The following is a 55,065-nucleotide window of genomic DNA, read 5'->3' on the forward strand; positions in this document are numbered from 1 at the left end:
GTGCGCTCGCCTGTTGAGGGGCTGTCAGGTGCGGCTAGTTGGGTCTCTAGTGCGGGAGTTGGGGAGTACTTCGCACTCCTGGGCGGGTCCGCTGCGCTCCCCCGCCTGACGGTCCTTCCGGCTGCGCCTCCAGAACCTTGGGGCCCGCTGGCGCGGGCCGGGCTGGCTACGAGGGTGGGGGTCGCTCGTTCGTGTGGGTTCTAGTGTATCGCGTGCATCAGGTTGATGCAGCATGTACCGTTGGCGGAAACACGGGACACCCCCCAACCACCCGGGCGTGGCGCACCATTTGATGAGTGGTCAGCGCCGGTGTTTCGTAACTCCCACTCAGGCGAGGAATTACCAAATTGGGACGTTGCGAACCTCAGCCACAGAACATCACCCCGGATATCGGGAACCCTGAATTCCGGCGTCCGGAGGTACCGGAGCCGAACGGCCCCCCGGGCCGGGCGGCGGAACCGCCCACCGGCACCGGCCACGCCTTCCCTGCTTTGAGCGTCACGGCCGGCACCACCCGAGACTCAGAGCCGTTGCTGCTGTCCCCGGCCCGCAGAGGGCCGACGGTCCGCACGCGAAGCCGCGCGTGCCACGGGGTCCGACCGGAGTGGGCTCTGACGCTGTTGCTGATGGACAGATCCCACGGCGTGGCGATGCTTGATCACAGCAGGCAGAACCGGTATCACGCGCGCGCACGCTCTAGAGGCAAGAGCCGTGAGTTTCCGCAGGTCAGGGAGCCGAGCTCAGAAAGATATGTCAGCCCTGGACTGACATATCTCGGTCACGACGTCAGCCGGTCCTGACCGATCAACATCGTTTCGTGGCAGTAGTGCCACGAAACGGCGCACGGTGCGTCAGCGAGAGGTTCGGACCCGATCCGGAAGCGGAGGTCAGTCCAGGGCTGACATACGAGTGACTTTCGTGTCTGCGCTGCCGCGTTTTGGTGGCACTACTGCCACGGTTCTCCGCTATGGTTCTGGCACCACGACGATCAAGGAGGCAGCGACCCCATGAGCTCAGGGCCCCTGGACGGCAGCGCAGCGCCGAAGCTGCCCGGCGCCCCGTCCCGTCGTCGGCGGCGCCCGAAGCCGCCGCCCACCGCCTACAACCGGCCCTCCGGCTCTACCATCGAGCTGCCCGCCGGCCATGCCGCCCAGGTCTTCCCGGTCGGCTCCAGCACGGGGTTCATCGGCGAAGCGTTCTCCATGGACAGCCTGGAGTTCATGCGCTGGGCGGCCGTCCGCTACGACAGCGACCGGTTCGTGCTCGTAGTGCTGTTCCACCTGATGGGCTCGCAGAAGCCCGGCGGGCTGATCGAGGCCAAGCACGACGACGTCGCCGATGACCTCGGGTACAGCAGGCCGCACATCAGCCGCGTCTTCAACGTCCTGGAGGCGGACGGCGCGCTGCGCAGGCTCCAGCGGGGCCTCTACCAGCTCAATCCGGCCGCGTCGCTCAGGGGCGGGCTCAGGGAGCCGCAGAAGGGCGAGAAGAAGCGCTCCAAGACGGGTATGAGCGACAGGGTGGAGCAGCTGGACCTGCTGCGCGAGATCATGGAGGACCCGGACGCGCCCGACGCGTTCCGGGCGATGGCCGCTCCCGGCGCGAAACTGGAAGTGCGCAAGGAGTCGGATGGGGAAGGGAAGGCCACGTCATGACGTCCGCTGCCGAGGAATGGGTTCCGCGCCGCAACGTGCTGTGGGGCAGCTTCAACGGTCTCGCGTACGTACCGCGGCTGCCGCCCACCGCCTACACCCTGCTGCTGCACATGATGACCGAGCAGGAGCCCGGCGGCCTGGTCGCCGCCACGCACGACGAACTCGCGGCCGGCCTCGCGATGGAGCGCGGCATGATCAGCCGCGCCATGCCGCACCTGGTTGCCGCCCGGCTCGTCACCGTGGTCCGCCGCGGGCGCTTCCAGCTCCACCCGATGATCGCCGCCTTCAACGACCCCCGCGAGCAGCAGCGCGCCATCAAGGCCCTGCCGAAGGACATGCGGCTGGACGTCGGCGACTTCGAAGACGAGTACGAGCGCCGCTTCCAGCTCCACCTGGACGAGAAGGCCCGTAAAGCCGAAGCCAAGGCCAAGGGCAACGTCACGCCCATCACCAAGACGACCCGCCTCAAGCGCGTCCACTAACCCGGCCACCCGTCCGGCCGGGCGACACGACATCAGCGGCGCCGCACCTCAGAGTGCGGCGCCGCTCTCCTGCCAGCGGGGCGTACATCGTTCCCCGGAGGGGAAAAGCGCAGGTCGGATTGGAGTGCAGCGCGGTCCGCCGACCTGAAGGGTTAGAAGTGCTGAGCGCAGGGGTCGGCGCTGCCCGGGTGGGCCGTCAGCGAAGAGTCACGTCGTGCTTGAGGAACCAGCTGATCTCGAACAGGGTCTGTTCGGCGAGGTCGAACAAGGGGCCCAGGACGCCGTCGTACATCGGATCCGTGCCCAGGGGACTGTTCTCGCTCAGGAGGCAGGCTGCGGCTTCCTGGTCGGACATCGGCTTGTTCTCCTTCAGCTGCCTGATCGAGCCACGGATGATGTCCAGCGTGCGGAGCAGCTGCTGCCGATCCTCGTCAGCCCGGTGCCGGGTCTCTTCCGGGCGGGTGACCAGGAGGTGCCCAGCCGGGATCAGCAGCGCTTTGCGCAGCTGGCCGAGGGTGGGCTCTTCACACAGTTCATCGACGGCAGCGGCGGTCAGTGCGGGGCGGCCGGCCACGAGGCGGTCCAAGAGCGTGATGCCGAGGACGGCGTGAGCGCTCGCGTACCGCCAGGCGCTCACGCCCAACTCGCGCTCGTACATGTAGGCGTTGTGGCGGGCAGCGTCGACAGCATCGTGGTGATGTTGGAAGGGCGGCGCTCCCTGGTCGAACTGCTCCACCGTGTCCTGCAGGGCAGTGAGCCGGTCCACAAGAGTGCTCGCCGTCTGCCATTCGGCCCTGAGGAGGTTGCAGGCGTGGTGCAGGGACCGGATCGCCCCCATCTCCACTGTGGTCAGTGGTGCCGACGCCGTGAACTCCGGTAACCGCATGGGCTCTCTCCCTGTCTCGCGCACCTGTCCGAGATCGGCACGCTACCCGCGGCTGCGGGTCCTGGCCGGCTCGTTACGCAACAACCAGTCAAACTCGGGCGGTTCTTTCGCCGGCGGCTGACCTGGAACAGTTGCCGACCGCGTCGCCATCGCAGGCAGGACGCCCGTACATGAGCATGTCCACCCGGGGAAACAGCGGATCGATGACACAGATCGGCGGACTGTTCAGGTGGGCGAGGGACCGTCTCCGGATGCGGACCGTAATCGCTCTGGGAAGGGGGTCACGCTGATCGGCGAGGTTGGCACAGATCCGGGGGTCGGGCCCGTGATTCCGGGCCGACCCACCAGCGTGACACTCCAACGTGACATCCGGATCGGGGCGCGTGACACCGGTGAGTGTGACAGCGTGACAGTCACCCATGGTGATCACGGGCGCGTCCGTTCCCCTGTCTCCCTCACAAGCTCTCAGGTCACCTCCCAGGAACGCTCCTGCCTGGATACTTCCAACCTCCCAGACATCACAGGTTTTCCGGGGTATTTCCGGCCCCGGCCTCCCAGGTTTGTTTCCCAGACGCTGGGGTCTGGGAAACAGCGGAGCGTGAGGCCGGAGCGGACCGTGCGAATACTGCGCTACGACCGGACGCGAGCGAGGAACACGGCGAGGGCACCAGCGGCTTCGGGTTCGGTGGTGGCGAGCTAGCCCGTGAACGCCAGCTGGTCGACGTCGGCGCCCGGGACCAGGCGGGCGAGTTCGGCGAGTGCGGACCAGGCCCGCGACTACCAGTTCGGCTTCGCGGACACACGGAGAGGCCAGCCGTACGCGGTCGGCCTGGTCCAAGACGTCGTGGGTCAGACCTCGAGGTAGGCGACGACGACCACGGTCTGAAGAGCCGTGACCCAGTACAGGAGGCGTACGCGCTCGACTTCGTCGGCGTACTCGCGTAGCTGGGGGCCGGCAGTGTCGCCGGGGATCGGCCCGCCGATATCGGGGCCGACGGAGACGACGACCAGGGCGCGGTCGAGGGCGTGGATCTCCGCCTCGCTGGTCAGGTTCTCCAGCTGCTTTGCGGCGGAGTCGGAGAACGCGATCCGGGCGCGGCGGGGGCCGTGCTGCGGGGCCATCAGGCGACGGCCGGGCGCTGCCGGGCGAGGCGGGCGAGGTGGGCCTCGCGCAGCTCCTCCTAGGGGGTGCACTGCTCGGGGTCGGGCAGGCCGTTGGTGGCGATGTCCTCCAGGACGGCGGCGAACCGGTCAGCGTCGGCGCGGGTCTTGGCCGCGTACGCGCGGACCGCTCGGCGGCCGCGGGCTCCAGCTGCCGGGCGGCGGTGTCGGCGGGGGCACGGCTGTTCGCTCATCGAGGGCCTCCAGGGCGCGAACGGGCGTGTGCCACCACGGGATCGGCCGTACGGCGGTCGTGGGGCCGCTCCGCTTCACTCAGGCACAGTGCTCGCGGCCGCTGCCCCTGTGACCTTGTGACACCAGGACTCGCCGGCCTCGTGGCCTGGTCGTGCTCGTCGTCCTGGGCCTGGGCATGAGGATGGCCCCGCGCCGTGGGTGCGGGGCCTTCGGGTCTCGGGTTGTGGACGGGCGGCCGGTCGCCTGGCAGTGAGTCGGCCGCTCGCGGTCCGTCAGCCCTTGTAGTCGAAATAGAGGTCCCCGTGGTGGGTGCCGCCGGTGATGCCGTGGCGGTCGCCCTGGACCGTGGTGGTGTCCGTGGTGGTGGAGGTCGAGGAGGCCTGCGCCGCCGCCTCCTTGGCGAGGAAAGCCTCGTACAGGGCGTCCGCCTGAGCCTCGACCCACGCCGCGCGGTCGTTCGTGTTCTTCGCCATGGTGATCTCCTTCTGTGGGTTGTGCGGGTTGGTGGGTGGGTCAGCGGCCGAGGTGCCGGCGCCCGGAGTCGTACATCCGCCGGACCGAGCTGTGCTTGTCCGCGTCGCCCAGGACGCGGTTGGCGATCTGCGGCCACGACATGCTGTGCTCGTCGCGCAGCTGGACGACCAGGGCGGCCGCCCGGCGTTCCAGGAGCCGGGCCAGCTCGGTGACCTGCCCGGTCAGCACCGCGAGCGACTCCCCGTCCGGGGCCAGGCCCTCGGTGGTGCCGAGCGCGGCGAGCGCGGACTCGATGTGGTCCCCGTCGACCATGGAGTTGAGGTAGCCGTGGGGGTCGTCCCCCGGCTCCCAGGTGATCTCGGCCTTGTGACCCGCGATCTTCGTGACGCGAACGGTCATGATCTGCCCCCTCGTTGGCGCCTTGCGCTTTGTGCAAGACGACTATGACACGACCCTTGCGCATTGCGCAAGGGTCGTGTTGAGAATGTCTAGTCGCGCGATATGGGGTGGTATGGGCAGCTGTTAGGTCGTGATGCAAAGGTGCCTGGCTCCGACCCCCCTGGCGGCCGTACAGCGCCTCGTGCCCCCCTCCCGCCCGGGACCGACCCCGATGGTTACGCTACGCATTCGAGTCTGGCGAGGGTGTCACGCTGTCGGGTGGAGTCGAAAGCTGGGGGCGGTCTCGTAATCGTCGCCCCGATCGGCAGCGTGGCAGCCGGATCGAGGGTGCGTGACGCGTGAGCGTGACAGTTCGATAGTCACTTTCGGTGATCAGTGGGCGGAGCGGGCGCGGATGAGGAACGCGGCCAGTGCACCGGTGGCTTCCGGCTCGGTGGGGGTGAGACGGGCCGCGAACGCCAGCTCGGCGACGTCAGCGCCGGGGACCAGGTAGGCGAGTTCGGCGAGCAGCGCGGCATGGGCGAGGACCGGCACGGGCAGCAGGCGGCTCGGGCTGCCAGGTCGGCGTAGTGGCCGGACTGGTCTGCCGGGGCGTGGGCGAGCCAGGCGTCGAGTTGGCCTGGACGTACCCGCCCGCCGGCGCGGCGGCGAGCAGCTGGTCGATGCGCTCCCACTCCGCGAACTCCGCCGGGCCCAGCCGGGCGTCGAATCGGGCGGCCGCGAGGCGCCGGCGTCCATGCCCGTCCCGTTCCTGAACAGTGCCGTGGTGATGTACGCCTGCGTGTTCGTGCCGTCCACTGCGGTGCGCGCGGGCGAGGTCGGAGATCTCCAACACGCCGGGAAAGAACCGCCGAGTAGCCCCGATGCCGCACCGTCGGGTAAAGCGATCACCTGGTCCGGGGCAAACTTCGTCGGGCTGCTGCGAAGTTGGGGGCAGCGCCCCGACTCCCCGCTCTTGGAGTCGGGGCGCTGCACTGCTGCGGCCTGGGCACCGGGGACGGGAGAGTGGTGTCCGGCGCTGAGGGTGGGCGGCCGTAGCAGCGTCAGCGGTCGTGGCGCTCGTGCTGGCGGAGCTTCGTGAGGCTCATCCCGTTTCCGGACGGTTCGACCGGTCGCGGACCCGTCTTCTTAGGGCGCCGGATCCGGACACAGTCGAGGACGACGACCATCGCGGTGACTGACAGAGCTCCAGCGGTGCCGTGCTTCTGGACCAGGCAGAACAGGACTGCCGCGATGAGGGTGGTGACGGGAGAGGGGGGCCGCCAGTCCACTGGGACGGGGCGCCAAGCGTGTGCTTCCATAGCTATGTCCTTCCGGATCACTTGCAGGTAGTTCGATGCAGGACACTCGCGGGGGCTGCCCCTGGCCGGGCAGTCCCCGCATCTGCAATGAGGATGTGGGCTGCAGCGGCGCCCCGTGCGGGTTACGCGCTGCTTGCCACGTCGAAGACGGTAGGCGATCAGATGTCGCCCCGAAGGGGTAATAGGGTCGCGATCGGCCAGAACAGCGAAAGTGCTTGCCTGGCAGGGGAGTTGCGCGATTCAAGATCATCCTATAGGGAAGCCTATAGACGGTGACCTGCGGTTTCTTCGCCCATCCGCGCGGATCGCGGCCCTGGAGATCATCTCGCTTTCCGAGGTTGGCTGATTCTGAACGCTCCCCCATATAATCGAACTGGTAAGCGATAGCCCGCCGTCTCGCCTCGACCTCCTGCGGTTCGCCCGCAGGGTCGTCATGCAGCAGGCGACGGCGTCCCTGCGACAGATCGACGGGTGGATCGCCGAGGAGGAGCGCCGCGAGGCGGCTCGGCGTCGAACCGCCGAGCGGGAGCAGCCCCCAGAGTGGCTCGTGCAGTTCCGGCACGACGGGGCGACCATCGACTCGGTGCACTCGGGCGGGTGCTGGGCGGTACCGAAGTGGGCCCGGTGCCGACCGGTGATCCGGGCCCAGGCGGTGGAGGCGCTGCAGAACCACGTGTCCGCGTGTCCGGCCTGTCGTCCGGACACTGTTCTCGGCTTCCCTGGCTAGCCGGAACAGGTCAGTACGCGGGCGGGTGACCCCGGCGCCGAAGGGCGCGACCTCCGCGGTGCTTATGTCCGTACGGACGCAAGAGAACCGCGCGGGGTGCCGCCACGCTCCTCTTTGAAAAGCAGACGCTCGGCTGGACGCGTCCCAAGCTCCGTACTCCCGAGGCGGCGGACCGATGGACATGGATCGTCATCGCCGCCCACACTCAGCTCCGCCTCACCCGAGAGGCCGCGGCCGACCTCCGTCGGCCCTGGGAGAAGCCAGTCGAGCCCACCCGGCTCACCCCAGCCCGCGTCCGCCGTGGGTTCAGGAACATCCGCCCCCACTTGCACTGTCCCGCCCGTGCGCCCAAACCCTCAACTCCAGGCCCAGGACGCCCACTTGGCTCGAAGAACCGGCACCTCGCGACCCGTTACGACGTGGGCAAGACCACCAGACGCCCCGAAAGCATTACCGAACGCGATCAACTCAGACGCTGAACACGGCTTCAGAAAGGGACGGCCAACCCCGCTTCCCGCAATCGAAGCAGTGCCCTGCCCATGCACTCGGCAACCGAGGCCCCGTCGGCCCTCATCCCACCGTCCAGCGGCCCACCAGAAGCGGCAAAAGCCCACGCCGGCTGACCGTCACGCATGCGCTCCGCGTCGACCCGGATCATGGCACCGACACCATGCTCACCGAGCCATTCCAAGATGAGCAGCGTCGCGTCCTCGACGCCGCTGTTCAGGTCCACCTTGGGCCGCCGCCCCATTCCCTTGGCCATGGCCACAACCCTACTCAGCGTCTGCTCGGGCCTCGTCACACGCTTTCAAGGCAGCTCAGACCATAAAGAACAAGCTCAGGACATGTTTCTATACAGGTCTTGAATTGAGCCGGGTCAGAACCGGAAGTCTATTTTCGAGACGTGCGTAAAATCGGCACGCAGGCCAACGGCGCGGGTGCCCCACTCCGTGAAATACGACTCCGTGATGGCCTCCGCGACGATCGGATGCAGGTCCTCCTCCGTCGCACCAGCCTCCTGGAGCTCCAGGATCTGCTTCGCGTAGCAGGGCGAGATCGCCGTGGTGATCTGGCGCTCGCGGCCGTCGTCCGAGCTGCCCGTGCAGGTGAATCCGAAGTACGCCGTCACTTCCACCATCATGCCGCTGGAGGTGGAAGCCTGTTGACGCGCCTGTGCCCTGACCTGCGGTTGCCACTCGGATTCCGTCTCCTCCACCAGGGCGGCCCGCAAGCGCTTCTGCGGGGTCGTCAGCTTCCCGGCGCGGTAGCGCTCCACCGTGCGGCGCGAGACACCCAGGCGCTCCGCCAGGGACTGCGTCGACCCCTTCGCTCGCGTGAGAAGGAATATCACCTGAGCCTTTGCGGATTTCGGCGCGGGCCGGGTGAACACCTTCCGGTCCGCCCGCGCGAGGGCCTCCAGGACCTTGCCGCGGCGCGGGGCCGGCTGCTGCTGATCGTGATCGCTCATACCTCCAGGGGCTCACGGATCGGCTGTGGACAGAGGCATGGATCCGCGCCCAAGTCTGCTGCTGCCGTGCGGAGTTCAGAAGGGCGCCCGCCGGTCGGGGAATCCAGCGCGCCGTGAGGCGGAGCGTCTGTTCTCAAGGAACGTGCTGGGTGAGCGCATGTACGCGGCCCCCAGCACGGCCGACCGGTCAGGGGTGCAGCCGGGGGAGGTCATTCCGGTGAGCGTTGCGGAGCTGCCGGACGGCCTCGTGCTGCGGGAGGCGACCCGCGCCGACACGGCCCCGCTGGAGCCGGTGATCCGGCTGGCCGACCCGGACAACCCCGATGGGTCATGGCGGGGCTGCGCAACGTGATCGACCAGAGCCTCGACCCGGAGAAGCCCACCTACGCACGGGTGGTGGAGGAGACGTCGTCCGGCGCGCTGGTCGGCGGCATCCTCACGTTGCCGGCGACGTGGGCCTTCACCCACCCCATGCTCATCGGATCGCCCAACGTGCACATCATCGCCGGTCTGGTTGCCCGCCTGGACTCCCTCGCCGTGGTCGAGCAGTGGCGCGGCCAGGGCGTCGCGCGCGCCCTGGTGGCCGAAGCGGAGAAGGCGGCCGGCTCGCATCAGGCCGGGAAGCTGGGCGCGGCCGTCCTGTACGCCACGCATGAGCCGGAGCTGACGGACTTCTACGCCGGCCTCGGTTTCACCCTCTCGCCCGACGGCATCGGCATCCCCACCCCGGCCGGGCTGATCGGCCAGAGCCCGCCCGAGGGCTTCCGTTTCTCGGTGAAGCCGCTGCGCACCGGCATTCGGATGGAGCCCATGGCCACCCCGTACGGACGACATCTGGTCGTCCGTGGCGTCCTGCCTGTCCCTGCGCGCTGACGTCAGCGGCGGGTGACGGCGTAGCCCGCGTCGTTGACGGCGCGGGTCCACACGTCGCGGTCGAACCACTTGGTGATGTTCGGCTGGAGCTCGGTGATGGTGCGCATCCGCGCTTCCCAGTCGTGTCCGGCCGGGCCGCGGCCGCCGTCGCAGCCGGGGCAGCCGTCCTCGCCGTGGATGTGGCCGGCCATCCAGGCGTTGACGGCGACGTTGATGATGACCGCGTACAGGTCGCCGCCGGTCTGGGCCAGGGAGTCGGGCACCCCGGCGAGGACCAGGGCGAGCTCGGGGTTGTCGATCGGCGGCATCGGGGCCTGCCCGACGTCCTTCTCACTGCTGCTCTCCTCGAAGGACGCCAGGCTCTGCGCGAGTCGGTCGGCCGTGACGGAGGCGTCGAAGTACCGCCACGCGGAGCGCACCTGGATCCCGAGCCGCTCCGCCACGGCGGTGATCTGCTTCTCGATCGTGTCCTCCACGGTTGCCGGCGCGAGGGTCACCCCGCGGCGGGCCAGCTCCGTGAGCGTCTGGGCAACGGCTTCCTTGAACGCCTTGGTGTTCCGCACAAGCGCATCGTAGGCGGGTGGGAGGGGCAGCCGGGCGGCTTCACCGGCATCGACCGGCAACGACGCGCAGTTCGGGCGGCGTTGTCAGTGGCGGCTGCCACTATCCGGCCATGCCCATCAGCCGGGAGTACGCACGCTCCCTCTTCGCGGACCTGACGCAGGACGCGGCGGTGCCGCTGGATCCTGACGAGCTCCTCCACATGCCTCGCCTGCGAGAGCACGGTCACGTCTTCTTCGGCGACGTAGCGTTGCGCTGCTACAAGCACAAGTCTCGCTGGATGTACGACGAACGCGATATTCGGGCAGCCGGCCGCGCGTTCGCGGACATGGAGGTGCGCCTGGAAGAGGTCGTCGACGTCCAGCTGCCCGTCCCCGTCTACCGCGACATCCCGGAGCGCGACCCGGAGGAATGGCACCGGCCCAACTGGCGCCGCCGTCTGGTGTCATGGATGTTCCAACAGGCTCGCAACCAGTTCGTCGAGCAGGGGCGGCAATACGACGAGTGGGGCTCCTGGCGGACCATCGGCGCTAACGGCCTGCCCGGCGAGCTGACGTGGGAAAAGTTCGTCGCGTCCAGCAGCAGCCACCGGCACACCCAGAACATCGCCGGCACCCGTCCCCTCGAGCTCCTGACGTGGTCCGGGGAGAACTGGTACCTACCCCGGGCCTACGCGGACCTCATGGACCGCTGGGAACGGCGCGAGGACGAACTGGTGACCCGGGCCCGGCTCTGCTCCTCCTGCGGTGACCAGGGCCCGTACTGGGGCGGCTGGCGTACCCCGACGGCGTCGGGGTACATCACCCGGTGCCCACCGTGCTCCGGGGCCGCCTTCCAGCCGTACACCGGTCGCCTGCGCGGTGTGCAGTACGAGAAACTCCGCCGACGCGGTACGCGGGCCGACGACTACCTGTGCCGGTTGTGCAAGGCGAGCCAGGCGTCGGCATGGGATCACTGCCACGACCACGGGTATGTCCGCGGCCCGCTGTGCGGCAGCTGCAACACCCGCGAGGGCAAGGCCACGCCGTACTACTTCCTCCAGCTCGAAGGTGGCACGCTGCACCTCCTGGAGTGCAGCGGCTGCCTCGAACAGCGCACTCTTCCGCGCCGCTTCCATATGGATGTGGTCTGCGCGCACCTGGAGCAGACCGAGCGACACGGCCGATGCCGCAAGCAGCCGTACGCCCGCGAAGCAGAACGCGTGCACGGCGCGCACCGCTTCCAGCTGGAGTGCAGCGGCTGGCACATGGCCAGCAGGTGGACGAAGGACCTCACAGCGTCCGAGGTGACCGTGCTCGTGCGAGCCTTCGTCGACACGGCGCTCGCCGACCAGGAGGCAAGAGGGCCTGACGCCGCTGCACGAGCGGAGTGACCGGCACGGGGCGGCCCTCAAGCAAGGACCGATGCCTTTCGGCGCGACCAGCGCGCCCAGACCTCTGTGGTCTGGGCGCGCTGACAGCGAGCACCGGACCAGTCGGTCCGGGCTCACGGGGCCTGTCCGAGGCGCGGCCCGTTACAGGTCGAACTCCAGGTGCTGGACGTCCGTGAACCGGACCTCTTCCAGGCTGCCGGCGCGGCGGCCGCCGTCCTGGAAGTACACCTCCTTGAGTCCTTCGGCCACGATCTCCTGGAGCTGCTGGTCGGCGGCGCCGGCCTCCTGGGCCTCGAAGAGACGAGCGGCGAAGTGGGGCGGCAGTGCGACGGTCAGCTGCCGGATGCGGTCCTCATCCGTCGACCCGATCGGCGCGGTGTAGCCCATGCGGGCCCGGGCGTCGATGACGATGCCGCCGGTCGTCGCCGCCTTCTGCCGGGCCTTGGCCCGGATCTGCGGCTGCCACCGCTTCTTCACCTCGCGCTCCAGGCGGGCGGCGAGGTCGGAGCGGGGCTTCTTGATCTGGTCCTTCACGTACCGCTCAACGGTGCGCTGGGAGACCCGCAGCAGTTGGGCGACCGCCTTGGTGCCCTTGAGCTGCTTGACCAGGTACCGCATCTGCGCGCCGGCCGACTTCGGCGCCGGGCGGGTGAACGCCTTCTGCACCGCGGCCTCCAGGCCGTCCCCGAACAGGCTCATCGTGGCCTACTCCTACTCTCCGTTGTCGATGTCGGCGACGGTGCCGTCCTTGATGTACCGGGCCAAGTTGAGCTCCGGCGCGTCGAACCGCTCGCGGACCTCCTCGCCCCACAGGACGGTCTGGGTGCCCTCCCACTTGACCAGGCCGGGGTTGATGCCGAGCTTGAACCCGCCGGGCAGCGGCTTGCCCTCCCGGTAGGGCAGGAAGTCCAGTGGCGACGTGCCGTCGGCGGCGTAGACGACGCAGTCGGACAGGATCGCGACGGGGTACTGCCCGGTGAACGCCGCGTGCTTGACGATCTTCCTGTGGAGATTGATCCGGGTGCGGGAGATGACGGCCGCGCGGATGTCCGGCCGCCACGTCGGGCGGGACAGGGCGCGCCACGGCTCGCCGGGCTTCCAGCCCTCGCCGCGGGGCCGTTCGCGTAGCTTGCCCAGGCCGCCCTTCACCGTGGCCTTGATCGCCGAGACGACGATGGCCAGCTCCGGGTCGCGGGCCTTGTAGCCTTCCATCGCCGTGAGGAAGTCGGCCGGGGCGAGGTCGGCGTCGACGCCGAGGTCGGCCATCGTGGCGAGGTAGGCGTCACGGAGCCGGCTGTACCAGCCGTCCAGGTAGCGGCCGTTGTCGTAGCGGACCCACGCCTCGACCGGCCGGACCTCGTAGCCGAGCTCCTGGGCGTACGCCACGGTGGGCGTCGCGTACCAGGCCGGGCCTTCCGGGCGCTCGCCCTTCGGCGTGAAGGGGGAGGGCAGCAGGCTGCCGTCCAGCTCCACCCACTCCTTGCCGACCTTCACGCGGGACAGGTCGACGTGGGAGAGGTCGACCAGCCACGAGCCGGGCAGCTTCGCGTCGAAGACCGGGTTCGTGACGTGCGTTGCCTCGCCCAGGCCGACGGTCAACCCGTTGGCGCCGGCGGCGAAGGCCATGTTGACGTCGATGCCGACCAGGTGGCGCAGGGTGCACTCCGCGTCGGTCATCGGCCGTGCCCAGTCGTACGCCTCCTCGAACAGCTTCTCCGCCGGGCCGCGCACGTGGAACCGCGGCAGATCCTTGAGGACGGGGTGGCCATCGGGGACCTCGCACGGCGGCCAGTTCATCGGGTCGATGGCGTCCTTGCCCAGCGAGCCGGGGGTCTTCTCATCGGCCTGGCGCAGGGCGCCGGTCTCCTCGTCGCGCACGGCGTAGGTCGGCGGGTGGAGCGCGGTCATCAGCTCCAGGCCCGTGACGGCGGTGGAGCCGCGCGGCGTCATCACCCGCGAGGCGTACACGCCCAGGACGCGGGCAAGCTCCGCCGGCGGGAGCTGCGCGGCGTCGCTCCAGTGCCGGGTGTCGAGCGCGTTCCACGACGGGATGCACAGCTGCACGCACTGGCGCTCCGAGCCCTTGGCCGGGCGGTAGATCCGCGCCCACGGCCCGAACCCACGCTTGGTCAGCTTCCACTCCGCGCGCACCAGCTGCTTGATGACCTTGTGACCCTCCGGGATCCGCCCCGCGTGCCGCTCCTCCTCCGTGAGCATGGTGGGCAGGCCGTAGCGCTCCAAGGCGGCCTCGGTGAGCACGAGCAGCGGGTCGGCCGGCCTTCCCGGCCCGGACAGCTTCGGCTGCCCGAGCTTCGCCTCCTTGAGGGTCCAGTCGACCAGGGAGGGCAGGGACTTGGCGGGCACGTCCAGGACCAGGCCGCCGATGCAGTACGCCAGCACCTGCCCGTCCTCGACGTCGACGACCGCCAACGGGCCGTTCTCGAACCGCGGGTCGGCGCCGCTCGCCGGGGTGTTCGCCGGGGCCGCCTTCCGCGTGGGACGGCGCGACGTCGACGTGGCCCTGATGATGGTGCTCGCCGGGCGGGATGTGGCGGCGGGAGCAGCGGCGACGGGGGCGGGGGTCTGGGTGTTCTCGGTTGCAGTCATGACCGCAGCCTCGGAGGCCGTGGACAGAGTCTCGGCCTCCGCCGGGGCGGGCGCGCCGGTGAATGTGGCGAGCACCGGAGCCGGGTAGAGCCCTGCGAGCTGCTTGAGCAGCCGGGCGTACGCCTCACGCTCCGGGCCGCGCGGCTCGGTCGGCTTCTTCGTCGACTCCCAGGCAGACACCGTGGCCCGCCGCACCTTCAGCGCACTGGCGACTTCGTCCAGCGTCAGGCCGTGCGCGACACGCAGCCGCTTGCGCTCCTCCGCCGACGGGAGCGGAGAGCGGGACGCGACCAGCGCGTCGACCGCGTCGAACAACTCGGACATGGAACACCTCCTGAGCCACACTCTACCCCAATAACCGCAAGAATCGCGTACATTTACCGTACAAATACCGTACGGCCCTTCTCGGGGGTGGGGTCGCGCTCGGCGGTCACATCGCGGGGAAGGCGGATGGAGCCGAGGGCGGTGATGGCGGCCGGCCCGGTCAGGGTCATGGCGCCGTCGGCCGTGACGGATAGGCGCAGGATTCCGCCGGGGAAGTCGACGCGGTAGTCGGCGGCTCCGCTCTGGCCGGTGTGGCGCCGGTGGGCGGCGACGGCGGCGCAGGCGCCGGTTCCGCAGGCGCGGGTCTCGCCCACGCCTCGCTCGTGGACGCGGACCGCGAGGTGGTGCGGGCTGAGGACGGTGGCGAACTCGGTGGTGACGCCGTCGGGGTAGGCGCTGGCCGGCTCCACGGCGGGCCCGGTGTGGAGGGTTCCGGCATCGGCGGGATCGTCGAGGAACACCACGGCGTGGGGGTTGCCCATGTCGACGTGGGTGGCGGGCCGGGTTTTGCCGTCGGCGGCGGTGACGGTGATGTGGTCGGGGCCGGGGAAGACGGGGGTGCCCATCGCCACGGCGACCGGCCCCTGGAGGCTGTCGCTGCGGTCGGGTACTCGGATCTGGCGGAGGCCTGCGCGGGTGGCGATGGCGAGGGCGCCCGGCGGGCACAGGCCGGTGTCGACGAGGTAGCGGGCCAGGACCCGGATGCCGTTGCCGCACATCGCTCCGCGGCTTCCGTCGGCGTTGCGGTAGTCCATGAACCAGTGGGCGCGGTGGGCCATGGCGGCGGCCTCCGGTGCCGCGGTGCAGCGGACAGCGCGCAGGATCCCGTCGGCTGCGGCTCCGGTGAGGGGGTCGGTCAGGTGGCTGACGGTCTCGGCGGTGAGGTGGATGCGGCCGTGGGGGTCCAGCAGGACGAGGAAGGTGTTCTCGCAGCCGTGCCCCTTGGCGAAGGGCACGGTGGCGGTTCGGGCAGTGGTGGTCATGGGCGGAGGCCTTGTCGTCGTAATTCGATGCGCAGCCAGGCGATTTGCCCGTCGGGCGTGTTGCTGACGCCGTATTCGCTGCCGAGTTCGAGTACGGCCAGGAGGTGGGTCCAGCGGCACAGGGCGGCGTCGGTGACGTCGGTTTCGATGCGGACCGACCCGAGGTCAGCGATGACGCGGGGCTCGGTTCCGGTCAGCTCGGCCAGTTGCTGGGCGACCGTCGCGGCCGCGGTGCGGATGGCGGCTCCCTGGTGGCGGTCGTAGCCCACTGCACCCACATTCGACGTAGTGATTACTGCGCGTTTTTATTGGTCCCCCATTTTTTTATTGGTGGACTAAATTGTCAATCCGTTTCAACCAACCCGCGCAAAGGGAGTTGCATGGCTGACCGTTAGGAGGCGGGATACGCGCGCGTCGCCCAGGCCATTCGCGACCGCATCGCCGACGGCACCTGGCCCCCCGGCCACAAGCTCCCCAACCGGCCCACACTGGCCGCCGAGTTCGGCGTCGGGGAGAACACCGTCCGCCAGGCCGTGGAGATCGTCCTCGCCGAGGGCCTGCTGGAAAGTTTCCGCGGCCGCGGCCGCGGCACGTACGTCCGCGCCCCGCGTCAGCGACGCACCCTGCCGCGCACCTGGACCCCCGGTGCCGCGCCCGGCCGGCTCGGTCTCGCCCCGACCGGCTCACCCACGAGCCTGGAAGCCGAGAGCACCGCCAAGGTCCCGGCCCCGGCGCGCATCGCCGCCCGCCTGGGCATCACGGCGGGCGAGCTGTGCGTGCGCACCGAGTACGAAGTGCTCGCCGACCTGCGGTGCGTGCTGACCGCCACCAGCTGGGAGCCCTACGCCCTGACCAAGGGCACACCGGTAGTCCTGCCCGAGGGCGGGCCGCTGGCCGGGCGCGGTGTGGTCGAGCGGATGGCCCAGATCGGTATCACCGTCGCCCGCATCGCCGAGGTGCCGCGTCCCGTGCAGCTCGACCGCGAGACGGCCCAGCTGCTCGGCACGACCCCGGGAGCGCAAGCGGTGCTGATCGAGCGCACGCACTACGACAGCGGCGGCCGGGCGGTCGAGACGGCGGACATCCTGGTGCCGGCCGAGCGGTGGGACATCACCTACGACATCCCCGTCGATGCGGCGCCACCTGCCTGACACGGGCTCCCGGGGACGCACACCCGCCAGGGGGGGGCGGGCTTCGGCCAGCACACACAGCACGGCCCGCACGGGCTGCAACGAGGGAGGGGAACGGAGTATGGCCGCACCGCGCAGCGACTCCGCAGGGCGGGCCGTCGATGCCTTAGCGTCACCCGCGATCACCAACCTGATCGGGATCATCGGGATCATCACCCCGGTCACCGCATGGCTCACCGCACGCGGAACGACGAAGAACGCCCTCCTGATCGCCGAGACGGTGATCGTGATGGCGCTGGTCGGCTCGCACATCTGGCTGCGCAAGCGCTACATCCAGCTCCGCCGTGCCAATAACCTGCGGAGCATGGATGACGCGCCCTACTACGAACTGGTCCGCGCGAAGCTGGAGCAGGAACTCGTCGCCGACTACAGCGCCGTCGCCGACGGCCACCTTCAGGTGTATGCCACCGAGGTGCCGCGCCTGTCGGTCATGCTGGTCCAGGCCCTCCTGGAGTCCCAGTCACAGCCGCAGCGGATCCTCGCGTCCGACCTGACCACCGACCCCGGCCTGCTGACCCGTCGGCGTGAGTACCTCGCCGCCAACCGGCAGCTGCTCCAGGCCGGCGGCACCATCAACCGGCTCTACATCGCCTACGAACGCGACCTGGTCCGCGAGGACTACGCCCGCAGCCTGCTGCAACTCGTCGAATCCCAACGAGAGATGGGAGTCACCTGCGGACTGGCCGTCCGGGACCGGCTGCGCGCCGACCAGGCCGTGGACGTCATCATCATCGCCGCGGCCGCCGCCCTCGTCGAAGACGAGCAGGGCGACGCCGACTACACCAAGGGCCGCAGCACCGTGCACTTCAAGGGAGTCGACCGCTGGATCAGCCGCTTCGAGTCGGCCTGGGGCAACGGCGCCGACTCCGCCACCGCCGCCCTGCGCAGCTACGAGAACGCCGCCCGGCCCCTGCTGGGTTCCACCTGGGACGAAGCCCGCGTACGGCAGACCGTCGACACCCTCTAGCAGCGCACCCTCACCCTGCGAAGGCCCGGCTTCAGGCCGGGCCTTCGTGCTGCCGCAGCCGGCGTCCGCACCCCCAAAATGGTTGACCAATAAGTACCCTGTGTGACTGACCGGCGGGAGCCGCCCGCCCTCCTCATCACCCAGGACCGCCATGCCCCTGTGCTTAGCCCTCCTGATCACCGGGACCGCACTGCGCCAGATCGACCGCGTCCACTTCGCCCGCCACCGGCCGCACACCGCCGACGCCGCCCGTCTCATAGCCCTGCAGCGCACACGGGCCAACGACCTCACCCCCCTCCTGCTGCTGGCAGGACAGTGGACGCAGATCACCGGCTGGTGGATGCTCGCCGCCCACGGCCCCCTCGCCGCCGTCCTCGCGGCGGCCGCGGTCGCCGTGCACTTCCGCCACCTGCAGGAGATCAGCCACGCAGCCGTCCACGGCGTCCTCGCCCGCACCCTGCGCGCCAACCAGCTGCTCGCCGAAGTCTTCGCCCACCACCCCCTCGGACTCGGGCCCCTCACCTCACGACGCCGGCGCCACGTCCACGACCACCACCCCAACGCAACCCTGACCGGCGACCCCAACCTCGCAGAACTCCGCCAGGCCGGCCTCCACCCCGGCACCACCCGCCCCGCCTACGCGCTGGCGCTCATCCACCCGCTCACCCCGCGCGGCATACGCGGCACCGCCGCCGGCCTCGCCACTCATCTGCGCGGCCCGGGAGCCTGGCACCGCGCCGCCGCCCTCGCCGCTCTCTGCGCCCTCGCGTACGCGAGCGGCGGATGGCCTGCCCTGCTGTGCGGGATGCTCATCCCCCGGCTGCTGCTCTACCCGCAGCTGGCCTGGATGTCCCTGCTGGTCGAGCACACCTGGTTCGACCCCGAACACCGCTCTGGCACACCCGCGCAGGTCGAAGCCGGACGCTGCCTGCGCCTGTACCCGCGCAACTGTGCGCTGGCCACCCTCGCCGCCTCGACCTGGCTCCCCTACGGCGACCTCCACCACTACGCACACTCCGCCCACCCGGGCCTGCGGTGGAACTACCTGCCCGCCGCAGAAGCCCACCTCGCACCGCCGCACTTCTCCCCCGACGGACTCCTCATCGGCACAGCCACCGTCGCCCGCCGCCACCACCAGGCGCTCAACGCTCCAGCAGCACGGGCAACCCACCCGGTGACCGCCTGACCAGCGCATACATGGGTGAGGCCCCGGACACCGCGTTGGTGTGTCCGGGGCCTCACCCATGTATGCGCTGGTCAGCCTGCGTCCGGGCTCCTGCCCACCAGCGCCGTCAGCAGCTCGACGATCTGCGCCTGGTTGTGGTCCATCTTCTCTTCAAGGGCATCAAAGCGAGCGTTGACCTTGGCGAACCCATCACGAACCTCCCGGCGCAGCGCCGCCTGGCCCTCGATGACCGCGGCGAAATTCCCGCCCGTCTGCACCTGCAGTGCCTCGACACGGTCCTCCACCGCTTCGACACGGCGGGTCAACGCATCGATCTCCTGGTGCGTGATGCGGTCCTCGGCCACGCAGGCTCCCCCTAGATCATGTGCGGTGCTCATCAGGCCCTCCACGATATCGCGACCGCCCCGCCCCTCAGCCCGCCCTGCCGCATCGACGACCACGAAGGGATCCGGCAACCTGCCCCTGACCACGCTCGGCTTCGTAGCACCGGCCACCGCAGTCTCGGTCGCCGGCGCCTGCTGGTCTGCGCCGCACCATCGCGCTGGCGTACGCGGGTGTCCCCTCGCGGGCGCACGTTGTGACCCGCATCACCCGCGCCACTTAAACCTGCTGGCAGAGCGACTAAATGTGATGATCCGATGACTGTCTGTGCGAAAAAAGTTGGGTCGCTTGTAACTCGGATGGGGGTCCGGAACGGCATCAAGGGCGGAACACGCCTTGTTCCGCTCGGCCGGCGCCGTTGCCCGCCGAGCTTCGCTCTGGATCAAAAGAGGAGGCTTCGTGGGGCCCACTAGTGTCCTGAGTCCTTGATCCATCGTTGGTCAGGACATGGGACGTCCTGGGCCGAGACTGGCCGAGTTGGTGTTGTCGGATCACGAGCGGCGGGTGCTCGGTGGGTTGGTGCGGGGGCAATCGACGCCGCAGGCTCTGGCGTTGAGGGCCCGAATCGTGCTGGCGTGCGCCGAAATGGAGCCTGATGGACTGCCCCGGTCGGCCAGTTCGGTGGCCGCTGCCGCCGGGGTGACCACGGAGACGGTATCCAAGTGGCGGGGCCGTTTCCTCAGAGACCGGCTGGACGGCCTGGGTGACGCGCCCCGCCCGGGCCGGGAGCGGACGGTCACCGATGAGCAAGTCGCCGAGCTGGTCCGGATGACGCTGGAGACGAAGCCGAAGAACGCCACGCACTGGTCGACACGCTCGATGGCCGAGCGGGTCGGCCTGTCCCAGTCCACCGTCTCCCGGGTCTGGCGGGCCTTCGGCCTTCAGCCCCACCGGGCCGAGTCATTCAAGCTGTCCACCGATCCATTCTTCGTCGACAAGGTCCACGACGTGGTCGGGCTCTACCTCGACCCGCCCGAAAGGGCACTGGTGCTCTGCGTCGACGAGAAGTCCCAGATCCAGGCACTGGACCGCTCTCAGCCTGTGCTGCCGATGATGCCCGGTGTCCCGCAACGGGCCAGCCACGATTACGTGCGCGCGGGCACCACGACGCTGTTCGCCGCTCTGAACACGGCCACCGGCAAAGTCATCGGCTCACTGCATCGCCGCCACCGCACTGCCGAGTTCAAGAAGTTCCTGGCCAAGCTGGAGCGCGAGATCCCGACCGGCCTGGAGGTGCACCTCGTCCTGGACAACTACGCCACTCACAAGACCGAGACGATCAAGAAATGGCTGCTGGCCCATCCCCGTTTCCAGCTGCATTTCACACCCACCGGCTCGTCCTGGCTGAACCTGGTCGAGCGGTGGTTCGCCGAGCTGACCAGCAAGAAGCTCCGCCGCGGCGTCCACCGCTCCGTCCAGGCCCTCGAACGAGACATCCGGGCCTGGGTCGCCGACTGGAACGACAACCCTCGCCCATACGTCTGGACCAAGACCGCCGATCAAATCCTCGAATCCCTCGCCAGCTACTGCCGACGGATCAAAGACTCAGGACACTAGGACCCGGTACACGTACGGCTCGGCCTGCGCCTACCGGATGACCACTGGTTGCTCCGGAGCCATCGAACGGTCTGCTGGCGGCACCCCCGCCCAGGCTTGCTCCAACCTCGGTCAGGATGTCTGCCGGCCTGACCGACGGTCCCCCCGGCGCCTTCAGGCCGGGGGGAAACGATGACCGATCCTTTCGGCAAAGAACACGACCTTGTCGGCCCCGATCCCGAGCCCATCGGGATCGATCCCCAAGGCGAGCTCTTCTTCCAGGACCACATGGACACCTTCATGCGCATCGCCCTCTATCGGCTGCGCAATCTCCATGACGCCGAGGACGCCGTCATGGACGCCGTACTGATCATGCATCGCAAGATCGAACGCATCCGCGCGGCCGACAACCCGACCAGTCTCGCGATCAAGATTCTCAAAAACTGCATCACCGACTACTCCCGCCGCAGCGTACGGATCGCCGACCACGAGCATCTGGTGCCTGAAATGCCCACGAGCTCAACCCTGATGGAGCTGGGCCGGTACGACCAGCTCGACAGGGCGATGGAGGCTCTGGAGGTTCTCTCCCCCCTCCAGGCCCAGTGCGTGCAGCTGCACGATCTGTGCGAGCTGCCCTACACAGAGGTCGCCGAAATCGTCGACATCACCGTGAACGCGGCGAAGACGAACGCGCACCGCGGCCGTAAACAGCTGATGGTGCTGCTCACGGAACTCGCTAAGGAGAAAGGGGCCTCCTGATGCCGGAATACCTCCTGAACCAACAGACCAGGGCTGTCCACGAGAAGGCCGACCCCCGCGCCGACGAGGCCGAGGACGGCCCGGAGGGGCCGGACCAGTCTCTGGGCGGGGCGGGAACGGAGGACGCAGTGGAATTGCTGGCCCGCCAGGCGGAGGCGATCCGCGCGCAGGTCACGCGTCACAGCACCGAGCACTTCATGCAGCGCCTCGCGGCGCGGCTCGCGTCCGACTCCAAGCGGCCCACCCGGGTGCAGTACGCATCCGCGGGGGCGGCCGCCGACGCGGACACCCTCTACCCGGAGGAGATGCCGGAGGTCACCCAGCTGGCACCGCCGACCTCCGGACCGTCCTCACGGACGGCCCGGCCGGACGGGCGGCCGCACCTGCGGCCGCGCTCACGCCGACGGCGCCCCACCCCCATCAACCCCTTCGACCCGAAGGCCAGTCAGTACCTTGCCTTCACCTACGTCACCGAGCTGTGCAGCAACATCCTGCGCTCCGCGGAGATCGACACCCTCGAAGCCTTCGCGGCCGACTACGACGAGGCCGGCGCCCGGACCTTCGGATGCCTGCTCTACAGCCTCGATAAACGGGAGTCGGCGACCTACTGGTGGCGTTTCGCCGCCGGGGCCGGCGACGCGCTCGCCGCGCATCTGCTCGCCGCCCACCACGCAGCGACCGGACCCAACGCCGACTCCCGCGCGTGGAACGCCTTCTCCAGGATGCTCGGCTTCAGGCCGGACCGACATGTACCCCAGCCGGTCCGGCACCGCACCGAACTCGCACCGAACTTCACCCGTGACATCCCCGTTCGGCAAGAAGCCCGCGTCTTCCTGCGTTACCCGCGACTGCCTCTCGGGCTCATGACCCGATAGGCCCACCCACCGCTCGTCAACCTGGCGTCGCCCAGCCCACAAGCAGTCCGACGCCTAGGAGGCATGCCCATGAACAACATCATCGAGAACGTCATCGCGGGCCTCATCGTCACCGCGGTCGCCTGGTGCGTCGCACGGACCTACGGCCGCTGGCGTCGCAAGGAGCACACGGATTAGCCACCGAGGCATCGGCCTTTGACGAACGCCTGATTTCAGCCTGGACAACCGCTGTCCTCAGGCCAGATGACCGGATCTCCCAGCGGTGGAAGCACCGCACAAGTAAGCATACTCAACGAACTCGTACGACTACTGAACGCAACGAAATGGGGGATGATGGCCCGCCAGCCGAACCCGGATCTCACCACCACCCTGACGATGCTCCACACCACCGTCATGCACACGGATCAGAGCATCCGGGACTCGCTCGACAAGAGTGTCGAGAAGCTGGAGTCGGCCGGCCGGTCCGCGCACGAGAAGACGACCAAAGAAGTCGTCGACGAGCTCGGCCGGATGCGCGCGAACTTCCGCGACGTCTACAACAAGCTGAACTCCAACGGGGAATCGCTCAACAGCGCCGTCCGCGATGTGGTGGCCCAACTGCGCACCGAACTGAGGGAAGTCCGCGTCGTACTCGCGGACCTCACCCCACCCGAACCGGCGCCGAACCACGCCACCCCGCCCGCTCCCGCTCCGGCCCTCCAGGAAACAGCCGGCACCGACGGCGAGCGCACCGACCCCGCGACGGCGCCGGTGGCCACCATCACCGAGCCCGACGAGCTACCGGCCGCTTCCCTCCCCACCTCGATCCCCGCGCAGCGCTCCGCCGAGCAGTACCCCTCACCCGACACGGCGCTCCAGGCCGACGCGGTCCGCCAGGCCGTCCGCGAAGTTCTCGCCGAAGACCTCGCCCCCGTGCGCGCCGCACTGGCCGCCGCAAACAGCAGCAGCGACAGCACGACGGGCGACCAGCGTGACGCCACGGACCGACTGCTCGAAGCAGCCGCGGAAGTCAGGCAGGAGGTCAGCTCCGCCGTGGAGAAGGTCCGGTCCGAACTCGCCGTGATGCAACAGGAGATCGCGGGCCTGCGTGCCGCCGTGGAGGAACTGCGCTCACCGCAGGGCACCGACACCGAGACCGCGGCCGCCGAAGTCAGCGCGGAACACAGCACCCTGCTCAAGACGGCGGCCCGCGTCTCCTCCGCCAGCCTGCTGTGCCACCGCGACATCTGGGAGTTCATCACCGCCCACACCGGACGGCACCCCCACTTCCGGGTGCCGCCACGTGTCGCCGACGAAGGAGACGAGCGGATCCGCGCCGCGCTCTCCGGCCGCTCCCTGATTGCCCTGCTGATCAGCCTGCACTCCATCAAGCAGACCGCGAGCGACGGCGACGGCGACCAGGAGCTCGCCGCCACTCTCTACGAGCGGATCGAGGAAAGCCTGTCCGACCTCACCCTCGGCGGCGAACCGGTCACCATCACCCTCGACGACCGCACACCCTCTACCCCGGATGCCGAAAGCCGCAGCGAGGACGATGGCGGGCCCGAAGGCACCCCACCGGCCTCCACGGAACACGCCTCGGAACCCGACGACGAGGCCGGCCCCACCGCCGCGTGAAGGGCATCGCCGCGGGCCTGCCCTTCGGCCATAGCCCCTGCCACGCCATGATTCGCAGCCCAGCGGACTGACGTACGACCGCCGCCGTACCAGAGCCGAGCGCGCCGCCCGGCTCTGGTACGGCGCGCTCGGCTCGGGCCCGCTCGATCACCAGGGCTGGCGGATCCGTCCCTCCTGCTCAGGAACCTAGTACCTGCGATCGACCGTGGTCGATACGCCCACCACCCTCCCGGCCGCCCCGACCGGCTGCGGCAGCAGAACCGTCAGCCCGTCAGCGCCCGGCGCAGCGGCCCGATACACCGTCCGGCCTTCTCCGTCCGCGCCCGGCGCAGCGCGGCGGCGTGGGAGGCGTCGGCCTTGCGGCGGCGCTCGGTGCGGGCCTGCTCGTGCCTCTATGCTGCGCCGGACGGCGACGCCGTCGAGGCGGTGATAGCGCGGCGCCGGGGCGGAGGCCGCTACGCCGACCCGGGCTTCGTCCGCTCCCTCTGGTTACCGTGGCTGTTCACCACCGGGCAGGGCATCGCCTACAGCTCCGCGCGCCGCGACGCGAACGTCTTCGTGCTGATCGTGGGCTGGGCGCCTTCATCTACGCCGGGATGATCGCCCTGTACTTCTTCGCCCGTGCACTCTGGGCCGTCGACGACGACCAGTCCGCTCCGTCCAGCACGGCAGCGCCCGGTCCCGGAGCGCCGGAGCTTCGCACGCCGGAGTCCGACGGCTGATCAGTCGACGACATCAAGGTGAGCCATGGCGTAGCCGCGTTCGTCAGGATGACGTGCCAGGCGTGCCATCACCCACGCGGTCCTGGCGTCCATCCCTTCACCAAAGTCGGCGGCCAGGCGCCGCGCCTGCCACGTAGTGCGCGGGGCGAGCAGCCACCGCACCAGCGGGAACCGGACCCGGCGGCTGGTGTCAGCAGTCGTCCGGGCCACCCCGTCAGGGAAGTCTTCGGAAGCGAGATCAGTGGAGTTCGGGTCGGCCACGACCGCGAGTCTGGCTACGGCCCATACCGCTGGGACGGTCATCAGGCCGGAGATCACCGAAACGGACGGTCCACGTCCTCGCTGTTGACGCGGGGGTGTCAGGCCGACCGCGCTTCGCCCTCGATCCGAACGACTACGAAGAGGTCACCCGCATCCCCGCCGTTTCTCCCGGGCCAGCCCAGTCCTTTGAGCCGCAGTCGCTGCCCGGTTCTTACTCCTGGAGGGATCCGGATCCGATGGGCCGTTTCTGCGGAAACCTCGCCGGTCCCCTGGCAGGACTCGCAACCCTCCGAGTTGTGCGCACCGGATGTAGGGGCGCAGGCCGGGCAGGGCTTCCGGTCGGTGAGGAGGAGCTGTGTGACGGCACCGAAGGTCGCGATCCGCGGGCTCACCGCGGATCGGACGTATCTGTCCGGCCCGCGAGTGGGCAAGTCTTCGTCGAAGTACCGCCGGTCGATCTCACGGAGAGCAAGCATGGCCTCGAAGGCGTCGGCCAGGCGGTCGGCCGGGTCCTTGGCCAGGAGCCGGGTGACGAGCGCCGCCAGCTCCGACGGGGTGTCGAGCCGAAGCTTGAGCAATGGAGCCGGCTGCTTGTTGAGGTGCTGATTGATCAGGTGCCAGGAAGTCCCCGTGAAAGGTGGATGCCCGGTGATCATCTCGTAGAGCATGCATCCGAGGGAGTACAGGTCGGAGCGGTGGTCGAAGCTGCCGTTGAAGCACTCGGGCGCCATGTAGGCCGGGGTGCCGATCAGAACACCGCTGGTGGTGATGTCATGTCGGGCATCGCTGCTCTTGGTGATGCCGAAGTCGACGACCGTCGCCGTGCCGTTGGGGCGGACGATGATGTTCGACGGCTTGATGTCACGGTGGGTCAGGCCAGCCTGATGCGCGGTCCCGAGAGCGTCGGCGACACAGGCCGCCGTGCGCAGGACCTCGGGCAGGGGCAGTCGCCCGCCTTCCAACACCACACTGAGCGGCTTTCCTCGAAGCAGCTCCATCACCAGGTAGGCGTACTGTCGGCCGTTCTGCAGCGCGGAGCCGAAGTCGTGCACGGTGACGATGTTCGGGTGAGACAGACCGCCGGCCACCGCAGCCTCGCGGGCGAACCGAGCCACCTGCCGGTCGTTGTCCGCGCTGCCGTCACCGGTAAGGACCTTGACCGCCACCAACCGGTCGACCTTGGGGTCGTGCGCCTTCCACACCTGGCCGAACCCGCCCGCACCGATGGGCTCGATCAGCCGGTAGCGCCCGTCCAGCACGGCCCCTGCTTGCACGACTCCCCCTCTTCCAGCAGCCACCGCGTCAGCAGCGCACGGTGTACCAGGCGTGTACCCGTCACGCTACGCCGTGACAACCACCAGTAACAGGGGGTGCTGGTCGGCTCAGGCCGTGTCGCGCAGTGCAGCCGACTGGGAGACGTCGGCCTGCGTCCCGGACTCCCGGGCCGCGCGCTCTTGCCGGGCCCGGCCCAGGGCGGCGGCCTCGGTGGCGGCGGCCTGGCGGCGGCGCTGTGCCCGGGTCGACTCGATCGAGGCCGGCGCGTCGTCCGGGACGACGTCCGGCTCGGGGAACGCGCGGCGGCTCAGCTCCCGCATCGCGGCGGTCTGCCGCTCCACCGCTTCGGCGATGGCCGGGTCAACCCGGGACGGCCGGACGGCCTGGCGGTGGGCCTCGATGGCGCGACGGTAGCCGTCCGGCGGGGTCCGTCGCTGCACCGGAGCGGCGAGCACGGTCTGCGGAGCCGGGTCGTCGGCCGCCGTGGCGGGGCCGGCCTTCACGGGTGCGGGCGCCAGGACGTTCAGCGTGCGGACGTTCGCGCCGCGCACCTTCTCGTTGGCGGCCGCGACCAGCTTCGGCGCGCTCCAGCGCAGCTTCGTGCCGTACGCGGGGGCGTCGGGGGCGACGTCCAGGCGGCCGGTGTCCGCGTCGAACTTCACGGCCTGGACGTGACCGGCGAGCTCCGGCGCGGCCGCGGCGAGGATGTCGTCGAACTGCGCCAGGACGCTGCCGCCGGCGGCCGGGGCGCCCATGCCGCGCTCGGTCATCATCATGCTGATCGCGCTGCCGAGCCCGAGCGGCTCGCGGCCGTCGCGGCGTACAACCGCGCCGGTGCGCCGCTTCGGCTTCTCCTTCCGGGCGGCCCCGTTCTTCCGTGCCGCTTCCCGGGCCGCGACCAGGGCCTGGCGCGCGAGGTCGACCCCGCTCAGCTCGGTGCTCACGCGATCACCGCCCCGGCCGCCTCGCAGGCCAGCGGGCGCTCGGCGAGCTCCGGCAGCCGGTCCGTCCACGGCGCGGCCGCGGCCGTCTCGGTGGGGGCGGCGGTCTGCTCGCGCAGCTGTTTCAGCCGCATCGCCAGCAAGTACCCGGCCACCCGTCCCCGGGCCGCGTCGGCGGCCTTCGTCGCGGCGGCGACGGCGTCCGCACCGTGCGGGTGGCGCCGGTACCAGCGGCGGCCCTGCTCGGTCTGGTACGCCCGCTGTGCCTCCGCTTCAGCGTCCTCGGACCGGGCCAGCCGGCGCAGCGCCGCCTCGCGACGCTCGTCCCGGATCCGCCGTGCCACCTGCGATGCGGTGTGGGCCAGCACGTCCGGGTTGGCATCCTGGCCGCAGGCACGCTCGCATGCCGCCGCCAGCAGAGTCCGGGTGTCCGGCTCGCACTGCTCGATCATCGCCCTGACCGCGTCGGGGTCCGTGAGGTCGGCCCGTGCGGCGACGGCCAGCTCGACCGCCTCCCGGATGAGAGCCTCCGTGTTGCGCGCCAGCTCCTCGGTGCGCCGGCGGGAGGTGCACTGCGGGCACAGACTCGCCGATTCCGGCAGGCCGCAGTCCTCGCACGGCAGCATCCCTCGTGTCAGCCAGGCCGCCTCCGCCGCCTGCCGCTCGCGCTCCGCCCTCTCCCTGGCAGCCGCACGGGCGGCATCCCGGCGCGCCCGCTCGACGGCGGCCTGCTCGCGCCGCCGCACCAGGTCCGCCGCCTCGGCTGTTGCGTGCTCGCGCAGCCGCTCCTCGAGGACGCGCCGCCGCTCTCCGTCGGACAGGCCGGGCAGCTCCTTGTCGATCTCAGCAGCGGTCTTCGCGCGACGGGCACGGCGGATGTGGACCACGTTGCCGCACATCTCGCAGTCAGCGCCGGTGTCCAGCCGGATTCCGTCGTCGCAGCGCCGGTCTGTGCACGCCTGGCGCTGCACCAGGCCACGCCGCGTCAGCCACGGGAACGGGCGGTCGACCAAGGCCTCGCCGCCGGTCTCCTTCAGCCGGTCGGTGAGCCGGTCGGCCAGCAGCCGCGGCCCGCCGCCCTGGTGCTCCAGCAGGCCCTCCAGCCGCTTGATCTCCGCCTCCGCGGCCGCCTGCACCTGGTCCTGCTGCCAGCCGGAAAGCTGCACCCACAGCCCCGCGACAGGCCCCAGTGCCACCTGCAGAGCAGGACGAGCCGGAAGGCCCACCCTCCGCTGCTGCTGCGCCTTGTCCCAGCCCACGGCCTTCGCCTGGCCACTGGCAACAGCTCCGGCAGCACGCTGCCCACCCTGCTCATCGACCGGGGACTCCTTCGGCTTTTCCCCGCGAAGCGGGCCGCCCTCGGCCACCGGCGACCCGCTCCCGGCAATGGCGCTCTCGCCGTCGGCGGCCTGTTCCTCACCCGCGCACGCGCGCTCCGGCCGACGGCCTTCAGCCCCACGGCCTTCGCCGGAAAAGCCATAAGAGAGCTGCGGGGGAACGACGGGAGTAACCAGGTGAGGGTGGTCAGTGTGAAGGGCTGCCGCAACGTCGGGCTCTGCAACATCCGCCTCATCCGTCACCGGCACGCCGCTGACCTGGGGTTCCGTCGCCAGGCTGGGCGCCTCACTAGGCCCTGCCGCAACATCGGGGTCTGAAAACTCGGGCTCGAGGGCCTCCGCGCGGTCCTCCTGGACATCGTCGGCGACCGTGCGGCCGTGCGCGGCAGCGACCGCCGGCACCATCAGCCGCGACCGGTTCGCCAGCCCGGAGCCCGTCTTGAGCCGCACCCGCAGCACCAGCTCCCGGTCCTCCAGGCGCTCCAGCACCCGCTCCCCCGCCGACGCCGAGCAGCCCAGCAGCCGGGCCACCGTCGCCGCCGCCCGGCCGCGCTTGGTGTCCACCGTCCCGCCGCACTGCCGTACCCGCCCGGTCTCCCGCGCCTCCAGCACCAGCATCAGCAGCGCCAGACGGTCCGTCGCCGCTCCTCGACCGGTACGTGTACCGATCAGCCCGGCCGGAGTGACCCGGCCGTCCTTGTGCTTCCAGCCCGGCGCCATCACGGCCTCCATCAGCCGCTGCAGCGTCGCGTACTCCTTCTTCGCCAGATTCAGCGGGTGCCCGACGACGTCCTGCGCCGCCCACAGAGGCAGCACCTTGCACTTCAGGCCGATGTCCTCGCGGTACTCGCCCTTCTCGGTGTCCACCGACACCACGCCCGAGCCGCGCAGCCCCGACACCACCTCAGACGCCGTGTACGACGCCGACAGCCCGAGCCACCGGCCCAACTCCGAGGTATGGATCTTCACGACACCGGTCTCCGAGGGCGTCCGCGACGCCAGCACCAGCACCGCCAGACGCACCGCGTCCGGTGCACCGTCCAGGCCGGCCAGGTCCAGCAGCGTGCGCACCGCGCCACCCAGACGGGCGCGGGCATCCCGCCCGAGCGACAGCGGATGACCCGCGGCCCGCTCCGGGACCGGCCCGGCAGGGATGGGCAACTCCGTACGGGGGCGCACGAACGCGGCGGCCCGTGCCGCCACGGCGCTCATCGGCCCACCGCCGTGACCACAGCGGCGGCCACCGCCAGGACCGAGGTCATCTTCGTCATCGGGCAGGTGTACACGCCAAAGCGGACACCCCCCGCAACAGGCAAAACGCGTGCTTCGTGATCCATCCGCCGAGCCTGCGATACGCGGCCTGTGGACAGAGCCCGCTCAGCCCGAATCACCCCCCGCGCTCCCGCACGGCGGGCACCAACTTCAGATCGCGTCCCGCCACACGGGACGGCACCCTCGCGGACACCGCCGTCGACGGACTTGTCGATGAACTCCGAGAGCGGGTGCATGGGCCGGGCGGCCGACGCCGCGACCGTGCCCGGCGAGCCCGCCCCGAAAGCACTGCTCTTGTAGCTTCCTACCGGAAATCCAACTTCCGGTACGGAACGGAAAAAGAGGGACGAAAGGTACGCCGATCCCGTCACACGAGACGATCGCCACGCCTGAACCGGGGTGAAACGGGCAAGGCCAAGCTGACAAGGGGACACCACTTCGGGCACTATGAGAACGACCGCCTTGATGTATCACTCGGCGTATCACCGAGTGAGTTTCAGCAGATGGGTGGACGCGCCCCCTCCGTGAGGAGCGGGCGGACATCGAACAGGTGAGTGGGGACCTCCCTTCCTCGCGGTTCGGTGGGCGATACGTCGGCCGTTGTCAGCGACCGGTGTGTTGCTTTGTGATGCGCCGGCCCTGTCAGGCCGGGGTGTTGCGTGGCCCTTGTCAAAGGGGCCGACCCGCTTGTCGAAGGCGGGGTTTTGCTGGGATGTGGCTCGATGAGCCGAAGCTCGCAACCGGGTGTCAAGCCGGGACCGAGCAGCCGATCCGGGGTGTCAAGCCCGGTCGGAGCGAAGGGCCGCGCGAGGCAGTGGATTGTCAGTCCGCTTTCTGGCGCGCGGCCGGTGGCGGTTACGTCACCCCGACCCCCTCGAATCCGAAGGTGGAGTCGGCGTGCCGGAAAACAGGTACGAAGTCAGTCCTCACCGGGCACCTCCTTGGCGGCGGCCGGGTACTTCCCGGCCAGCCGACGGAGGAAGTGTGCGTACTTCAGGCGATTGCTTCGGTGGGGCTTTGTGAGTCCCGCCTCCCACCGCGCGACGGCGACGCGCTTGACGCCGATGGCGCGGGCGACTTCCTCCTGGGTGAGCCCGGCGGCGACTCGCAGCTGCTGCCGAACGCGAGGCGAAGGGAGGGTACCGGCATCCACCAGAGCATCGATGCGACGCAGCGGATCCGACATCGCGCCCTCCAACCTAGAAAACAGTTCCTGAAAAGATACATGAAGTGATCTCCGGAACTGCACTCCGTTCGACGCCCGGTAGTGTCCGTAGCCGTGCCCCGCGTGGTGTTCTTCGATCTGGACGGCACGCTGGCCGACCGACAGTCGGCGCTCAGCGACGCCGTGACCAGCCTGTGTCGTTCCCGCGCGCTCTCCGCAGATGCCGAACAGTGGCTGCGCACCGCGCTGGCAGAGCGCGCAACCGCCGACGACTTCGCCCGGCTGCAGAAAGCCTTCGGCCTCAAGGCGTCGGCCGCGGACCTGTGGCAGGAATACGTCGACCTCATGGCCGCCGCAGTCACCTGCCGCCCCGAGGTACTCGAGGGCCTGGCCCGTCTGCGCGCGGCTGCATGGACGATCGGCGTTATCACCAACGGGGCCAGCGACATCCAACGCGCCAAACTCGCCGGGACTGGTCTCGCCCCCCTGGTCGACGGCGTCGCCGCCTCGGGCGACCTGGAGATCCGCAAGCCGGACCGGCGCCTCTTCGAACTCGGGGCTACCCGGTGCGGCGTCAGCCTCGCGGACGACGGCTGGATGGTCGGCGACAACCCTGCCGGAGACATCGGCGGCGGCCACCAGGCCGGCCTGCGCACCATCTGGCTGCGCGGACGCCCCTGGCCCCACGGACTTGCTTACGCGCACCACGTCGTCGACGACGTCACCGACGCCATCGCCATCCTGCTCAACGAGACGGAGTAGCACCGTGGACCAGCCGACTGTCGGCATCCTCCACCCCGGCAGCATGGGCGCCGCTGTCGCCGCCTGTGCCGTGACGAACGCGGCCGCGGTCCTGTGGTGCGAGACCGGGCGCAGCACCGCATCCGTGGAGCGCGCTGCCGGGTTCGGGTTGACGCCCGTGGTCACGGTGGCCGAGCTGCTGGACCGCAGCGACATCGTCATCAGTCTCTGCCCGCCGGCCGCTGCCGAAGACCTGGCCCGCGACGTCGCCGGGCACCGCTTCACCGGGGTGTACGTGGAGGCGAACGCCATCAACCCCGAGCGAATGAAGCGGATCGCCGCGCTGCTCGAACACGGCGCGGCAGTCGTGGACGGCGGTGTCGTCGGCTCCCCGCCGGTCGGCGGCAAGACCTCCACGTTGTACCTGTCCGGCCCGGCCGATGCGACCGAGCGCATCGAGGCGCTGTTCGCGGGCACCGCCGTCCGAACGGCATTGCTGGGCACGGATGTCGGGAAGGCATCCGCGCTGAAGTTGTCGTACACCAGCTTCCAGAAGACCAGCCGAGTGCTGGTGGCGCTCGCGGTCGGCATGGCTCGCGAGCACGGCGTCGACCAGGAGCTCATCGAGGTCGCCTCCCGGCGCACCGACTCGTACCTCTCCGAGCCGCAGTACGTCGCCAAAACCGCCGCGCGCGCTTGGCGCTGGGGCCCGGAGCTGGAGGAAGCTGCCGACGCGCTCGCGGTCGCTGGCCTTCCACCGGAGATGCTGCGTGCGGCCGCGTCCACGCTGGCACGGTGGAACGACGCCAAGGACGACGACGAGCTCACGCTCACCGACGCCTTGGACCTACTCGCCCAGCCGTAGCCCGTGCTCATGGCGTCGCCGCTCCCGCCCGCTGCGCCAGCAGCTGGTCGATGAGCTGCGCCGCATCCTGCGGAGCCGACGCCGTGGTGTCCACGGTCAGGTCCCAGACCATGCCCTGGTGCGCGTCCAGGTCCTCGCGGGTCGCGTCCCACGCCGCCAGGCGCGCCGTGGTGTCGCTGTCGCCGCGCCCCGCCGACCGCTGCTCGGTCACCTCGCGCGGGCACCACAGCAGCACCACCGACCAGTCGGCCGGGTAACAGTCGATCAGCGCTCGGATGCCGTCGACCTGCCCGAGGTGAACCACGGGCACCCCGGCCGCGAACGCGGCGTCGACGCCGGGTCGGTCGATCGCGTACGTGTTGCCGTACCGAGTGTTCGCGTAGACGACGTCGCCCGCGGCCTCGAGCTCGCGCAGTTGCTCCGCCGTGCCCATCCGGTAGCCGTCCGACTTGCCCGTCCCGACCTTGAGCCGTGCGAACTGCCCATACCTGGAGTCAAGTTCGCTGAGCGCGGTGGTGACGGTGTCCTTGCCCGAGGCCGGCGGGCCGTAGAGGATCACGCCCTGCTTCGCCGTCACGCGTACATCGCCCCCATCGCCTGCCGGGCCTGGTCCGCGAGCGTCACCGCGGTCCCCAGCCGGTTGTCGACGACCAGGTGCGGCACCGCCGGGCGCAGCTCCAGGTCGATCGTGGCCATGTACTCATCCCACCGCTGGAGCTTCCATGCATCGCGGGCAGCCGATCGGAAGGTGATGTACTCGCGCATCGACTCCTCATCGCACCGCACCCACACGGGAAAGACGTCAACGCCCATGGATGCGGCTCGATTCGACAGGCGCTGCATCCAGTCCGGGTCGGTCATCTCCGCGATGAACGGAGCGGTCAACACGGTGGAGATGCCGCACTTGATGTTGGCCATGGCCGACTGCATCAGGCAGTCGTACTCCACCGGCCGGACCTGCGACCGGTAGAGATCGGTGTGCCGGTCGTTCGCGTCGCCGCCCAGCGCGACCAGGAGGCGCTCCACGAGTGGACGGGTGAGCGGGTCCTTGTCGAGCAGCGGCCAGCCGGTGAGCTGAACGAAGAAGCGGGCAAGCTCCGTTTTCCCACTGCCAGCGAACCCACCGACGAGGATCAAGACGGGCCGGTGCGGGTCACCACCGGTATGCCTCCGCTTCCATGCGTCGATGATGCGCTGCTGCAGCGCGAAGTGGTCGGCATCGTCGCTGCCGGGCGCGATGCGGTGGATCGCCCGCTCAACAGCGAGGACATGGGCGCCGTTGAGGCGGTCGTCCATCGGCGTCAGCGCGAAGGAGGTCTCTTCTCCCGGCAACGCCGCTCGGAAGCCGAGATCGGGTTCGGTCGCGCGGTAGAGGAGGCAGTAAGCGCGTCGATAGTGCGGGCCCGGGTAGACCTCCCCCTGCTCGTGCTGCCACAAAGTCTGAGGATTCGCAGCCGGAATGCCCTTGAGCCTGGCTCGTTCAGCAACTTCCCGGAGCCGTTCGCCAGCCTTCTCCAAAGTCAGGCCGTGGGCCTCGCGCTGCTCCCGCAGCCGGTCTGGCCTCCACCCAGCTCGCTGCTTCCCCACCCTTTGACCCTCCGTCATCATCATGGCCGCGAGCCTAGGGCTCGGGCTGCAAATCGCATGTATACGCGGATGTTGAAAACGCGTGAATGGCGGTGCGTACGAGCTTGGACAAGCCGCTGTGATGGTTCGTTCCGCCTGGCCCGAGTGTGATGGCCCTCACGAGATCATCAGCCGACGGGAGGGGCGCCATGGCACGCGAGGTGCTGTCAACGGTCGTCGTCACCATCTCCGTCGTCATCAGCGAGGCGAGCACTCGCGTGGCGGCGGATGGAGTAGCCGATCTCGAATTCCTCGGCGCTCATCCTCGTGTCGTTCAGCTCGACAACCTCGCCGTTGGGGCTGGTCGTGACTCGCACGACGCGCAGGAGCGGAACGCCAACGTCGGCTGGGAGGTTCAATGCCTCCGCCTCTTCAGGCGAAGGCATGCGGGCGGAGACACCTTCGCTCCAGCGGAGCGGGCGGTGGCCCATCTCCTCCAGGCGGTCATAGATGCCACCGGGCCCTGTGTCGGCCTCCGCGAGTCGAGTTCCTCGAGCGAGGTCGGCCGGCAGGTAACTGGTGGCCAGCTGCTTCGGCTTCCTGCTTTCGGGATCGCCCATCACGCGGTCGCGAACGAGGACTTCGGATCCGGTGGCGAGACCCATGAGGGCAGCAAGGTCGACCGGCACGACGCCCCAACGCAGAGTGGGAGGCTCCAAGGCAACCCACGGTTGGGCAGTCGGGTCGAAGTAGTAGCCGATCTCATCGCGGAAGACCTGGCGGGACCGGGTGATGCGCCGCTTCTCAGGCCGCTCCCGCACGATGGTCCCTCTGCGGCGTACAGCGACCACCAGGCCCTCTTGCTCCAGAAGCGAGATGGCGCTTCGCACGGTCTGGTAGCCAGCGCCGTACTGGGCTTGGAGCTCGGTGAGCATCGGCAGCTTGTCGCCCGGCATGTATCGCCCCTCGCCGATCTGCTGTCGCAGGTCAGCAGCGATGTCGCGATACGAGACGGGCATCGGAGCCACCTTTCAGAGTGCTGCGCGGATCTGATTCTAGGGCTAGCTCTATCAGGCAGCGATGTGCGAGCACAACCGATCGACACGAATAGAGCTATCGCTATTGACTCCGTAGCCCGGCATGGTCTCTACTAGGCGATAGCGATAGCCCTAACGCTCCGTTGAGCAGGGGTTACCGCTCCTCGGTACCACCGCAGTAGTCGTCCGCCCCTCGGGGCGGCCGGGGTTGAGAGCACCATCGAACTCCCCCGGAGCCTGACGGCCGCGACCACTGTGTGCACGTCGCAGCGCTGTGCGCTGTCTGTCCTGCGGGACGCCGGCCTCGTGCCGTGCGGCCCGGAGGGCGGAGAGAGCATCGCGGCCCGCGCCCCCGCCGCTCCGTTCGTGAGGAGTTCAGATGTCTGTTTCAACCCTTGAGCGCACCGCCCGTCCCCGCCGGAGCCGGACCCGCTCCCGCACCGTCAACGCCCGCCCGGCGCTGGTCCTGTCCGCCCTCAAGCCCCACCAGTACGACCTGCGCCCCGCCTGCGCCTCGCTGATCTGCCCCGACTGCCAGACGTGGGTGCCGATCACCGGCCTCCAGACCAAGCAGCCCAAGGTCGTGCCGCACGACACCGGCCGCGCGGGCAAGGACCCGGCCGTCCGGTGCCGTCTGGGCAGCAACCGCCTGGTCACGGTCGACGTCACGGTCCGGCAGTGGGAGGAACGCCTGACGGACGGCAACTCGCAGACCGTTCACCGCCGCCGGACCACCGTGCGGCGCAAACCCAAGGTCGCGGTCGCCCCGGCCATCAGCCAGATCGCCGCACAGCAGAAGCCGGCGGCCGACGAGCCCGGCGACGGCCGGCCCCTGTGGCTGCTGCGCAAGGAACAGTGGGCGGCGACCGAGTCCGCGGTCCGCGACGCCGACACCCGCCGCGCGCAGCTGCCCGCCGGTGCCGCGCCGCTCGGTGCGCCGCCGGTTCCGCGCACGACGCTGCACCCCGAGCGCCGCACGAGCTGACCCGCTCCGGACGAACGACCACGGCCCCGGCCGCCCCGTTGATGTGGGAGCGGCCGGGGCCGTGGCTGCTCGTACGACAGCCAAAACGATGACAGCCCCGGCGATTTGAGACCCCCGGGGCTGTCCAGGACCTGTTGGGAGGCCCTGATGCGAAACAGCATCGCACGCCCGCTCGGCACCACCGACTCCGACCCGGACATGGACGAGGCCCTGCGCCGGGCGAGGGGCGGCAAGTGATGAATGCGATCACGAGCCTGACCGACGCGGAGCGCGAAGACCTGTCGAAGAAGAACAGCGAGCAGAACAAGCGGAGCGAGCAGAACCGCCGCTGACCGATCTCCCGGCATTGCCCGTCGTCCCCGCGCCTCCACGGGCGGGGCCGGCGGAGAGCGTCGGGAGCTCACCCCCGCTCCGGCCGTCCGGCCGCCACAACGCAACAGCCCCGGGGAGGCCACCCCGGGGCTGCTTCTTGCACTGGACCTTCTGGGAGGCCCGATGAATCGCCCCACCATCGTACGCACCAGCTACGCCCCCTCCGCCGACCTGCCGGTCAACACCAACTGGCGCGAGGACGGCGCCTGCACGCGGGAGGACCCCGAGCTGTTCTTCCCCATCGGCAACACCGGCCCGGCGCTCTTGCAGATCGAGGAAGCCAAGTCGGTGTGCCGCAGGTGCCCCGTGCTGGAGCGCTGCGCCTCCTGGGCGCTGGAGACGGGCGAGGCCCACGGCGTCTGGGGCGGGATGAGCGAGGACGACCGGCGCCGCATCAAGCGCCGCGCCGCCCGCAACCGCGCCAAGGCTGCTTGATCCGTTCTGGCGGCTGCCTGATCCGCCCGCACCGACCGCTGCACCACGGCGGCCAGCACGGGCGGTGAAGGGGAGCCGGACAGCCCGGACCACAGTCGAGGGAGGCCACATGGCCACGACGATGACCCCGCTCCAGCCCGGCACGGAAGCCGCCGCCCAGGCCGCCGCCTTCGCGATCTTCGGCAGCGACATCCCGCCGATCGGGCCGGAGGACTACAGCGGCAGCTGGCGCACCGCCCTCCACGTCATCGCGGAGGAGTGGGTGGGCGAGGGCCGCTTCGAGCGGCACGCCGCCCGCACCGCGACCGCGCTCAACGAGCTGTTCGCCACGCAGAGGCTGTACGGCGTCGGCTCGCCCGAGACGCGCGCCGACAGCGACAGGCTCCAGCCGCTGATCGACCGGTGCCGCCACTTCGGCATCACCACCGCCGACCTCATCCGGCACGGCGCGCAGTTCCCCGAGAGCTGACTTCGCGCCCGCCCGGCGGGAGCAGCACCCAGTTTCGAGCCCGCCCCGTGACGCTTCGCGAGACCGGCCGCCCACCCCTCGGGCCGCCGGCCTTTTCGTGCGCGCGGAGCGGGTAGAGCCGGTGCCAGTTTCGTGATCACACGCCCGCACCGACCGCCGCTTCGGGAACGCGCCGCCGCGTTTCGGGAGCAGCCCCCGCCGTTTCGCGCACACCTGAACGACCCCCTCCGGAGGCCCCCATGACGATCACCGACTGGCCGCGCACCGCGGCTGAACCCGACCCCGAGACGGATGCACCGGCCGCCGTTTCGGGAACGCCCCAGCTGGTTTCGCGGACGCCCGGCACCGTTTCGGAGACGCCGGAGTTCGTTTCGGAGACGGAAAGCGGAACCGGAACGGACACCTCCACGGCGAAGCTGACCGGCACCCAGAAGTGGACGACCGGAGCGATCGTCATCGCCGCGCTCGCCCTCGCGGGCATCGGCCTGTACCTGTCCTTCGAGCACGTCGCGGAGTTCGCCTTCAAGGAGCTCCGCTTCGGCTCGCTGGGCAAGGGCCAGTTGTTCGCCGTCGGCGTCGACGTCGGCATCATGGTGATGATCGCGGTCGACCTGCTGATGGCCTGGCTCAAGCGCCCCATCAGCTGGATCCGCTACCCGGTGTGGCTGCTGACCGCCGCGACCGTCGTCCTCAACGCCGCCTCCGGCGCCCCGGAGGGCGCCTGGAAGCTGCTGGACTACGTCGCGGCTGGCGCCCACGGCGTCGTGCCGGTCCTCTTCATCACCGTGGTGGAGTTGGGTCGTGACGCCATCGACCGCGTTGTCCGCCCTGAGCAGGCCGAACGGGACTCCATCCCGTTGCTGCGGTGGGTCCTGGCGCCGGTGGCCACGGCCCGGATCTTCCGCCGGATGCGGCTGTGGGGCGTCACCTCCTACCCGGAGATGATCCGCCGCGACCAGCAGCTCATCGCGTACGAGCAGTGGCTCAAGCGCAAGTACAAGGGCGACATCTCCCAGGCCAGCGAGGACGAACTGCTGCCGATGAAGATGGCGCCCTACGGCTACACCGTCGACCAGGCCCTGGCCATGCCCGATGAGCAGGAACAGGCAGCCCAGGAGCGTGCGGAGGAAGCCGAGCGCCGACGCCTGGACGCGGAGACGCGCAGCGAGGTCGCCAAGGCGGAGTCCGAAGCCGAGCGGCTGCGCGCCAAGGGCAAGGTCGAGGCGGTCCGCGCGGAGGTCGACGGTCAGACCGGTCAGGCCCGTGCACATGCCCGAGCCCAGGTCAGCGCCGCAGAGCGGGCCGCGGCACTGGAGCAGGAGGCGCTGGACCAGGCCGTCATCGCCGAAGCCCGAGCCCGTGAGGCGGAGGCGGAGCGCAAGGAGGCCCAGGAGCGCGAGGCCAAGGCCGAAGCGGACCTGCGCGCAGCCGAGCTGGAGCGCCAGGCAGCCGAGAAGCGGAAGGAAGCGGCGGAGGCCGACCGGGTCGCCGCGGCGGAGGCTCAGGCGATCGAGACCCAGAAGGTCGCCGAAGCCCGCGAGGCTGCTGCCGAAGCGAATCGGCGTGCTGCCGAAACGGAGAGGACTGCTGCCGAAACGCGGCGGGCCACTGCCGAAGCCGACCGCAAGAAGGCGGAGGAGGAGCGCCTCGCGAAGGTCGCTCTCGCTGATGCCGCGCGTGCCGAGAAGGAAGCCGCCGAAGCCGAGCGGGCTGCTGCCGAAACGCGGCGGGCCGCTGCCGAAATCGAGCAGCGCGCGGTCGAAGCCGAGGACGTCGCGAAGCTCAAGCCGCGCGAGCGGGCGGTCCGCCGGGTCGCCCGGATGATCTTCGCGGCCGGCGGCGACGCCGACCGGCTGCCGCTGGCCGACATCCAGCACGAGCTGGCGGTCACCTCGCCCGGCACCGCCTCGGAGTACCGCCAGGAGGCAGCCGAGCTGCTCGCCGGCGGCTACCGCCCCTGATCCACCGTCCGGCACACACCAGTGAGGGCCAGCCCATCGCAACTGGGCTGGCCCTCGCTGCGACTGCCGGAAGCAGTCAACAGCCCCCCGAGTACAGCAGATCCGACCCCCACGGAGGACCCCGTGAGCACCGAAGACAAGCCCTTCTTCGACGACCCGAACGCGGCGCTGCGCGAGATCGCGCAGAACCCCGCCGCCTACGCGCACTACCTCGCGGACTTCAACCGGGTCGTGCTGGACATGCAGGCCAAGCTGGAGATCCTCCAGCGTGAGACCCGCGTGCACTGCCGCGGGACCCGTGTGGAAGGCGACAAGATGGGCCAGGCTTTCCTGCGCTCTTTCCCGGTGGAAAAGTCCCTGAACGACATTCTCAAGAACCTCAAGAGCATTAGTTCGGGACTGGAAAAGAGCGCTCATAAGCGCCACGCCCACGACGAAAAGGTGAAGGAGGTCAAGAGGCAGCGAAAGGAAAAGGAGCAGATCAAGGCGCGTAAGGACAACCCGCCGCTTCAGGCCGCCCCGGAAAGTTCGGGGCAGCAGGGTGTGCAGAGCCCCAATATGGGCTATGGTGGTCCCACGTCGATTTACAACCTGGACCGCAGGGAGTCGGCGTGAGTGCCGGTCGCCCGCTCACGAAAGCCGAGCGGAAGAAATTCAACCGTGCAGAACATGAGCGGAAAATCAAGCAGGATCTGATCGCTCAGCACGGAAATGACCTCGGCACCTTTTACTACTGGCTTCGGATCACGAATATCCGGGGCACGCAGGCTTATCGCGACGGAAACACGGACTTCATCCGCGAGGTCGCGCTCGCCCTGCACAACGTCTACAGCCGTCACGGCAGCTAGCTCCCCGCGTCCCGCACGAAGGGCCGCTCCCGATCGCCGGGGGCGGCCCTTCGGCGATCCCAACGCGTGCCGCGCGTGTCGCGTGCCACGCGTGCCGCGCACGCGCGTACGCGAGGCCGGTGCCGACTGTCAAGCCCAGGAGGAGGGGTCGCGTGTCCGACGACACCGACAGCAACGTGATCAGCCTCCCCACCCGGGGCAGTGATTCCGGAGGAATGCCGGACGCTCCCGATGGCGGGGATCTCTTTTATTCCGAACCGTCTGACAGCGGCTCGGGCGGCGTTGTTCCCCCGGAGTCACCGGAGGAGACGACAATGGAACTTCCGCCTATTCGCGGGCCTATTTCTCCGGAAACTGCTTTGCGGGAAACGGGAATGCCTGCCGCGCCGGATTCCGGCGACGGAGAATATGAGGAAGGTGAATATGTCCAGCCTCGTTCCCTCGCCGATCGGCTCGGTGACTGGCTGGAACTGCGGATCGAGATGGCGCGGGAGCGGCACGCCTCCGAAGCGCCGTTCCGCGAGGCGGAAATAGCGCGAAAGGCCGCGCTTCTGGAAGCCCGCACCGCCCAGGAAACCGCGATGATGGAGCAGAACGCCAAGCTCCACACCGCGCAGATGAAGGCGAAAACCGACAAGGCGGCGGCGCGCGGCAAGGCCGACGCGGCGCGGTCCTCCAGCTCCGGCATGGGCGCCGACAAGGGCGGCCGCTCGAAGGCCGGCGGCGGGGGCGGCTCACGCGGAGGCGGCGGCAACTCCGGCGGCTCAGGCCGGGGCGGTACCGGCGGCGGCCGGGGCTCGGGAACGAACGGGTCCGGCACTGGTCGCGGTTCCGGGAGCGGCAACTCCCCCAAGGGCACCGGGAAGGGCTCTGATCGCTCCGCTGGCAGCCGTGGGGGCGCCTCGAAGGGCAATGAGCCATCCGGGGGCCCGAAAGGCCGCCAGAACGGCTCTGGAGGCTCCGGGGCGGGCAAGTCCGGCACGGGCAAGGGAAGTTCGGGTGGCTCGGGTTCCGGCAAGGGCGGCTCGAAGGGCGACGGCGGCAGGACGCAGAACTCGCCGGCCTCAAGCCCCCGGGCCGAACGGGCCCGCGGCCGCCAGGACCGCGCCGCCGCCCGCCAGGCCGCCCGGCAGCAGCGGCGCAGCGCCGACCAAGCCGCCAGCCTCGCCGACCGCAGCAAGGACCGCGACCAGGAGCGCGCCGACCGGCAGGCGCAACGGGAGCAGCGCCGCGCGGCGAAAGCCGAGCGAAAGGCCACGAGGAAGGCGAAGCGGGACGCCGCCAAGGCCGCCGACGACCGCACCACCCTCGGTGAGGCCGTGGCGGAGTCAGCGCAGCGCCGCTGGGACAAGCGCCGCGCAGCCGACAAGGCCGCAAAGGACGACAAATCCAAGGACTCCGAGGCCAACACCAAGAAGATGCCCAAGGACGGCCCTGAAACGGCCGCTGACGGCCCGAAGGACGGCTCCGCCACCAAGGAGCCGGGCGACGACAAGAAGAGCGGCGAGAAGCCGTCTGACGGCTCCGGCGACAAGGAAGCGAAGGACGGCACCGGGACGGACGACGGCCGCAAGGCCGACGAGGCCACCACCCCGCCCGAACCGGAGGAGCCCGCAACGCTTCGGCCCGAGGACCTTGGCGTCACGGTGGACCGCCCCGACGGGCCGCCCCGGTCCACGACGACCGAGGCGGCTGAGGACGACATCCCGGACGCGGTCATCGTCGACGACCCATCCGACCCCTTCGGAGCCACCGTCACCAACACGGCGAGCCTCCCGCGGGCCCCCGAGCCCCACACCCAGCGCCCCGGCACCACCCGACCCACCGCACAGGAGGACTCCATGGCATCGGAGGTCAGCAGGCCCACGTCGGCCCAGGCCGGCATGGCGGCCAAGCACCGCACCGACATCACCTTCGGCGAGTACCTGACGGAGATCGTGAACATCGCGATCGACGCCGCACTCGACAAGGAGCGCGCTCAGGAGATGGCCGTCGCGCTCGGCAAGGTCTCGGACTCCTTGAGGGACATGGCTGCCGACCTGACCAGTGACCACAACATCGCCACCGCGGTCGTCGACCAGATCACGGACCTCGCCGACGCTGCGTACCGCATGCGGCAGTTCGCCGAACGGTGCGCCACCGAGTGCGAGGTCGCCTCCGAGGCCGCCCGACTCGCCGCCATGGCGGTCGGCCGGACATACGGCGAGGACATCCAGGCCATGGACGACGCGGGCCTGGCCCAGGCCTCGGCCGCTGCTCACCACAACTAGGAACTGGAGGTTCGCTGATGAGCGACCTTACGCCCCGAACCGGCTTCATCGTCGCCCCGACGGACGGCGACGGCCGCTACAAGGCCGTCCAGCTCAAGCTGAAGTCGCTGGGCACCGCCATGGAGGCCGCCGGCCAGGAGCTGGAAATGCTGCTGCGCAGGATGCGCGTGAATGCCCAGCGCACCGAGGGCCTGGCGGTGGACATCGCCAACGCCGAACTGGACCGCAAGTTCATCGAGATGACGAACCAGGTGGCCGTGGCCCTCGGCGGCGCCGCCGTGGAGGTCCAGAAGCTGCACGCGACGGCTCAGGAGGTGTCCGGCCTGGCCACAGCCGCGCGGCGTACGCACGCGCGGCTGTACGCGGGCCTGGACACCATCCGCTCCGGCCGCAGCGAGCGCACCCCCAAGCCGGGCTTCTTCGACCACTGACCCCCAACCCCGCCGAAACCCCTGATGGGCGGCCCGCCACCGACGGCGGGCCGCCCATCGCCATCTCCCGAAGGGAACACCCCGTGTCCGTGCCGCGCAGCGTCACCCTGGAGCGCACCCTGTACACCCTGGCCGCCCCGGTCCTCGCCGCGGCCCCGAACATCGCCCCCGACAGCCCCGTGAACACGGTCGTGCAGCTGGCGGGCGCCGCCGGCGTCGGCGGCTGGTTCCTCGCCTACAAGAGCGACGAGCCCGGTACGGGACGCAAGATCCTGCGCTGGTCGCCCCTCGTGCTCGCGGCCGCCGTCGACGTCGCCGCGAAGAACACCATCGGCTGGGGCCCGTGGTGCCTGGACGCCCTGCTCGCCGCCGGGTGGGCGGCGGTCGGCCTGCTCGTGATGCCGTTCTCCCGGCACACCCGCCGCCGTCACCGGCCCGCGCTCGCCGCCCCGGCCCCCGCCCCGCAGCTCCAGCCCGCCGCGCCCGAGCCGTCCCCGGCGCAGCCGAACGACGGCGTCGACTCCTTCACCCGGCAGGTCCGCTGGCTGTGGGAGAACCGCGGCATGCCCGGCCGCACCATCGTGGTCAAGGCGACCCCGCACGACGGCATGCCCAACGACCTGTCGCTGCTGCTGCGCGCCTCCGAGGCAGGCCGGGCCATCTCCGGCCTCAAGGAGGACGACATCGCCGCGGCGTTCGGCGTGGACGTCACCGACGTGACCATCAGGGAGATCGTCCGGCAGGCCGGGCGCGAGGGCGGCCCTGCCTGGCGGGAAGTCCATGTCACCCCCGACGCGAACGACCGGCGCCGCAAGACCCCCACCGCCCGGGAGTGGTGGGCCGACCGGATCGGTGCCGCCGGTGGGGCCGTGCCCGGCTCAGAATTCGTCAAGGAGGTCCGCGACAACGAGCGCAAGGTCACCCACTACATCGCCCAGGTCCCCGACGAGGCGGGCGAGCCGCGCGTCAACCAGCACGCCCTGGCGGCCGCGCTGAAGACCAAGTACGACGAAGGCCGGCTGTTCGTCACCGTCGACGGCAGCCAGGTCCTGGTCTCGCTGTGGGACAGCTCGCCGCTCGCGCGGGTCTTCCCCGCCACGAGGGAGCTGCTCACTCCGGATAAGGACGGCCGGTGGGTGACCGGCTTCCTCGGCAACGGCCAGCCCGCCCGCAACCGCGTCTACACCGACCGGGGCGCGGCCCACGGCCTGTTCGTCGCCCCCTCCGGCGGCGGCAAGACCCAGCTGATGGGCCTGCACGTCGCCGCCGACGCCCTGTTCGGCGCGGTGGTGTGGCTGGCGGCGGAAGCGCCGGATGAGAAGGCCGCCAAGCTCGGCGAGTACACCGCCCGCTACGGCATCGGCGCGCTCTACATGATCCGGCTCCTGCGGGCGCTGGACACGCTGATGGAGATCCGCGGCGAGATGGTGTGGGAGGACGGCAGGGTCTACGACTGGGACCCGAACCTGCCGGGCTGCCCCTACCGGATGCTGTCCGCCTACCTCGATGAGTTCCTCTCCGCCGCCCGCCACGGCGACTATGGCGCGGAGATCATGGACCTTGCCGAGAAGGTGTCGGTCAAGGGCCGCAAGTACGGCATCGGCATCAAGGTGGCCGGCCAGTCCATCTACGTGCAGGACGGGTTCACGCAGTTGCTGTGCGAGAACCTGCGCGAGAACTGCATCCCGGTCGTGCTGAAGGTCGCTCCCGGCAAGGTCGGCGCGATGTTCAAGGCGCTGGGTATCCCGTCCGAGAACACCCCCGATCCCCTCCCCCGCTCCTTCTCCCCAGAAGAGGCGGGCCGGATCGAGCGGGTGATGCGCGGCGAGCCCGAGCCGCCCGCCAACTCCAACACCGGCGGCGCCGGCTGGATCGTCGAAGCCAAGCAGCCCGAGGTCCTGCGCACGCTGTTCATGGACTTCAAAAACGGCCTCGACGACTACTTCCCCGACGTCATTGCCACCCTGACCGACTACGAGATCCGCGAGCTCGAGGCGCGGGACCTGTGGTTCGACTGGACCGAGCCGCCCCGGCCCGGCGAGTTCGGCCCCGAGCCGGACGACGAGGACGGCGACGACGGTGCGCCCAAGAAGGGCGGCGGCCAGCGCCGTGGCGGCGAGAAGTCCGCCGCGCGCCGCGACGCCGTCACCTCGCCCCGCCAGGCGCTGGAAGCCATCAAGAACCTCTCCCGCGCCTGACTCACACACCGCACTCCGCCCCCCCGCAGGGCCCGGCCACACCGGCCGGGTTCTGCTCACACCTGAAAGGGACACACCGCCCGTGGCCGTATCGATCTCCGCCGTCGTCCTGCTCGGCATCGTCGTCTTCGTCCTCATCCGGAGCGGCTACGTACGCCTCGGACCGGCCCTGGCCTGCGGCCTGTTCGGCTTCTTCCTCGCCTCGACCGGCGCCGCACCCGCCATCACCAGCGCGGCCAGCACCGTCACCGGCTGGCTCTCCAGCATCTGACACCGCCCCGGCCGCCGGCGTCGAAGGCGCCACCCCCACCCCCACCCCCGCGCCTTCGACGCCGCCAGGAACCCCGATGCCTCAGACAAGCTCCGCCACAGACCAGACCGCCCCGACCCCCGCAGCGCCCGCCCCACCCACGGCGTTGTCCCTTGAGGAACGCCTGACGCTCATCACCACGGCGATGGCCGCGCGCCTGGACGAAGCGGCCGTCGCCTACGAGGTCAACACCGCGCACATCCTGATCGAGCCGGTGGACCTGGCCGACGTCGTCACTGGCCTCCTCGACACCGTGCCAGTCGTCATCGGAACCGACCCGCTGCCCGACCTGTACCCGACACCGGTCGCGGCCCTTCTGCAGCGCGCCCACCACCAGCTGCTCACCGGCGGCTGGTGCAAGGACGCCCTGGTCGACGAAGACGGTGCCCGCTGCATGCTCGGAGCCATCCGGATCCAGGCCCGCGGCGACAGCGGCCTGGAAGCCGACGCGGCCGCCGTGCTCCTGGACGCGATCCGCCGCGAGTTCGGCGAGCACGTCGACTCCGTGCCGTCCTTCAACGACGCACACGGCTCGGCCCGCACCCCGATCCGCATGGTCGACCAGGCCGCCCACCTCGCCCACGCCCGCGGCCTCTGAACTCCTGCTCCGGACCACCTGCCTCGCACCCGAACCCACGCCGGTCGGGTGCGGGCCAGGCCGTCCGGCCTGCCCACCACGGCCCATCACACCCAACCCGAGCGAGGGAGTCGCCCCGCCATGCAGTCCGACGACAAGCCCATTAACGGCCAGGAAAACCCGTCCTTCCTCGACCTGCTCAACCAGTTGCCGCCCGTCTCCCCGGCCCCTGAACTGAACAGCAAGCCCGGCACCCAGCAGCTCGCGCGGCTACGCGCCGCGTGGCGCAAGACCTGGGAGGAGAGCGGCTTCCTGTACCAGCGGTGGGAGGACCTGTTCCAGGCCCGGCGCCTGGGCTGGCACGAGATGGCCAACTGGATCAAGGCCCTGCTCGGCCTCGCCGGGGTCTGCACGGTCATCGTTCTGCTGGACGCCGCCGGCGACATCGTCAGCGCCCTGCTGCACCGCCTGCTTGCCACCCGCACCGTGATCGAGCCGTCCGGCATCGACGCCACCAGCGACCTGTGGGGCGTGATCGAGGGCCCGATCCGCTCCTACATCGGGCAGCACAGCGTCGGCCTCCCCGTCCCCGGCTCTGCCGTCTACGCCTTCTGGCAGCTCACCGGGCTGATCGGTTTCATCGGCGGATTCGCCGGCAGCACCGGCGCACGGACCCTCTGGGCCGGGTGGGGTCTGTCCGGTGTCGCAATGGTGTGGTCCACCACGCCCGACGGCAGCCGCACCATCGCCGCCGGCATCGCCGCCCTCATGTGGGCGCTGGCCAGCATCGTCGCCCTGCGCGGCCTGAACCCGAGCCCGGTCACCCACACGGTCATCCAGCCCCACATCCACATCCCGCCGCAGCCCAGCCCCGTCCACGACGACCTGGACGACGAACCGACCGCATCCGCCCGCACCTACAACGCACAACACCTCCCGGAGAACTGACCGGCGCTCTCTGTGCGCCCCCGGCTGCCGGCCTCACCGGCGGCCGGGGCCGTGCGGTGTCCGCCCGGTCACCCGGACCAGGCGACTGATCCTCCCGCTGGAGGTCACCGTGCCCTTCACCTGCCGCTCTCTGATGGACGCCGCCGCCGCGTGCTTCGGCTGGCGCCGCGCCTACGGCAACACCGAGGTGGACCAGCTGCTCACCGAGCAGTCTGAGACCGCGTACACCGCCGCCGCCGACCACGCCGCGCTCGCCACCGCGAAGAACACGGACGCGCTGGCCGTGCAGCCCGGCGTCCTGGACGCCCGCGGCCGGATCCTCGCCGACGTCCTCTACCTCGAGGGCGTCCTGGCCGGGGCCCGCAACCGCGGCCTGCCCAGCGAGGTCGTCGAGCGCCTGGAGGACGTCGTCGTCCACGGCCACGAGCTGACCGTGCTGCTCGCCGAAACTGTCCGCTCCACCGCCGCCCACGTGAGCAGCGGCCACTGAGACATCCGGCACGGCCGCAGCCAAGGCGCGTGGCCCGGCCGTCCCGGCGCCCCAACCCCTCCCCGCCGACACCAGCACGACGTCGGCGGGGCGCAGCGCTGTCCACCGACACCAGGAGGAACCGCTCGTGCTCATTCCCCGCCCGCGCCGCCGGATCGGCCGGCCCCGCCCGCAGCGTCCCGGCCCCCGCTACCCGCAGCCTCCCGCCCGGCTCCCCGGCGCCTGGAGCAAGTGATGGCCGACCAGGACCAGGACCTGGTCGACGTCGACCCGTACGACCCCGGCGACGGCTCCTTACCGGTCTTCCGGTGGAAGCAGGCCGGGCGCGCCAACCTCGCCACCCGCCGCCAGCTGCGGGAGATGGGACTGCGCCCCGGCGGCCAAGAGCCCGTCGCTCGGATCGAATGCCGCGGCGGGAAGCGGTGGGCGTGGCTGTACCGGATCGACCTGGCGAAGCCGAAACTCCCGATGACCCTCGCGAAGGAAGCCGCGCTCGACAAGGCCATGGCGGCTCGCCAGACATGCCCCGGCCTCTGCGGCCGGCGCTATTTCCACTGCCTCCCGCTCAAGACCTTGGGGTCCTGCCTGGAGTGCTTCGACGGCACGCCCGCCGACCCCGCCTCCTACATCGCTCCCCCGGCCAAGCACCTGCTGGCCGCATGATCCGAGAGGACACCAGCCCATGAGCACCGCCACCCTCGCCGCCTTCACCGAGCCCGACCGCCCCAAGAATCTGCTGATCCGGTTCATCACGGTCGGCGGCAGCTACGTGGACGTCACCGGCCCCGGCGAGCACTCGGACAAGAACCGCTGGAACTGCCACGGCTGCGGAGACTCCTCCGAACGGCCCGAGGAAGACTTCCTGTTCTGCATCCGGCCGGACGCCAACACCCACGCTGCCAACTGCCGCGCCATCCCGCTGCGGTGACCGTCTGCCGTCTGCGCGCCGCCCTGCTGCTTGCCGCCGCCGTCCCGCTCGCCGCGGCGACGGCCGCCGCCGCGCTCCGGGCCGGCCACTGGCGGCTGTACGCCGACCGGCACCGAATCGAGCTGACGCCCCAGCCCCGCCGCTCCTGCCCCGACTGCCGGGGCGCGGGCGGCTGGTGGGTCGGCGGCGCGAACCCGGAGATGGAGGCGTGCAGCTGCTGGTCGGACCGGCGCGAGCTGCGCGTCCGGCTCTGCCCCGCCCCGGCCTGGCCGGACGAACCCCCGTTCTGAACGACCCGACCCCGGCCGGTGTGGCCGGGGTCGGACCGCCGGGTGGCCGCGCATCGGCAAAGGGCCGGCCACCCCGCTCCCTCACCCTCTTCGAGATCAGGAGACCTCCAGCATGCATCGTCCCGCCGTCTTCGCCGCACTGCTCGGACTGACCCGCGCCGCCAGCGCGGTCGGCGACTTCTGGGTCCAGAACGACTTCTGCGCCCGCGTGAAGGGCGCCTCCGACGACGCCCCGGTGACCTACGAGGACCCGGCCACCAAGGAGAAGACCACCCACGGCACCGCCGACGGCCGCAAGGCGTGCCTGCACCACTGCGTCACCTACACGGCCACGCGGGCGATCGTCGCCGGACTCGGCGCCCGCGCGCTGGGTATCCGCGTCCACCCCGGCGCGGCTGCGGCCGCGCTCGCCCTGTCCTTCGGCACGCACTACATCGCCGACCGCCGGGTGCCGGGCCACGGGGTTCTGGAGAAGCTCGCCGACAAGACCGGCAAGACCAACTTCTACAAGCTGGCCTCGCACGGAATGAACGGCGCCTTCCACCTCGACAACTCCTGGCACCACGGCTGGGAGACCGTCGCCGCGCTCATCGCCACGACCAAGGCCACCACCCGGTGACCGGCGAGCCCCGGACGCGACTGGAACGCGTACGCGCCTCGGCCGGGATCGCCTCGCTGGCCCTCCAGCAGATCGAGGATGACCTTCGCGCCGACGACGTCGACCAGGAGGAGCTCGCCGCGATCCTGCGCGAGCTCAGCGAGGACACCGACCCGCCCGGCGGGTTCATGGCGGCCGTCGCGCAGCTGCTCACCGCCGCCGCGCGTCGTGCCGAGCAGGTCGAGCCGGACCGCGACGGCGACGCCTCGTGCCCCCTGCACGAGGCCGCCGCCCTGATCACCGACAACGCCGGGCAGCGCCTCATCTGGGCTGCCCGCGCCCTGCACCCGCAAGGAGGCATCTGATGGCGAGCGCGAAGGCGACGAACCCGCCCCGGGGGCAGTGCACGCAGTGCTGGTTCCACGCGTACGCCAGCCGCGAAGCCCACGCCGGGCTCGGTCCATGCGAGGACTGCCCGCAGTGCGTGGACCACATGAAGAACGGCCACCCCGACCACATGATCGTCCGCTGACGCCGCTGCACGAAGCCCCCGCCCCTGCTCACCGCCCACGCCGGGCAGCGCCTCATCCGGGCTGCCCGGCGCCCTCACCCGCAAGGAGATTTCGCATGACCGAGCTGATCTACCCGCAGATGCCCGAGCGCAGCCTGGTAGTCCTGATCGGCCCGTCCGGCTCCGGGAAGTCCACGATCGCGCGCACCTGGCCCGCCTCCCAGGTCCTGTCCCTGGACGCGCTGCGCGAAGTCGTCAGCGACGACGCGGGCGACCAGACGGCGACCGGCGACGCGGTCGCCGCCCTGCACCTGCTCCTGGAGGCGAGGATGCGCCGCCGGCTGTTCACCGTCGTCGACGCGACCAACGTCACCAGGTCCGCCAGAGAGCCGCTGATCGCCGCCGCCAAACGGCACGACATGCTGCCCATCGCGGTCATGGTCGCCACCCCCGGCAGCGTCTGCATCGAGCGGCAAGGCCCGCGGCCGGCCAACCGCACGGTTCCCGAGGACGTGGTCATCAAGCAGCACAAGGACATGGTCGACTCGCACCGGACCCTCAAGGCCGAAGGGTTCTCCGAGATCGTCTTCTCCGACAGCCTCTATCGGCTTCTGCCGTTCCTGGAGCGCCTGAGCGAGACCCGACAGGCCGACCTCGGGCTGGACGGCAGCGCCGGCCTCGGCGACCTGAACCTCGTCTCCCGCGTGTTCGGCGCGGAGATCCTGCCGCTGTGGCAGTGGAAGCCCGGCTCGAACGTGGCCGACGGCGACCGCGTCGCGGAGATCCGCCTCGGACAGCAGTACCTCACCCTCGCCCTGCGCACCGACGTCGACGGCGAGGGCGACGTCGGGTTCGACGTGATGGTGCCGTGCCCGCACGACGACGAATGCACCAGCCGGGCCTGGGTGCCCGCCTACAGCGTCACCTGCCTGTTCCGCGCCCTCAACGGCGACCTGGACGACGACGAGGACATCGTCTGCACCGCCCACGGCCCGAAGAACGGCGACGAACAGGACGACGACCTCGAGGCGCAGGACCTCGAAGTGATCCACGGCTGACGGACCTCCGTGCCGCCCCGACCCCCGCCACCACGCCGGGGCCGGGGCGGTCGCGGTGGTCCCTCACCACCGCGATCACGAGAGGAGACGGACGTCATGACCCAACCCCCGTACTACGAGGTCGACGTCCCCATACGGAGCACCGAGACGCCCACCCTTCGCGGGGTGCACGTCTTCACCGGCTGGGCCGACAACCGCGACGCCGCCGTGAAGGCCGCCCACGAGGTCTACGACGCGGCCCGCGCCGCAGCGGAGGCCGGACGCGAGATCCCCCACGACCGGCCGGACGGCTGGTCGGCCTGCGGATACCGGCCCGGCTGGGAGCTCGACTGGCCCGCCGCGAAGGCCGGCCCCTGGAGGAGCCCGTACAGCTGGCTCAACTCCAAGCCCTTCGAGATGTAGCTCTGCCCCGGGACAGCCGCACGTGCTTGGCGGCTTCGACGGCTGCCCCGGGCCCACCCAACCCGTACAAGACGAGAGGGAGATCCTCAGTATGGACTCCGTTCTGCGTGCGCAGGGCCGGATCGGCTCGCGCACCCTCCTGATCACCAGCGCCGCCCTGCCGCTGACCGGCTGGGCGATCCACGCCGCCGCGCTGCACAAGCAGCTCGCCGCGACCCGGAAGGACCCGCTGACCGGCCTGCTGCGCCGCGACGCCTACACCGCCCGTGCCGGCCGCATCCTCGCCCGCCACGGCGACGACACGGTGCTGGTCATGGTCGACGCCGACCACTTCAAGGCCGTGAACGACACGATGGGCCACCCGGCCGGGGACGCCGTCCTCGCTGCGATCGGTGCCCGGCTCACCGCGTGGGCGGGCCCGCGCGCCGCCGCTGGCCGCCTCGGAGGCGATGAATTCGCCGTGGTCCTGGAGCTGCCCGCCGACCGCCGTGCGCAGCGCCTGGAGCAGCTGGTGCGGATGCTGCACACGCCGGTCGTTCTGGACGACGGGCGCACCGTCGACGTCGCCGCCTCGGTCGGCGCCGCGGCCCCGGCCTCGGTCGGCTCCCGGGACCTGACCGAATTGCAGCGGGCCGCAGACGCCGCGCTCTACGACGGCAAGCACGACGGCCGCGCCGTCCTCGCGACGCGGCAGCACGTCACCGTGCCGTCCATCAACGGCCGCCGGGCGGGCAGGCCGGGCACGGCCGTGTGGGGGCGGGCCGCATGAGCACCGCGACGCTCCCCGAAGGCGACTGGATCCGAGGCATCAGCATCCGGCAGCCGTACGCGGCCTGCATCCTCGCCGGTGCCAAGACGGTGGAGAACCGGCCCGCACGGTGGCGCACCGGCTGGGTGCTGCTGCACACGAGCAAGGCCATCGACCGGCCCGCCCTGCGCGTCCCGTTGATCGCCCGCACGATCCGCGACCGCCAGCTGGTCACCGGCGCAGTCGTCGGCATCGCCAGGATCACCGACTGCCACCAGGACCCCGACGGTGCGCCGCTCTGCTCTCCGTGGGCGCACCAAGGCGCCTGGCACCTGGTCCTTCGGGACGTCCAGGAGCTGCCGCTGCCGGTCCCCGCGGCCGGGCAGCTCGGGCCGTGGAAGCCGACGCCGGACCTGCTGGAGCGCGTGTTCCAGCAGCTGCCCGACTTCCGGCCGTGACCCGCACCCCAAGCAAGAAGCCGCTGTTCGAGCCGGGCTGCGTCCCGGCTCCCGGCGCGCTCCTCGAATGGCGCGACAGCCAGCACTTCGACCGCTGGCAGGACCGCCCCTGCGTGCTGTGCGACAAGCCCACGCCGATGCGCTCCCACTACGGGGAGCCAGTTCACAAGGCGTGCGCGGAGAACTGGATCGCTGCGAACCCGGTTGAGGCCCGCCTCGGCCGATTCGCCTCCGACATTCAGTCCAAGCGCCGGCGCGACGACGACCACGCCTGAACTCCTCCGCCTGGAGGCTCCCCTTGAGCAGCACCCAACGCGACGTCGACCACGCCCTCGCCTACCCCGAGCCGCCGGCCTCCCCGCTCTGGCACCGCCACGGCGCGAAGGCCCGCCCGCTCACCCCCGCCCAGCAGCGCCGCAACCTCGAGCTGCTGGACGTCATCCAGCGCAGGCGGCCCCGCACCAGGGCCGCGTAGGAGGGCCGCCCATGTTCACCGACATGAACGAGGCCCTCGCAGCCGAGGACCTCGAACTCACCCCGCTCGGCAGCGACCAGAGCGCCGCCGCCTCCCAGGTGGTCGCCCACCACGCCCGCGACAAGGACGACCTCGCCGACCTGCTGGGCGCGCTCGGACTGCCCTGCAGCGAGGACGACCTGGTGACCCTGCTCCCCCACCTCGCCGCCCCTGGCACCCCGACGACCGGAGTCCCGATGCCCGTCAACGCCTTCACCGCCACCGCCGTCTCCATGCTCAACAACGGCGACAGCCCCGAGCACGTCCGCAACACCCTCGGCCTGTCGGAGAGCGAACTCGCCGACGCCCTCCAGCACGCCAAGATCACCGGCGCCGTTCAGAACACCGGACTGCCCGCCACCAACGCGGACTCACAGGACAGCACTGGCACCGTGGACACGGACGCCGCCACGGTGCACGACACCGACCGGATCGAGGCCCTGCTCGCCTGGGCGGAGAACCACCCCGCCGCCTCCATCCGCAACCGGGCCGCCCGCGTCCGCAGCGACCTCACCGAGCTGACCGAACGCCGCACAGCCGACGCGGCCCAGCGCCAGGCGGAGGAGCGGGTCGCCAAGGCCAAGGCCGAACTCGAGGCTGCGCAGGCGCAGCTGCGTGCGGTGAAGGCCGGCGGCCCCGCCGCCACGGCGGTACAGAGCCCCACGCACCTGGTCGCCGCCTCGGCCCCGGCGAGTCAGCCCGGCAAGCGCAGCAAGGAGGAGCTGGCCGGGATCCGCGCATGGGCGCGCGCCAACGGCCACCAGGTCGCCGACCGGGGCAACCCGGCCAAGACTGTCCTGGACGCCTACGACGCCGCCCACCGCACCACCAACCTGGCGGAGGCGAGCTGATGGACGCCTTCCCGCTCGCACTGGACGGCTACCTGGCCGCCGACCCGGAACCCGGCGACCGTGAGGGCACCGCCTCCTGGCGGCTGACCTGTTCCGCGGGCACCGACCTCCTGGTGGAAGAGGCGGTTATCCCCTGCACCACCATGGAGCCGGACATCGCGCACGCCATGCTCACCGAGCGGCAGCCCGGCGACCTGCTGCGCGTCATCGGCCACCTCACGCTCCCGGACACCGCCGACGGGGTCATCCGGCTGCACGCCGACACCCTCGAAGTGCTGTGGGAGGCGCCGACGCTGGACGCGGACGCGGACGTGGACGGGGACGACACAGACACGGCGACCGCAACAGACGCGGACCGCACCAGCGCCATCGCGGCTCTCGCCGAAGCCCTCACCGGCTTCGGACAGGCCGCCCCCGGTCCGGGGCAGAGCATCCGCATCCACATCAGTCCGACCGGCTCCCTCGGCTCGGGAGAGCATTGCCACAGCTTCGATGTCTCCCCGGCCATGGCCCACCGGCTCGCCGACTACGTCGACGCCATGAACTGCTACCTGGACAGCGAACGCCCCGACAGCGTCGCCCTGGATCCGGAGACCATCGCGGACCTGGCCGAGCTGTTCGAGGACATCGACCTGATCGGCCTCACCAACGCGGTCCTCAACGCGACCCGGCCCGAACACCGGGCCGCTGTCACCCAGGCGATGGACGACATGTTCGGCGACGTCCCCGCACCCGAGGAAACCGACCCGTGACCACCAGCCACTCACGAAGTCAGACCAACCCGACGCCCGCACGGCCTCGGCGCACGGTCCTGGAACGGTTCCCCGCCGGAGGTCCCCGCGGCTCCTGGCCGGCCGAAGAGTACGCCGCAGTGCAGCGCACTCAAGGCACCACGGACGCCCGGGTCGTGATGGACCTCGGCAGCGACCAGTTCCTCGTCATCACCGAGACCACCAAGTAGCACCCGACGCCACCGAGCGCCGCCCCGCCGCTCCCGGCCGGGCGGCGCTCCGGCGTCTCCACCCCCTTCGAGCCTGGAGGCCCTCGTGCCCGACGTGTTCATCGACTCCTTTGGCGCCCGCTGGCAGGACCCGCCGCCGCCCCGCTACCGCGCAGCTGTCCTCTCCATCAACCTCACCAACGCGCTGAACCCGCCCGACGACCCGGCCCTCGCCGACATCGTCGCCCGCCAGACCGGACAGGACGCAGGCGTACGCGACTACGTCCTGAACACCCCCGGCGCGGCCCGCAT

At 70.5% G+C, this 55,065-nt stretch carries 64 protein-coding genes and 3 pseudogenes (1 of these 67 only partly in view); 45 read left to right on the forward strand and 22 right to left on the reverse strand.

Annotated features, from left to right (window positions below; genetic code table 11):
- The first annotated feature begins 1,007 nt into the window (after nt 1-1,007).
- Together HEP81_RS40390 and HEP81_RS40395 are read left to right on the forward strand one after the other, a co-directional pair.
- Nucleotides 1,008-1,655 (forward strand): helix-turn-helix domain-containing protein, encoded by a 648-nt coding sequence (locus HEP81_RS40390; RefSeq protein WP_051850744.1) that lies wholly within the window; start codon nt 1,008-1,010, stop codon nt 1,653-1,655.
- Nucleotides 1,652-2,137 carry a hypothetical protein gene (locus HEP81_RS40395; protein ID WP_037664059.1) on the forward strand — a complete coding sequence of 162 codons (486 nt, stop codon included), beginning with the start codon at nt 1,652-1,654 and terminating at the stop codon, nt 2,135-2,137. Before HEP81_RS40390 ends, HEP81_RS40395 begins: the two co-directional genes overlap by 4 nt.
- A gap of 196 nt (nt 2,138-2,333) precedes the next feature.
- Here the strand turns inward: HEP81_RS40395 and HEP81_RS40400 are convergent, their stop codons facing one another.
- From HEP81_RS40400 to HEP81_RS42040, 6 genes and pseudogenes are all read right to left on the reverse strand, one after another.
- Nucleotides 2,334-2,975 (reverse strand): hypothetical protein, encoded by a 642-nt coding sequence (locus HEP81_RS40400; protein ID WP_157854687.1) that lies wholly within the window; start codon nt 2,973-2,975, stop codon nt 2,334-2,336.
- 897 nt (nt 2,976-3,872) lie between these two features.
- Nucleotides 3,873-4,145 carry a hypothetical protein gene (locus HEP81_RS40405; RefSeq protein ID WP_037664063.1) on the reverse strand — a complete coding sequence of 91 codons (273 nt, stop codon included), beginning with the start codon at nt 4,143-4,145 and terminating at the stop codon, nt 3,873-3,875.
- 59 nt (nt 4,146-4,204) lie between these two features.
- Nucleotides 4,205-4,378, reverse strand: a pseudogene (locus HEP81_RS40410) (hypothetical protein).
- A 273-nt stretch (nt 4,379-4,651) separates the two neighbouring features.
- A complete protein-coding gene (locus HEP81_RS40415; protein ID WP_037664065.1) occupies nt 4,652-4,852 on the reverse strand; it encodes a hypothetical protein in 201 nt (66 codons plus the stop codon).
- Nucleotides 4,853-4,892: 40 nt separating this feature from the next.
- Nucleotides 4,893-5,252, reverse strand: coding sequence for a hypothetical protein (locus tag HEP81_RS40420; protein WP_037664067.1), 360 nt, complete (start codon nt 5,250-5,252; stop codon nt 4,893-4,895).
- Between the two features lie 372 nt (nt 5,253-5,624).
- Nucleotides 5,625-5,786, reverse strand: a complete 162-nt coding sequence (locus HEP81_RS42040; RefSeq protein WP_243279864.1) for a hypothetical protein — start codon at nt 5,784-5,786, stop codon at nt 5,625-5,627.
- 1,200 nt (nt 5,787-6,986) lie between these two features.
- Between HEP81_RS42040 and HEP81_RS42045 the strand changes: the two genes are divergently transcribed.
- The gene (locus HEP81_RS42045) at nt 6,987-7,280 is read left to right on the forward strand and encodes a DUF6233 domain-containing protein (protein ID WP_051850745.1); all 294 of its coding nucleotides are present in this window, start codon (nt 6,987-6,989) and stop codon (nt 7,278-7,280) included.
- Between the two features lie 119 nt (nt 7,281-7,399).
- Nucleotides 7,400-7,759: pseudogene (locus HEP81_RS42050) on the forward strand (NF041680 family putative transposase); the annotation flags it as partial.
- 8 nt (nt 7,760-7,767) lie between these two features.
- On the opposite strand, the gene HEP81_RS40430 reads toward HEP81_RS42050, so the two are convergent.
- Together HEP81_RS40430 and tpg (HEP81_RS40435) are read right to left on the reverse strand one after the other, a co-directional pair.
- Nucleotides 7,768-8,043, reverse strand: coding sequence for a hypothetical protein (locus tag HEP81_RS40430; protein ID WP_037664098.1), 276 nt, complete (start codon nt 8,041-8,043; stop codon nt 7,768-7,770).
- Between the two features lie 114 nt (nt 8,044-8,157).
- Nucleotides 8,158-8,748, reverse strand: coding sequence for a telomere-protecting terminal protein Tpg (gene tpg / locus HEP81_RS40435; RefSeq protein WP_037664073.1), 591 nt, complete (start codon nt 8,746-8,748; stop codon nt 8,158-8,160).
- A 217-nt stretch (nt 8,749-8,965) separates the two neighbouring features.
- Here tpg (HEP81_RS40435) and HEP81_RS42265 point away from each other — a divergent pair, with 217 nt between their 5' ends.
- Together HEP81_RS42265 and HEP81_RS40440 are read left to right on the forward strand one after the other, a co-directional pair.
- Nucleotides 8,966-9,100 carry a hypothetical protein gene (locus HEP81_RS42265; protein WP_274599518.1) on the forward strand — a complete coding sequence of 45 codons (135 nt, stop codon included), beginning with the start codon at nt 8,966-8,968 and terminating at the stop codon, nt 9,098-9,100.
- Nucleotides 9,079-9,621, forward strand: a complete 543-nt coding sequence (locus tag HEP81_RS40440; RefSeq protein ID WP_037664078.1) for a GNAT family N-acetyltransferase — start codon at nt 9,079-9,081, stop codon at nt 9,619-9,621. Before HEP81_RS42265 ends, HEP81_RS40440 begins: the two co-directional genes overlap by 22 nt.
- A gap of 2 nt (nt 9,622-9,623) precedes the next feature.
- Here the strand turns inward: HEP81_RS40440 and HEP81_RS40445 are convergent, their stop codons facing one another.
- On the reverse strand, nt 9,624-10,184 hold the full coding sequence (locus HEP81_RS40445; RefSeq protein ID WP_243279865.1) for a hypothetical protein: 561 nt from the start codon (nt 10,182-10,184) through the stop codon (nt 9,624-9,626).
- Between the two features lie 110 nt (nt 10,185-10,294).
- On the opposite strand from HEP81_RS40445, the gene HEP81_RS40450 reads away from it, so the two are divergent.
- Nucleotides 10,295-11,554 (forward strand): endonuclease domain-containing protein, encoded by a 1,260-nt coding sequence (locus HEP81_RS40450; protein WP_037664079.1) that lies wholly within the window; start codon nt 10,295-10,297, stop codon nt 11,552-11,554.
- A gap of 141 nt (nt 11,555-11,695) precedes the next feature.
- Here HEP81_RS40450 and tpg (HEP81_RS40455) read toward each other — a convergent pair whose 3' ends face one another.
- From tpg (HEP81_RS40455) to HEP81_RS40470, 4 genes are read right to left on the reverse strand one after another with little or no spacing between them, the layout of a single operon-like run.
- Complete coding sequence (gene tpg, locus HEP81_RS40455; RefSeq protein ID WP_037664081.1) at nt 11,696-12,253, reverse strand: telomere-protecting terminal protein Tpg; 558 nt, start codon at nt 12,251-12,253, stop codon at nt 11,696-11,698.
- A gap of 12 nt (nt 12,254-12,265) precedes the next feature.
- Nucleotides 12,266-14,485 (reverse strand): telomere-associated protein Tap, encoded by a 2,220-nt coding sequence (gene tap, locus HEP81_RS40460; RefSeq protein WP_037664084.1) that lies wholly within the window; start codon nt 14,483-14,485, stop codon nt 12,266-12,268.
- A gap of 53 nt (nt 14,486-14,538) precedes the next feature.
- On the reverse strand, nt 14,539-15,468 hold the full coding sequence (gene dapF, locus HEP81_RS40465) for a diaminopimelate epimerase (RefSeq protein WP_051850746.1): 930 nt from the start codon (nt 15,466-15,468) through the stop codon (nt 14,539-14,541).
- Complete coding sequence (locus HEP81_RS40470) at nt 15,465-15,737, reverse strand: hypothetical protein (protein WP_037664087.1); 273 nt, start codon at nt 15,735-15,737, stop codon at nt 15,465-15,467. Before HEP81_RS40470 ends, dapF begins: the two co-directional genes overlap by 4 nt.
- 135 nt (nt 15,738-15,872) lie before the next feature.
- Here HEP81_RS40470 and HEP81_RS40475 point away from each other — a divergent pair.
- The 3 genes and pseudogenes from HEP81_RS40475 to HEP81_RS40485 all read left to right on the forward strand — a co-directional run.
- A pseudogene (locus HEP81_RS40475) lies at nt 15,873-16,619 on the forward strand (GntR family transcriptional regulator); the annotation flags it as partial.
- Nucleotides 16,620-16,719: 100 nt separating this feature from the next.
- Nucleotides 16,720-17,625: a hypothetical protein gene (locus HEP81_RS40480; RefSeq protein WP_037664088.1), complete on the forward strand. Its 906-nt coding sequence runs from the start codon at nt 16,720-16,722 to the stop codon at nt 17,623-17,625.
- 151 nt (nt 17,626-17,776) lie between these two features.
- On the forward strand, nt 17,777-18,811 hold the full coding sequence (locus HEP81_RS40485) for a fatty acid desaturase (RefSeq protein ID WP_037664091.1): 1,035 nt from the start codon (nt 17,777-17,779) through the stop codon (nt 18,809-18,811).
- Nucleotides 18,812-18,882: 71 nt separating this feature from the next.
- Here HEP81_RS40485 and HEP81_RS40490 read toward each other — a convergent pair whose 3' ends face one another.
- Entirely contained in the window at nt 18,883-19,155 is a 273-nt protein-coding gene (locus tag HEP81_RS40490) for a hypothetical protein (protein ID WP_157854688.1), read from the reverse strand.
- A 484-nt stretch (nt 19,156-19,639) separates the two neighbouring features.
- Here HEP81_RS40490 and HEP81_RS40495 point away from each other — a divergent pair, with 484 nt between their 5' ends.
- The 5 genes from HEP81_RS40495 (at nt 19,640) to HEP81_RS40520 (ending at nt 24,579) form a co-directional block, all read left to right on the forward strand.
- Nucleotides 19,640-20,749: an IS630 family transposase gene (locus HEP81_RS40495; RefSeq protein ID WP_182786078.1), complete on the forward strand. Its 1,110-nt coding sequence runs from the start codon at nt 19,640-19,642 to the stop codon at nt 20,747-20,749.
- Between the two features lie 171 nt (nt 20,750-20,920).
- The gene (locus HEP81_RS40500) at nt 20,921-21,487 is read left to right on the forward strand and encodes an RNA polymerase sigma factor (RefSeq protein WP_078967577.1); all 567 of its coding nucleotides are present in this window, start codon (nt 20,921-20,923) and stop codon (nt 21,485-21,487) included.
- The gene (locus HEP81_RS40505) at nt 21,487-22,362 is read left to right on the forward strand and encodes a hypothetical protein (protein ID WP_037660418.1); all 876 of its coding nucleotides are present in this window, start codon (nt 21,487-21,489) and stop codon (nt 22,360-22,362) included. The genes HEP81_RS40500 and HEP81_RS40505 overlap by 1 nt, the downstream gene beginning before the upstream one ends.
- Before the next feature lie 330 nt (nt 22,363-22,692).
- Nucleotides 22,693-23,979, forward strand: coding sequence for a hypothetical protein (locus tag HEP81_RS42055; RefSeq protein ID WP_243279866.1), 1,287 nt, complete (start codon nt 22,693-22,695; stop codon nt 23,977-23,979).
- Nucleotides 23,980-24,336: 357 nt separating this feature from the next.
- The gene (locus HEP81_RS40520) at nt 24,337-24,579 is read left to right on the forward strand and encodes a hypothetical protein (RefSeq protein WP_037660420.1); all 243 of its coding nucleotides are present in this window, start codon (nt 24,337-24,339) and stop codon (nt 24,577-24,579) included.
- Nucleotides 24,580-24,701: 122 nt separating this feature from the next.
- Here the strand turns inward: HEP81_RS40520 and HEP81_RS40525 are convergent, their stop codons facing one another.
- From HEP81_RS40525 to HEP81_RS40545, 5 genes are all read right to left on the reverse strand, one after another.
- A complete protein-coding gene (locus HEP81_RS40525) occupies nt 24,702-24,962 on the reverse strand; it encodes a hypothetical protein (protein WP_243279867.1) in 261 nt (86 codons plus the stop codon).
- Between the two features lie 98 nt (nt 24,963-25,060).
- A complete protein-coding gene (locus HEP81_RS40530) occupies nt 25,061-26,260 on the reverse strand; it encodes a protein kinase domain-containing protein (protein ID WP_243279868.1) in 1,200 nt (399 codons plus the stop codon).
- Between the two features lie 84 nt (nt 26,261-26,344).
- Nucleotides 26,345-27,181, reverse strand: a complete 837-nt coding sequence (locus HEP81_RS40535; protein WP_078967578.1) for a DciA family protein — start codon at nt 27,179-27,181, stop codon at nt 26,345-26,347.
- Nucleotides 27,178-29,727 carry a hypothetical protein gene (locus tag HEP81_RS42270; protein WP_051850463.1) on the reverse strand — a complete coding sequence of 850 codons (2,550 nt, stop codon included), beginning with the start codon at nt 29,725-29,727 and terminating at the stop codon, nt 27,178-27,180. Before HEP81_RS42270 ends, HEP81_RS40535 begins: the two co-directional genes overlap by 4 nt.
- A 979-nt stretch (nt 29,728-30,706) precedes the next feature.
- Nucleotides 30,707-30,973 (reverse strand): helix-turn-helix transcriptional regulator, encoded by a 267-nt coding sequence (locus HEP81_RS40545; protein WP_037660544.1) that lies wholly within the window; start codon nt 30,971-30,973, stop codon nt 30,707-30,709.
- A 105-nt stretch (nt 30,974-31,078) separates the two neighbouring features.
- Here HEP81_RS40545 and HEP81_RS40550 point away from each other — a divergent pair, with 105 nt between their 5' ends.
- Together HEP81_RS40550 and HEP81_RS40555 are read left to right on the forward strand one after the other, a co-directional pair.
- Nucleotides 31,079-31,714: an HAD family hydrolase gene (locus HEP81_RS40550; RefSeq protein WP_421673965.1), complete on the forward strand. Its 636-nt coding sequence runs from the start codon at nt 31,079-31,081 to the stop codon at nt 31,712-31,714.
- A 4-nt stretch (nt 31,715-31,718) separates the two neighbouring features.
- On the forward strand, nt 31,719-32,558 hold the full coding sequence (locus tag HEP81_RS40555; RefSeq protein ID WP_037660423.1) for an NAD(P)-dependent oxidoreductase: 840 nt from the start codon (nt 31,719-31,721) through the stop codon (nt 32,556-32,558).
- A gap of 7 nt (nt 32,559-32,565) precedes the next feature.
- Here the strand turns inward: HEP81_RS40555 and HEP81_RS40560 are convergent, their stop codons facing one another.
- From HEP81_RS40560 to HEP81_RS40570, 3 genes are all read right to left on the reverse strand, one after another.
- Nucleotides 32,566-33,135: a phosphotransferase-like protein gene (locus HEP81_RS40560; protein ID WP_037660425.1), complete on the reverse strand. Its 570-nt coding sequence runs from the start codon at nt 33,133-33,135 to the stop codon at nt 32,566-32,568.
- The gene (locus HEP81_RS40565; RefSeq protein WP_078967580.1) at nt 33,132-34,169 is read right to left on the reverse strand and encodes an AAA family ATPase; all 1,038 of its coding nucleotides are present in this window, start codon (nt 34,167-34,169) and stop codon (nt 33,132-33,134) included. Before HEP81_RS40565 ends, HEP81_RS40560 begins: the two co-directional genes overlap by 4 nt.
- Before the next feature lie 182 nt (nt 34,170-34,351).
- Entirely contained in the window at nt 34,352-35,143 is a 792-nt protein-coding gene (locus tag HEP81_RS40570; RefSeq protein ID WP_037660427.1) for a GntR family transcriptional regulator, read from the reverse strand.
- Between the two features lie 397 nt (nt 35,144-35,540).
- On the opposite strand from HEP81_RS40570, the gene HEP81_RS40575 reads away from it, so the two are divergent.
- From HEP81_RS40575 to HEP81_RS40715, 28 genes are all read left to right on the forward strand, one after another.
- Entirely contained in the window at nt 35,541-36,146 is a 606-nt protein-coding gene (locus tag HEP81_RS40575) for a hypothetical protein (protein ID WP_037660428.1), read from the forward strand.
- A 495-nt stretch (nt 36,147-36,641) separates the two neighbouring features.
- Entirely contained in the window at nt 36,642-36,953 is a 312-nt protein-coding gene (locus HEP81_RS40580; protein ID WP_078967581.1) for a WhiB family transcriptional regulator, read from the forward strand.
- 109 nt (nt 36,954-37,062) lie between these two features.
- On the forward strand, nt 37,063-37,422 hold the full coding sequence (locus HEP81_RS40585; RefSeq protein ID WP_063755267.1) for a hypothetical protein: 360 nt from the start codon (nt 37,063-37,065) through the stop codon (nt 37,420-37,422).
- 239 nt (nt 37,423-37,661) lie between these two features.
- A complete protein-coding gene (locus HEP81_RS40590) occupies nt 37,662-39,383 on the forward strand; it encodes a DUF2637 domain-containing protein (protein WP_037660430.1) in 1,722 nt (573 codons plus the stop codon).
- A gap of 123 nt (nt 39,384-39,506) precedes the next feature.
- A complete protein-coding gene (locus HEP81_RS40595; protein ID WP_037660432.1) occupies nt 39,507-39,998 on the forward strand; it encodes a hypothetical protein in 492 nt (163 codons plus the stop codon).
- Nucleotides 39,995-40,231: a hypothetical protein gene (locus HEP81_RS40600; RefSeq protein WP_037660434.1), complete on the forward strand. Its 237-nt coding sequence runs from the start codon at nt 39,995-39,997 to the stop codon at nt 40,229-40,231. The genes HEP81_RS40595 and HEP81_RS40600 overlap by 4 nt, the downstream gene beginning before the upstream one ends.
- Nucleotides 40,232-40,383: 152 nt before the next feature.
- Entirely contained in the window at nt 40,384-42,501 is a 2,118-nt protein-coding gene (locus HEP81_RS40605; RefSeq protein ID WP_243279869.1) for an ATP/GTP-binding protein, read from the forward strand.
- Nucleotides 42,502-42,518: 17 nt separating this feature from the next.
- Nucleotides 42,519-42,932 (forward strand): hypothetical protein, encoded by a 414-nt coding sequence (locus HEP81_RS40610; protein ID WP_037660436.1) that lies wholly within the window; start codon nt 42,519-42,521, stop codon nt 42,930-42,932.
- 83 nt (nt 42,933-43,015) lie between these two features.
- A complete protein-coding gene (locus tag HEP81_RS40615) occupies nt 43,016-45,130 on the forward strand; it encodes a chromosome segregation protein ParM (RefSeq protein WP_037660437.1) in 2,115 nt (704 codons plus the stop codon).
- A gap of 82 nt (nt 45,131-45,212) precedes the next feature.
- Nucleotides 45,213-45,401 carry a hypothetical protein gene (locus tag HEP81_RS40620; RefSeq protein ID WP_037660438.1) on the forward strand — a complete coding sequence of 63 codons (189 nt, stop codon included), beginning with the start codon at nt 45,213-45,215 and terminating at the stop codon, nt 45,399-45,401.
- A gap of 76 nt (nt 45,402-45,477) precedes the next feature.
- Nucleotides 45,478-46,038 (forward strand): DUF6197 family protein, encoded by a 561-nt coding sequence (locus tag HEP81_RS40625; RefSeq protein ID WP_037660440.1) that lies wholly within the window; start codon nt 45,478-45,480, stop codon nt 46,036-46,038.
- Between the two features lie 120 nt (nt 46,039-46,158).
- The gene (locus HEP81_RS40630) at nt 46,159-46,965 is read left to right on the forward strand and encodes a hypothetical protein (RefSeq protein WP_037660443.1); all 807 of its coding nucleotides are present in this window, start codon (nt 46,159-46,161) and stop codon (nt 46,963-46,965) included.
- 109 nt (nt 46,966-47,074) lie between these two features.
- Entirely contained in the window at nt 47,075-47,455 is a 381-nt protein-coding gene (locus tag HEP81_RS40635; protein WP_037660447.1) for a hypothetical protein, read from the forward strand.
- Between the two features lie 234 nt (nt 47,456-47,689).
- On the forward strand, nt 47,690-48,118 hold the full coding sequence (locus HEP81_RS40640) for an RRQRL motif-containing zinc-binding protein (protein ID WP_037660449.1): 429 nt from the start codon (nt 47,690-47,692) through the stop codon (nt 48,116-48,118).
- A 19-nt stretch (nt 48,119-48,137) separates the two neighbouring features.
- Nucleotides 48,138-48,383 (forward strand): hypothetical protein, encoded by a 246-nt coding sequence (locus tag HEP81_RS40645; RefSeq protein ID WP_037660451.1) that lies wholly within the window; start codon nt 48,138-48,140, stop codon nt 48,381-48,383.
- On the forward strand, nt 48,380-48,673 hold the full coding sequence (locus tag HEP81_RS40650; RefSeq protein WP_078967582.1) for a hypothetical protein: 294 nt from the start codon (nt 48,380-48,382) through the stop codon (nt 48,671-48,673). Before HEP81_RS40645 ends, HEP81_RS40650 begins: the two co-directional genes overlap by 4 nt.
- Nucleotides 48,674-48,785: 112 nt before the next feature.
- Nucleotides 48,786-49,292 carry a hypothetical protein gene (locus HEP81_RS40655; protein ID WP_037660454.1) on the forward strand — a complete coding sequence of 169 codons (507 nt, stop codon included), beginning with the start codon at nt 48,786-48,788 and terminating at the stop codon, nt 49,290-49,292.
- Nucleotides 49,289-49,636: a hypothetical protein gene (locus HEP81_RS40660; protein WP_037660456.1), complete on the forward strand. Its 348-nt coding sequence runs from the start codon at nt 49,289-49,291 to the stop codon at nt 49,634-49,636. The genes HEP81_RS40655 and HEP81_RS40660 overlap by 4 nt, the downstream gene beginning before the upstream one ends.
- The gene (locus HEP81_RS40665) at nt 49,636-49,803 is read left to right on the forward strand and encodes a hypothetical protein (protein ID WP_037660458.1); all 168 of its coding nucleotides are present in this window, start codon (nt 49,636-49,638) and stop codon (nt 49,801-49,803) included. Before HEP81_RS40660 ends, HEP81_RS40665 begins: the two co-directional genes overlap by 1 nt.
- A gap of 95 nt (nt 49,804-49,898) precedes the next feature.
- Complete coding sequence (locus HEP81_RS40670; RefSeq protein ID WP_037660461.1) at nt 49,899-50,840, forward strand: ATP-binding protein; 942 nt, start codon at nt 49,899-49,901, stop codon at nt 50,838-50,840.
- A gap of 96 nt (nt 50,841-50,936) precedes the next feature.
- Entirely contained in the window at nt 50,937-51,242 is a 306-nt protein-coding gene (locus HEP81_RS40675) for a hypothetical protein (protein WP_037660463.1), read from the forward strand.
- Nucleotides 51,243-51,333: 91 nt separating this feature from the next.
- Nucleotides 51,334-52,011, forward strand: a complete 678-nt coding sequence (locus tag HEP81_RS40680) for a GGDEF domain-containing protein (RefSeq protein ID WP_051850464.1) — start codon at nt 51,334-51,336, stop codon at nt 52,009-52,011.
- Nucleotides 52,008-52,448, forward strand: a complete 441-nt coding sequence (locus tag HEP81_RS40685; protein ID WP_037660559.1) for an ASCH domain-containing protein — start codon at nt 52,008-52,010, stop codon at nt 52,446-52,448. Before HEP81_RS40680 ends, HEP81_RS40685 begins: the two co-directional genes overlap by 4 nt.
- Nucleotides 52,445-52,723: a hypothetical protein gene (locus HEP81_RS40690; protein ID WP_037660467.1), complete on the forward strand. Its 279-nt coding sequence runs from the start codon at nt 52,445-52,447 to the stop codon at nt 52,721-52,723. The genes HEP81_RS40685 and HEP81_RS40690 overlap by 4 nt, the downstream gene beginning before the upstream one ends.
- A gap of 23 nt (nt 52,724-52,746) precedes the next feature.
- Complete coding sequence (locus HEP81_RS40695) at nt 52,747-52,923, forward strand: hypothetical protein (protein ID WP_167739865.1); 177 nt, start codon at nt 52,747-52,749, stop codon at nt 52,921-52,923.
- 11 nt (nt 52,924-52,934) lie between these two features.
- Nucleotides 52,935-53,813: an Lsr2 family DNA-binding protein gene (locus HEP81_RS40700; protein WP_037660469.1), complete on the forward strand. Its 879-nt coding sequence runs from the start codon at nt 52,935-52,937 to the stop codon at nt 53,811-53,813.
- Nucleotides 53,813-54,565 carry a hypothetical protein gene (locus HEP81_RS40705; protein WP_190276132.1) on the forward strand — a complete coding sequence of 251 codons (753 nt, stop codon included), beginning with the start codon at nt 53,813-53,815 and terminating at the stop codon, nt 54,563-54,565. Before HEP81_RS40700 ends, HEP81_RS40705 begins: the two co-directional genes overlap by 1 nt.
- A gap of 294 nt (nt 54,566-54,859) precedes the next feature.
- Nucleotides 54,860-55,065, forward strand: partial view of an HIT family protein gene (locus tag HEP81_RS40715; RefSeq protein ID WP_078967583.1) — the start only. 571 nt of this gene lie beyond the right edge of the window; 206 of the gene's 777 nt are visible here — the first part of the coding sequence; it begins with the start codon at nt 54,860-54,862; its stop codon lies off the right edge, out of view.

The sequence above is a fragment of the Streptomyces griseofuscus genome, from assembly GCF_014673495.1.
Classification (GTDB): Bacteria; Actinomycetota; Actinomycetes; order Streptomycetales; family Streptomycetaceae; genus Streptomyces; species Streptomyces murinus.

Coding starts and splice junctions, on each gene's coding strand:
- HEP81_RS40390 (WP_051850744.1), top strand. CDS start 1,008: ATGAGCTCAGGGCCCCTGGACGGCAGCGCAGCGCCGAAGCTGCCCGGC.
- HEP81_RS40395 (WP_037664059.1), top strand. CDS start 1,652: ATGACGTCCGCTGCCGAGGAATGGGTTCCGCGCCGCAACGTGCTGTGG.
- HEP81_RS40400 (WP_157854687.1), bottom strand. CDS start 2,975: ATGGGGGCGATCCGGTCCCTGCACCACGCCTGCAACCTCCTCAGGGCC.
- HEP81_RS40405 (WP_037664063.1), bottom strand. CDS start 4,145: ATGGCCCCGCAGCACGGCCCCCGCCGCGCCCGGATCGCGTTCTCCGAC.
- HEP81_RS40415 (WP_037664065.1), bottom strand. CDS start 4,852: ATGGCGAAGAACACGAACGACCGCGCGGCGTGGGTCGAGGCTCAGGCG.
- HEP81_RS40420 (WP_037664067.1), bottom strand. CDS start 5,252: ATGACCGTTCGCGTCACGAAGATCGCGGGTCACAAGGCCGAGATCACC.
- HEP81_RS42045 (WP_051850745.1), top strand. CDS start 6,987: ATGCAGCAGGCGACGGCGTCCCTGCGACAGATCGACGGGTGGATCGCC.
- HEP81_RS40430 (WP_037664098.1), bottom strand. CDS start 8,043: ATGGCCAAGGGAATGGGGCGGCGGCCCAAGGTGGACCTGAACAGCGGC.
- tpg (WP_037664073.1), bottom strand. CDS start 8,748: ATGAGCGATCACGATCAGCAGCAGCCGGCCCCGCGCCGCGGCAAGGTC.
- HEP81_RS40440 (WP_037664078.1), top strand. CDS start 9,079: ATGGCGGGGCTGCGCAACGTGATCGACCAGAGCCTCGACCCGGAGAAG.
- HEP81_RS40450 (WP_037664079.1), top strand. CDS start 10,295: ATGCCCATCAGCCGGGAGTACGCACGCTCCCTCTTCGCGGACCTGACG.
- tpg (WP_037664081.1), bottom strand. CDS start 12,253: ATGAGCCTGTTCGGGGACGGCCTGGAGGCCGCGGTGCAGAAGGCGTTC.
- tap (WP_037664084.1), bottom strand. CDS start 14,485: ATGTCCGAGTTGTTCGACGCGGTCGACGCGCTGGTCGCGTCCCGCTCT.
- dapF (WP_051850746.1), bottom strand. CDS start 15,468: ATGACCACCACTGCCCGAACCGCCACCGTGCCCTTCGCCAAGGGGCAC.
- HEP81_RS40480 (WP_037664088.1), top strand. CDS start 16,720: ATGGCCGCACCGCGCAGCGACTCCGCAGGGCGGGCCGTCGATGCCTTA.
- HEP81_RS40485 (WP_037664091.1), top strand. CDS start 17,777: ATGCCCCTGTGCTTAGCCCTCCTGATCACCGGGACCGCACTGCGCCAG.
- HEP81_RS40495 (WP_182786078.1), top strand. CDS start 19,640: ATGGGACGTCCTGGGCCGAGACTGGCCGAGTTGGTGTTGTCGGATCAC.
- HEP81_RS40500 (WP_078967577.1), top strand. CDS start 20,921: ATGACCGATCCTTTCGGCAAAGAACACGACCTTGTCGGCCCCGATCCC.
- HEP81_RS40505 (WP_037660418.1), top strand. CDS start 21,487: ATGCCGGAATACCTCCTGAACCAACAGACCAGGGCTGTCCACGAGAAG.
- HEP81_RS42055 (WP_243279866.1), top strand. CDS start 22,693: ATGATGGCCCGCCAGCCGAACCCGGATCTCACCACCACCCTGACGATG.
- HEP81_RS42270 (WP_051850463.1), bottom strand. CDS start 29,727: ATGAGCGCCGTGGCGGCACGGGCCGCCGCGTTCGTGCGCCCCCGTACG.
- HEP81_RS40545 (WP_037660544.1), bottom strand. CDS start 30,973: ATGTCGGATCCGCTGCGTCGCATCGATGCTCTGGTGGATGCCGGTACC.
- HEP81_RS40565 (WP_078967580.1), bottom strand. CDS start 34,169: ATGATGATGACGGAGGGTCAAAGGGTGGGGAAGCAGCGAGCTGGGTGG.
- HEP81_RS40570 (WP_037660427.1), bottom strand. CDS start 35,143: ATGCCCGTCTCGTATCGCGACATCGCTGCTGACCTGCGACAGCAGATC.
- HEP81_RS40575 (WP_037660428.1), top strand. CDS start 35,541: ATGTCTGTTTCAACCCTTGAGCGCACCGCCCGTCCCCGCCGGAGCCGG.
- HEP81_RS40580 (WP_078967581.1), top strand. CDS start 36,642: ATGAATCGCCCCACCATCGTACGCACCAGCTACGCCCCCTCCGCCGAC.
- HEP81_RS40585 (WP_063755267.1), top strand. CDS start 37,063: ATGGCCACGACGATGACCCCGCTCCAGCCCGGCACGGAAGCCGCCGCC.
- HEP81_RS40590 (WP_037660430.1), top strand. CDS start 37,662: ATGACGATCACCGACTGGCCGCGCACCGCGGCTGAACCCGACCCCGAG.
- HEP81_RS40610 (WP_037660436.1), top strand. CDS start 42,519: ATGAGCGACCTTACGCCCCGAACCGGCTTCATCGTCGCCCCGACGGAC.
- HEP81_RS40625 (WP_037660440.1), top strand. CDS start 45,478: ATGCCTCAGACAAGCTCCGCCACAGACCAGACCGCCCCGACCCCCGCA.
- HEP81_RS40630 (WP_037660443.1), top strand. CDS start 46,159: ATGCAGTCCGACGACAAGCCCATTAACGGCCAGGAAAACCCGTCCTTC.
- HEP81_RS40640 (WP_037660449.1), top strand. CDS start 47,690: ATGGCCGACCAGGACCAGGACCTGGTCGACGTCGACCCGTACGACCCC.
- HEP81_RS40645 (WP_037660451.1), top strand. CDS start 48,138: ATGAGCACCGCCACCCTCGCCGCCTTCACCGAGCCCGACCGCCCCAAG.
- HEP81_RS40655 (WP_037660454.1), top strand. CDS start 48,786: ATGCATCGTCCCGCCGTCTTCGCCGCACTGCTCGGACTGACCCGCGCC.
- HEP81_RS40665 (WP_037660458.1), top strand. CDS start 49,636: ATGGCGAGCGCGAAGGCGACGAACCCGCCCCGGGGGCAGTGCACGCAG.
- HEP81_RS40670 (WP_037660461.1), top strand. CDS start 49,899: ATGACCGAGCTGATCTACCCGCAGATGCCCGAGCGCAGCCTGGTAGTC.
- HEP81_RS40675 (WP_037660463.1), top strand. CDS start 50,937: ATGACCCAACCCCCGTACTACGAGGTCGACGTCCCCATACGGAGCACC.
- HEP81_RS40680 (WP_051850464.1), top strand. CDS start 51,334: ATGGACTCCGTTCTGCGTGCGCAGGGCCGGATCGGCTCGCGCACCCTC.
- HEP81_RS40685 (WP_037660559.1), top strand. CDS start 52,008: ATGAGCACCGCGACGCTCCCCGAAGGCGACTGGATCCGAGGCATCAGC.
- HEP81_RS40700 (WP_037660469.1), top strand. CDS start 52,935: ATGTTCACCGACATGAACGAGGCCCTCGCAGCCGAGGACCTCGAACTC.
- HEP81_RS40705 (WP_190276132.1), top strand. CDS start 53,813: ATGGACGCCTTCCCGCTCGCACTGGACGGCTACCTGGCCGCCGACCCG.